Source organism: Microbacterium sp. UCD-TDU (assembly GCF_000340625.1).
Taxonomy (GTDB): domain Bacteria; phylum Actinomycetota; class Actinomycetes; order Actinomycetales; family Microbacteriaceae; genus Microbacterium; species Microbacterium maritypicum.
Map to the genome: position 1 here is coordinate 970,642 of NZ_KB454447.1, position 56,830 is coordinate 1,027,471.

Here is a 56,830-nt window from a genome sequence, read left to right on the forward strand (position 1 = left end):
GCGACGACATCGGCATCGTGTTCCAGGAACCGCGCACCGCTCTGAACCCCATCAGGACGGTCGGTCGGCAGATCGCGGAGTCGATCCGCATCCATCAGGGACTCGGCCGCCGCGAAGCCAGGGAGCGGGCGATCGTCGAGGCCGCCCGCGTCCGGCTGCCCGATCCCGAGTCGATCGTCGACCGCTACCCCCATCAGCTCTCCGGCGGCCAGAGGCAACGCGTCGCGATCGCGATGGCGCTGGCCTGTCGCCCACGCCTGCTCATCGCCGACGAGCCGACGACTGCGCTCGACGTCACGATCCAGGCCGAGATCCTCGCCCTGCTGCTGTCCCTCGTCGCCGACGAGGGGATGTCCCTCGTCTTCATCACCCACGACCTCGCCGTGCTCGCCCAGGTCGCGACCGAGGGCGTCGTGCTCGAACACGGGCGGGTCGTCGAGGCCGCTCCGGTCTCGGCCCTCCTGTCGACCCCTGCGTCCCCGGTCACCCAGGGACTGCTGCGAGATGCGACGGCGACGCTGTGGCGACCGGACGGGGACGCCTGATGCACCTGATCGAAGCCCACGGACTCGGACGGGACTTCTTCGTCCCGAAGCGCTCCGCCTTCGAGCGCACCAGGACCCAGACCGCCCTGGCCCCCACCGACCTCGATGTCGTCGAAGGATCATCCGTCGGCATCATCGGCGAGTCCGGATCGGGAAAGTCCACCCTGGTGAGACTGCTCCTGGGGCTCGACCGAGCGACCTCCGGCACCGTCCGCATCGACGGTCGTGAGGTGGACGCCACAGCATCGGCGAAGTCTCTGCACTGGCTGCGCCGGGAGACCGGGCTGGTGTTCCAAGACCCCTACGCGTCGCTCGATCCCCGCATGACGGCCGGTCAGATCGTCCGGGAGCCGCTCTGGGCGCTCGGTGTCGAGGGCGACCACCGTGCGCGGGTCCGCGAGGTGCTCGCGCAAGTGGGTCTGGAACCGGAGATGGGCGACCGCTACCCGCACGAGTTCTCGGGCGGACAGCGGCAGCGGATCGCCCTCGCGCGGGCGATCGTGCATCGCCCGCGGATCCTGGTGGGCGACGAACCGCTGTCGGCGCTCGACGTGACGGTGCGTGCGCAGATTCTCGACCTGCTGATCGAGCTGCGACGGACGAGCGATCTGACCCTCGTGCTCGTCTCGCACGACATCGGCGTCGTGCAGAACCTGTGCGACACGGTCGTCGTGATGAAAGACGGGCGGATCGTCGAACGAGGCTCCACGAAGGATGTGCTCCTGCACCCCGAACAGGACTACACGAAGAAGCTCCTCGCGGCGATCCCCGTGATCCCCGGCTCTCCCGGGCAGTGATCCCACGCCGGTTCGAGCGGACGCCGCCCGTCAGCGCCGCGCGCCGAACAGACTCCCCCGTCGCCGTCCTGTGGGCTTGAGCACGCGGCGCATGTAGACGGTGCCGAGATCGCGGCCGAACTTGTATCCGACGCGCCCCATCCGTCCGGCCTCGACGAAGCCGAGCTTCTCGTGCAGCCGGATCGACGCCTCGGCGCCGTGGTCGCTGATGACCGCGACCATCTCGCGCAGCCCGATCTGCTCGCAGGCGTCGATGAGCGCCTGCAGCAAGGCCGCACCCAGGCCCTTGCCTCCGGCGCCGGGACCGAGGTAGATCGAATCCTCGACCGTGTACTTGTAGGCGTTCTTGCCCGCCCAGGGCTGCGCGAGCGCGTAGCCCATCACCTCACCGCCCGGCGACACCGCGACGAGGAACGGAAGCTGCAGCCTGGTCAGCAGCGCGTACTTGTCCCGCCAGTAGGGGATGCTGCTGCGCCGCTCGTCGAGCGTCACGGCCGAGTTGCTCACGAAGTGGTTGTAGATCTCCCGCACGTGAGGGAGATCTGCGGGCCGGACAGCACGGATCGTGTAGGAGAAGACCTCCGGGGCAGGTGCGGGCCGAAGATGGCGCGGCAGAACGCGGCGACGGTCCCCCGGCTCGAACTGCATGCGCTCAGCTTAGGGACGGACCGGCTTCGCCTTCCACTCTCCAGTCGACCGGATCGGCTCCCTGCTCCTCGAGCAGCGCGTTCGCGCGCGAGAACGGGCGGGAACCGAAGAAGCCGCGACGGGCCGAGAGCGGAGAAGGATGCGCCGATGCGATCACCGGCGTTTCGCCCAGGAGGGGCTGCAGGCTGGCCGCATCCTTCCCCCACAGGATCGCGACGAGGGGCTGATCACGGGCCACGAGCGCGCGGATCGCGAGCTCGGTGACCTTCTCCCACCCCCAGCCGCGGTGCGAGGCAGCGACGCCCGGGCGCACCGTGAGCACGCGGTTCAGCAGGAGGACGCCCTGTTCGCTCCACGCGGTGAGGTCTCCGTGCGGTGCCGGCGGGATGCCCAGGTCGCTCTCGCGCTCCTTGTAGATGTTCGAGAGGCTGCGCGGAAGCGGACGCACGTCACGCTCGACGGCGAACGACAGCCCGATGGGATGCCCCGGAGTGGGATAAGGATCCTGCCCGGTGATCAGCACGCGCACGTCCGAGAGAGGACGACGGAAGGCCCTGAGCACGTTCTCACCGGAGGGCAGGTAGCCGTGGCCCGCCTCCTGCTCGGAGCGAAGGCGTTCCCCGAGGGAGGTGATCGTGTCCTGGACCGGGGCCAGTGCATCCGCCCAGCCGGCGTCGATCCGCCCGTCCGCGGCGAGCTCTGCCAGGGTCTGCGCCATCGTCAGTCGATGGACCGCACGCGCAGCGGACCGCGGGCGAGCAGATGCTGTGCCGACTGCGCGACCGGGCGCATCGTGATCAGATCGAGGTTCACATGGCCCGGGGACTCCAGCGCATAGGCGATCACATCGGCGACGTCGTCGGCGAGGAGCGGGGCGTCCACGCCCGCGTACACGGCTTCGGCCGCGACGGAGTCGCCACCCAGTCGGTTGAGCGTGAACTCCTCGGTGTGCACCATTCCCGGTGCCACCTCGACCACACGGATCGGCTCGCCGTTGAGTTCCTGACGCAGGACCTTCACCAGCATCCCCTCGGCGGCCTTCGCGGCGTTGTAGCCCGCGCCCCCGGCATACGCGTTCTGCGCGGCAGTGGAGGTGACGAAGATCGTGTCGGCATGGCCGTCGGCGGCGGCCGCGCGGCGCAGCAGCGGAAGCAGACCGGCGACGAGGCGCTGACTGGCCAGGACGTTGGCGTCGAACATCCACTGCCAATCCTCGACCGAGGCGTCCTCGATGCGGTCGGTGCCGCGGGCACCTCCGGCCACCTGCACCAGCGCGTGCACCGGGCCCGACCTCTCGAGCTCGCCCACGAGTGCCTCGACGGCCGCGGCGTCCGTGAGGTCGCAGGCGATGGCCGAGGCTCCGGTCTCCGCGGCGAGCGCTGCGAGTCGATCCTCGCGCCGCGCGACGCCGACGACGTCCCATCCCCGGGCGCGCAGCGCCCGCACCGTCGCTGCGCCGATGCCCGAACTCGCACCTGTCACCACTGCACGTCTGTTCACCATGCCTCCACCGTACGGCGTTCTCCCCGGATTGCAGACTCCCCCACGGGGCTGTCGCGGATCCCTCAGCCCCGTGATTCCGGGCCTCCGCTCTGTTACGTCACATTTCCCACCTGTTGTTGACACGCACCGATATTCCGTACTCTCGCAGCAACGGCATCCGCCACCCGACCTTCCGACCACTTCTGGGGGAACCACATGTCCGCACCCGAGTCCTGGCGTTTCGAGACCAAGCAGATCCACTCGGGCGCTGCCCCCGACCCGGTCACCAAGGCACGTGCCACGCCGATCTACCAGACCACCTCCTACGTGTTCGACAGCGCGGACCACGCCGCCAACCTGTTCGCCCTCGCGGAGTTCGGCAACATCTACACCCGCATCCAGAACCCGACGCAGGACGTGTTGGAGCAGCGTCTCGCCGCTCTCGAAGGCGGCACCGGAGCCCTCGTCCTCGCCAGCGGCCAGGCCGCATCGACCTTCGCGGTCCTGAACATCGCCGAGGCCGGTGACCACTTCGTCGCCTCCAGCTCGATCTACGGCGGCACGTACAACCTCTTCAAGTACACGCTCGCGAAGCTCGGCATCGAGGTGACATTCGTCGAGAACCAGGACGACCCCGAGGAGTGGCGTCGCGCGGTCCGCCCGAACACGAAGCTGTTCTTCGCGGAGACGATCGGCAACCCGCAGATCAACATCCTCGACATCCGCACTGTCGCCGACGTCGCACACGAGAGCGGCGTCCCGCTGATCGTCGACAACACGATCGCCACCCCGTACCTGATCCGTCCGTTCGAGTTCGGCGCCGACATCGTCGTGCACTCGGTGACGAAGTTCCTCGGCGGTCACGGCACGACCATCGGCGGCGTCATCATCGACGGCGGAAAGTTCGAGTGGTCGAAGAACGTCGACAAGTTCCCCGGCCTCACGGTTCCGGACCCCTCGTACCACGGCGCCAGCTACACGGCCGCGGTCGGCGACGCCCTCGCCTACATCATCAAGGCCCGCGTGCAGCTGCTCCGCGACCTCGGCTCGGCGATCGCCCCGCAGAGCGCCTGGAACCTCATCCAGGGAGTCGAGACGCTGTCGCTGCGCATCGAGCGTCACGTGCAGAACGCCCAGGAGATCGCCGAGTGGCTCGACAGCCGTGACGACGTCGCGACCGTCAACTACTCGGGTCTGCCCTCCTCGCCCTGGTACGCCAAGGCGAACGAGTACGCCCCCAAGGGCGTCGGCGCCGTGCTGTCGTTCGAGCTCAAGGGCGGAGTCGAGGCGGGCCGCGAGTTCGTGAACAGCCTGTCCCTGTTCAGCCACCTCGCCAACATCGGCGACGTGCGCTCGCTCGTCATCCACCCCGCATCCACCACCCACGCGCAGCTGACGCCCGAGCAGCAGCTGACCGCCGGTGTGACGCCGGGCCTCGTCCGCCTCTCCGTCGGCATCGAGAACGTCGACGACCTCAAGGCCGACCTCGACCAGGCTCTCGCCGCGGCACGCCGTGTGTCGGAGGCCGCGCGCGCCTGACCCGCTCGCACTGTGAAGATGCCCCGGAGCTCACCGCTCCGGGGCATCTTCACGTGCACGGCTCGCTCGTCCGGCTGACCCACAGGCGGTTCCGTCGAGAATGGGATACCGCCGTGAGGAGAGCATGATCGACGTCGAACACCGACCGCCGCGCATCCGGCGATCCGCCACCGCCGCCGCGCGGTGGATCGCCGTCGCCAGCGCCGCGCTGCTGCTGGTCGTGGCCTGCGGCTGGATCCCGGGTGTCGTCGGCACCGCGGTCTCCGCCGTGCTCCCCTGGCTCGGGCTCGTGCTTCTCGCACTGGTGGTCGCTGCGCTTCTCCGCGCGCGCAGGGTGATCGTGCTCGTCCTGGTTCCCGCCCTGCTGTGGGTGCTGGCGATGGCACCGGCGTTTCCCGGACTCCCCGGTCAGACGAGCGCGGAGTCGGCATCCGCATCCGCGTTGACGGTCGTGAGCCAGAACGTGCGCGCACGATCCGGTGGAGCCGCCGCGTCCGCGACCGAGCTCGCGCAGAGCGGTGCCGACGTGATCGCGCTCGTCGAGCTCGACGGAGACAGCCTCTCGGTCGCTCAGAACGCCCTCGCCGCCGACTACCCGCACTCGTACACGGTGGGAACCGTCGGCGTCTGGAGTCGGTATCCGCTCGCGAACGCCGAGCCGCTCACGCTGGGGCTCAGCTGGAAGCGGGCGCTCCGCGTCGAGGTGCAGGCCCCGTCGGCTCCGGTCGCCGTGTACGTGCTGCACGCCGCATCGGTGCGGCCGGGACACCAGCAGGACCGCGACACGATGCTGAGCGGAATCGCGGAACAGGTCGCCGTCGATCCTGCAGAATCGCTCCTCGTCGTCGGCGACTTCAATGCGCCGTCGACGGATCCGAGCCTGTCCGCTCTGCGGGCGGAGGCCGACGGGGTGCGTCCGACCGACGGGACGCTCGGGTTCACGTGGCCCGTCGCCTTCCCCCTCGTGCGCATCGACCAGGTGTTCGTGCGCGGTCTCGACGTCGTCACCTCGACCACGGTGCGGGCGGGCAACAGCGATCACCTGGCCACCGTGACCCGAGTGCGCTGATTCCGAGTCGGCTGAGCCCGAGTGCGCTGGGCCCCACGTCTCGATCGGCAGTCTCAACGACGCGGCACGACGGTCGGATCGTAACCTGCCACCGACAGGCTCCGCACCAGGCGAGAATGGGGACATGGACTGGCAGACGACCTCCGAGGACACGGTGCCGTCGGCACCCGTGACGGAGGCCGACGTCCGGCTGCTCCGTGCCCGCCCGCCGGCGACCGGCGCATGGCGGGACGGAGACCCCGTGGGAGGACGACGCTTCGCCGCCTCCGGGCCCTTCTCCACCGAGAGCGGTGCGCAGCTGCCCGCCATCCGCATCGCCTACGAGTCCTGGGGCGAGTTGAACACCGCCCGCGACAACGCCGTCCTGGTGCTGCATGCACTCACCGGAGACAGCCATGTGCGCGGCCCTGCAGGCGCCGGTCATCCCACCGGCGGCTGGTGGGAGGACATCACCGGTCCCGGTGCTCCGCTCGACACCGACCGCTGGTTCGTGATCGCCCCGAACATGCTGGGAGGCTGCCAGGGCTCGACGGGGCCTGCGAGCGTCGCCCCCGACGGCTACGAGTGGGCCTCACGCTTCCCGTACCTGACCATCCGCGACCAGGTCGCCGCGCAGGTGCGCCTCGCAGATGCTCTGGGCATCGAGAGCTGGGCAGCCGTGATCGGCGGCTCCATGGGAGGCATGCACGCGCTGGAATGGGCGGCCACGCATCCCGAGCGCGTGCGGCGACTCGCTGTGCTCTCGTCGCCACCGGTGACGACTGCCGACCAGATCGCGCTCAACACGGTGCAGCTGGAGACCATCCGGATGGATCCGCGATTCCAGGGTGGTGAGTACTACGACCTCGGTGACGGCGAGGGTCCGCACCGCGGCCTCGCCTTGGCACGGCGCATGGCACTGCTGAACTACCGCAGCCCGATCGAGCTCAACCAGCGCTTCCAGCGATCCTGGCAATCGGATGTCTCGCCCCTCGGCCACGGCGGTCGCTTCGCGGTGGAGTCGTACCTCGACTTCCACGGCAACAAGTTCACCCGCCGTTTCGACGCGAACAGCTACATCACGCTCGTCGAGGCCATGAACTCGCACGATGTCGGCCGCGGGCGCGGTGGTGTCGAGGAGGCGCTGCGTGCCGTCACCGCGACCACGCTGGTGCTCGGCATCGACAGCGACCGCCTCTTCCCCGTCGACGGGCAGCAGCGCATCGCGCGCAGCATCCCGAACGTCATCGACGACGAGGCGGTGGTCATCACCAGCGACTTCGGGCACGACGGGTTCCTCATCGAGACCGAGGCCGTCGGCACGAACCTGCGCCGTCTGCTGGACAGCTGATCCCGCCCGCTCAGGTCTCGATGTACCGCCACGGCAGGGCACCGGCTTCCAGGCGTCCCTGATCCCAGGCGAAGGCGCGGCCGGCATCGGAATCGAGGACCCTGGTCCGGAACAGCTGCGCGACGCCGTTCGCGGCCACGGCAGCGGCGACATCGTCGAACACCGAGAGCTGGTGGAGGGTGATCCACGTCGGGGGATACAGCGTCCACTCCCCTGCCGCGTGTCTGGCGAGCGCCTCCGCCGGCCGCACCCAGGCGATCTCCGCGACCTCGTCCGCAGAGGGCGAGGGCTCCTCATCCGGCGCCTCCGCCAGGAAGAACCATGTTCGGATGCGGGTGGGGGCCTCGAGCGGCGGCTGCCACTGCGACAGCGGCACGAGATCAGCCACTGCGAGCCCCACCTCCTCGCGGGTCTCCCTGATCGCGGCGCGGCGGGCGTCCTCGACCTCCTCGTCGCCGTCGCGCACGTCGCCGGGCTCGACCTTGCCCCCGGGGAAGACCCAGGCTCCCGCGAAAGACCCGCGATCCGGGCGCCGCATCAGCAGCAGTTCGAACCCCGGGTCCGCTGCGCGCAGCACCACGACGGTGCCGGCGACGGGCAGGGACGACTCGGGGGCGCTCACCCCGTCACTCTACGACGCGACCAGCTGCGTCGCCGCAGCGCGATGCCCTTCGACGCGATACGACAGCAGCGCGATCAGCAGGCCGGCCCCGGCGAGCGCTGCGCCCGTCCACGCCGGTGCGGTGAAGCCCCAGCCCGCGGCGATCACGACGCCGCCGAGGAACGCGCCCAGGCTGTTGCCGATGTTGAGCGCCGAGTGGTTCATGGCCGCCGCGATCGACTGGTTGTCGCCCGCCACATCCATGAGCCGCGTCTGGATCGTCGGGCTCAGCACCGACGACACGAAACCGACCACGAGCACCACCGCAGCCAGGCTGACGATCCAGAACGAGAGGAAGGCCAGCAGCGCGAAGACGACGGCCATCGCGGCGAGGCCGAACAGCAGCGTGCGGCGCAGATCGATGTCGGCGAGGTGACCGCCGACCAGGTTCCCCGCCGTCATCCCGAGTCCCATCAGCACGAGGACGATCGGCACCACCCATTCGGGCGAACCGGAGACCTCCGTCACCAGCGGGGCGATGTAGCTGTAGACGGCGAAGAATCCGCCGAAGCCGATGGCGCCGACACCGAGCGTGAACCACACCTGCGGGATGCGGAACACCCGCAGCTCCTGGCGCATCGTGCGGCCGGGGTCCCCGGGATGCTCCGGGACGAAGACGGCTATGCACAGCGTCGCGAGAGCGAACACGAGCGCCACGACCGCGAAGGCGGAGCGCCAGCCCCACTGCTGCCCGAGGAACGTTCCCAACGGCACGCCGATGACGTTGGCGACCGTGAGCCCGGTGAGGATGAAGGCCACGCCCTTGGCACGGTTGCCCGGTCCCATCACGTCCGCGGCGACGAGCGCTCCGATGCCGAAGTAGGCGCCGTGCGGAAGCCCCGCGAGGAAGCGGGACGCGGCGACGAGCTCGAACGTGGGCAGCACGACCGTGAGCGCGTTGAACACCGTCAGGGCGAGGGCCAGCACGATCATCACACGATGCCGCGGATAGCGGGCGACGAAGCCGGCGATGGTCGGTGCACCGACAACCACGCCGAGCGCGTACAGCGAGATCAGCCAGCCGGCCTGGCTCAGAGCGTCTTCCTGACTGGTCGCCCAGAGCGAAGGCAGCAGGTCGGCGGCGATGTTGGGCAGCAGACCCATGACCACGAACTCGGTCATGCCGATGCCGAAGCTGCCGATGGCGAGAGAGAGGAGCGCCCACTTCGCCGCACCCCTCGATGGCGTCGAGGGATTCACCGGATCAGCTTAGCGGCCGTCGCGGGTGCGCGACCGCCCGGCCCGTCCGCTCCCGCGTCATGAACACGTCCACGTCGTCCTGAGAGTCGACGACGAACCCGTGACGCTCGTAGAGGCTGCGCGCTGGACTGCCCTGGAGCACGTTGAGCCGGTACAGCCCGTCGTCATCGAGGATCATCTCCAGGACCCGGCTGCCGACGCCCCTCCCCTGGTGCGAGGCGTCGATGTAGAGGTGCTCCAGCCAGGAGGCGTCTCCGTCGGGGCGGAGAGCGACAGAACCGACGTCCGCGGCGTCCACGACGATGATCCGCGTGTACGCCGGCTCGAACGCATCGCGGAACCGCTGCCGGACGCGCTTCTGGTCATAGCGCCCCAGCCGCTCCAGGTCGGCGCGGAGCACGTCGGCCCGCAGCTCGGCGATCCACTCCGCATCCTCGGCGAGCGCCGGTCGGAGAACGATCGACGAGAGCGGAACGGGATCAGTCACCGGACTCCTCGACGACTGCCTCCTCGATCGCGCTCTCCAGACGTTCGATCTTCGCGTCGAGCTCTCCTGAGTACCCCGGGCGGATGTCGGCCTTGAGCACGAGCGAGACCCGCGACCCGAAGGGCATGACCGCTTCGGTCGCGCGCTTGACGACGTCCATGACCGTGTCCCAGTCCGGGCCCTCGATCTCGGTGAACATGCTCGTGGTGCGGTGCGGCAGCCCCGATTCGCGCACGACGCGCACGGCTGCGGCCACCGCGTCGCGCACGGAGGCGTCGGTGCGCTCTGCACCATCGGCGGGGGTGCCGCTGGGGGCGACGGAGAAGGCGATCAGCATGGGTTCACTCCTGGGGGCGGGGATGACGGACGGGCACCCGCATGAGAGCGCGGATGCCCAGGACGAGCAGGACGACGAGAAGCACGTTGCGCACGGTGAGCACGGCCACGGAGAGGGCATCGGCCCGCAGCAGCGCGTCGTAGCCGAGCGGATAGACGAGGCAGGTGAGCAGACAGAGGGCGAGGACGACGACGGCCGGTGTGCGCGCCCTCACCCGATCGAGCACGAGCCACAGGATGACCGGGGCGATCAACCAGGTCTGGAACTGCGGTGAGCCGACCTTGTTGGTGACGATCAGCAGCGTCACCAACGTGAGAGCGAGCGGAGGGAACAGCCGCGGGAACGTCGCACCGCGCACCGCCTTGAGCGCGCCCACCGCGGTGACCGCCAGCACGGAGACAGCCATGAGCGGTGTGAGCGCGGCGGCGACGGCATCGACACCGGGTGCGGCGATCTGGAAGGTCAGAATCTCGAAGCTGTACTCGATACGGGCGGCCCCGGCGACCGCGAGCCACAGGAAGGGCGTGGCGGCCACGGCTTCGATCTGCAGCCCTCGTCCGGTCTGCTCCGTCAGGAACCCGAAGATCTCGGTGTCCGCTCCGAGCAGCAGCAGCGTCGCGACGACCCCGGCGGTGACCACCGCTGCGGCGAACAGCACCCGCATCCGTGCCCGGAGCGCGACGACGGCCGCGAGGACGAGCGCACCGGGCCAGATCTTGATCCAGGCGCCGATCGTGAGAAGCGCGGCGCCGACCGCCGGCCGCGACACCAGCCAGAGTCCGCCGATCACGGCGATCGGGACGGTGATCGCATCGATCCGATAGAGCGCGATCGGCCCGAGCAGAAGCACGGCCGCGCACCAGAACCAGGCGGCGATGCGTCGAGCGCGCGCGGGAGAGCGCCCGATGAGCACACCGAAGGCGATCACGTCGAGGATGACGACCAGGGCCGCCCACCCCACCAGGTACGCGCTGGACACGCCGAGCAGAGGCACGAGCGGGGCGGAGAGAGCGGCGGCGATGAGCATCGGCACGAGGGCGAGCTGGGGGTAGACCCAGGTCTCGTCGATGCCGACGATGCCTCCTCCGCCGAGCGCCGAGGTCGCCCAGGGCTCGTATACGAGCACGACATCGCCCATCGGCTGGCTGGGATACACCCAGCCGAGCCAGGCCGTGAGCAGGTGCACGAGGAAGAAGACGCACCACAGCGCGACCACCCTGCTCGTCGACGTGCGATTCACGCGAGGACGTCCGCAATCGCGTGCGGCAGTGCTGCCGCGACATCCATCGCGACGATCGGATGCCCCGTGCCGCCGTCGCGGGTCCCGGCGGCGATCCGCCCGGCATGGCCGTGCACCCACGCTCCCGCCGCGGCGACTTCGGCGATCGGTCGTCCGGGGTTCGCCGCGAGTACCGCACCCAGTACTCCGGCGAGCACGTCGCCCGTCCCTGCGGTCGCCAGCCATCCGGTCCCCGCATCCACGGCGATGACGTCTCCGAGGGGGGACGCGATCAGCGTGCGGGATCCTTTGAGCAACACGGTGCCGCCGAGCCTGTCCGCGATGTGCTGGGCGGCCTGTGCACGATCCTCCTCGGTCGAGGAGACGCCGAGGCGCTCCTGCAGCCGTGCGAACTCACGCGCGTGAGGCGTCACGAGGAACGGTGCCGTCGTCCCCTCGGCGAGATCGAGCGCTCCGGCGTCGATGACGACGGCCGCGGGGCCGGTGAGGATGTCGCGCAGCGCGGTGGTCTCCGCGGCGCTGCGGTGCGTCGGGTCGGTCCCCGAGCCGATCACCCAGGCGTCGACCCGGGCGCGACCCGTATCCGCGCCGGTGACGGTCTCCGGACGCCGGGCGAGCACGGCATCGGCAACCCGCTCCGCCCCGATGTAGCGGACGAAACCGGCTCCTGCGCGCCATGCCGCCTCGACGCCGAGGACCGCGGCTCCGGGATAGGCGGGTGATCCGGTGCGAAGAGCCACCACACCACGGGCATACTTGTCGTCGTCCGCGGTGGGCACACGGAACAACCGCGCCGTGTCGCCGCGTGTCCACTCGCGCACTTCGACCATGACTCCACGTTAGTGCGACGGCCCGTCCCGCACCCGCAGAGCGGTAGCGTCGAAGCGTGAGTGTTCTCTTCTCCCCGCTGCGGATCCGTTCCGTCACCTTCCGCAACCGTCTCTGGGTATCGCCAATGTGCATGTACAGCGCTGCGGACGGCGTGGTGCAGGAGTGGCACCACACCCACCTCGCCCAGTTCGCATCCGGCGGCGCCGGGCTCATCGTCGCCGAGGCGACGGCGGTCGTTCCCGAAGGCCGGATCTCGCCGCGTGATGTGGGCCTGTGGAAGGACGCGCAGCGCGACGCCCTGGCCCCCATCGTCCGGGCGATCCACGATCGCGGAGCGCATGTGGGGATCCAGCTCGCCCACGCCGGCCGCAAGGCGTCGACGTGGTGGCCCTGGGCTCCCGAGCGCGGGTCGGTGCCGACGGCAGAGGGAGGGTGGACGACAGCCGCGCCCTCGGCCATCGCCTTCGACGGCTTCGATGCGCCGGTCGCCCTCGACCTGGCAGGCATCGACCGCGTGGTCGAGGCGTTCGCCGCCGCAGCGCGACGTGCGGTCGATGCCGGGTTCGACGTGCTGGAGATCCATGGCGCGCACGGCTACCTCCTGCACCAGTTCTTGTCCCCGCTGTCGAATCTGCGCGACGACGAGTACGGCGGATCGCTCGAGAACCGCGCCCGGCTGCTGCTGCGCGTGATCGACGCCGTCCGTGAGGCGGCGGGTGACGACCTCCCGCTGTTCGTCCGCATCTCCGCCACGGACCACGCCGATGGAGGCTTCACGCCCGAGGAGGCGGCGATCGTCGGCGACTGGGCGGTGCAGCACAGCGCCGACCTCATCGACGTCTCCAGCGGCGGCCTCGTCGCGCACCAGCGGATCAGCGTCTTCCCCGGGTACCAGGTGCCTCTCGCCGAGACCGTGCGTCAAGGCGGTCGGATCCCCGTGTCGGCCGTCGGTCTCATCACAGCGGCCGCCCAGGCCGAGCGGGTGCTCGCCGATGGCGCGGCCGATGCGATCTTCGCCGGCCGGGAGTGGCTGCGCGACCCGCACTTCGCTCTTCGCGCCGCCCATGAGCTCGACGCCGACATCGCCTGGCCGCCGCAGTACGAACGCGCGCGCCTGCGCTGAGTCTCCTCGGCACGATGAAGGCCGCCGGTCCCCTGAGGGGCCGGCGGCCTTCATCGTCGCGAGCGACGATCAGCGTCCGCGGAAGCGACGGGTCGCGTCCTGCACCTCTCCGACCAGTTCCTCCAGGATGTCCTCCAGGAACAGCACAGCGGTGGTGTTCCCCTGTGCGTCGCGCACCTTCGCCAGGTGCCGACCGGCACGACGCATGACCGCGAGAGCATCTTCCAGATCCGTGTCCTCCTGCACCGGCACCATGTGGTGGATGCGCTTGGCCGGAACCGGCTCGATCATCTTGGCCTCCGCGTCCGGGCCCTCGGATGCGCGAAGGATGTCCTTCAGGTGCACGTAGCCGATCGGCACGGACTCGTCGTCGACGATCACATAGCGCGAGAAGCCGTAACGGGCGACCGCCTTCTCGATGTCCTCGGGCGTGGTCGACTGCGGCAGCGTCACCAGATCGCTCAGGGGGACGGCGACGTCGCGTGCCTTCTTGTCGGTGAACTCCACCGCAGCGGCGACGGTTCCCGCCGTGTCCATGAGCACCCCCTCGCGACGCGACTGGCTGACGATGGTCGCCACCTCGTCGAGCGTGAACGTGGATGCCGCCTCGTTCTTCGGCTCGACCCGGAACAGGCGCAGCACGCCGTTCGCGGCCGCGTTGAGCACCCAGATCACCGGCATGAACACCTTCGACACCCACACCAGCGGCGGGGCCAGGAACAGCACGGCCCGATCAGGCACCGAGAACGCCAGGTTCTTCGGCACCATCTCGCCGAACACCACGTGCAGGAACGACACGATCAGCAGCGCGATCGTGAACGAGACCGCGTCGACCGCGCCATCGGGCCAGCCGAGCGCGTGCAGCGGCACGGAGAGCAGGTGGTGGATCGCCGGCTCCGAGACGTTCAGGATGAGCAGCGAACAGATCGTGATGCCCAGCTGCGACGTGGCGAGCATCAGCGTGGCGTGCTCCATCGCGTACAGGGCGGTCTTGGCCGCGCGCGAACCCTGATCGGCGAGAGGCTCGATCTGCGACCGCCTGGCCGAGATCACGGCGAACTCGCCGCCGACGAAGAAGGCGTTCGCGACCAGGAGCACGACGAGCCAGGCGAGTCCTCCCCAATCGCTCATCGGGTCACCTCCTCATCGACGTCGTCGAGCGGTCGCGGAACGTAGCGCACCCGATCCACCCGTCGCCCGTCCATGCGCACCACCTGCAGCACACCACTGTCGAGCGGCACCTCGTCACCGACCGACGGGACGCGCTCGAGCACGCTCATGACATAACCGCCCACCGTGTCGTACACGTCGCCCTCCGGCACTTCCACACCGGCACGACGACGCAGCTCATCGGGTCGCAGCTCACCGGGGAACGTGATGCCCTCCCGGTTGCGGATGACTCCGGCCCTGGTGCGATCGTGCTCGTCGGCGACCTCGCCCACGAGCTCCTCGACGAGGTCTTCCAGGGTCACGAGACCCGCTGTGCCGCCGTACTCGTCCACGACGATCGCGAGCTGGTAGCCGCGGGCGCGCAGCTCCGCGATCAGGGCGTCGACGTGTACCGTCTCCGGCACGCGGAGCGGCTCCGTCGCGAGAGCGCCGACGGGAACCTCGGTACGACGATCGCGCGGCACCGAGATCGCCGCCTTGAGGTGCACGACGCCCATGATGTCGTCGAGGTCGTCGCCGTAGACCGGGAAGCGGCTGTGGCCCGTGCGTCGCGCGAGCTGGATGACGTCATCCACGGAATCGCCGGCGGCGATCGCGTGCATGCTCGGCCGAGCGGTCATCACGTCGTCGGCCGTGAGCCGCGAGAACATGAGGGTGCGATCGAGCAACGATGCGGTGTCGGCCTCCAGCAGGCCCGCGTTGGCGGACCGTCGCACGAGCGAGGACAGCTCCTCCGCGCTGCGGGCGCCGGAGAGCTCTTCCTTCGGCTCGATGCCCATCCCGCGCAGCACGCCGTTCGCGCTGCCGTTGAGAACCACCACGGCGGGCTTGAACACCGTGGTGAACGCGATCTGGAACGGGATCACGAGCTTCGCGGTGGCCAGGGGCAGTGCGAGGGCGAAGTTCTTGGGGACGAGCTCGCCGAGGATCATCGAGAGCACCGTCGCCACCAGCATGGCCACGATGGTCGCGATCGGCGCGACGGCGGCCTCAGGGATGTTCCAGGCGATGAAGGTCGGGCGCAGGAGGTTCGACAGCGCCGGCTCCATCGTGTAGCCGGTGAGCAGCGTCGTCAGCGTGATGCCGAGCTGCGCGGCCGACAGATGCGTCGACGTGTGCTTGAGAGCGCTGATCGTGAGCGAGAGCCGGGATTCGCCGCGCGCCTGCCTGGCCTCGAGCTCGGCGCGATCGAGGTTCACCAGTGCGAACTCGCTCGCGACGAAGAGGCCGGTGCCGACCGTGAGCAGGAGCCCCACGCCCAACATGATGTAGTCCATCAGAGGTTCCTCTCCGGTGAGAGAGGCAGACAGTGGGGCGATGTTCTACAACTGGGAGGGTCGTCCATTATGCCGACGATTGTACCGAAGACAGCGGGGTGTGCGCTCGACGATCACCAGCTGACCGGCAACGCCTTGCCCTCCTCGTAGCCGGCCGCCGACTGCAGCCCCACCACGGCGCGTTCGTGGAACTCGGGCACGGTCGCCGCCCCCGCGTAGGTGAAGGACGAGCGCACGCCGGAGGTGATCATGTCCAGAAGATCCTCGATGCCCGGACGCAGCGGGTCGAGGTAGATCTTCGACGAGGAGATGCCTTCGGCGAAGAGTTCCTTGCGGGCACGCTCGTAGGCGTCGAGACGTCCGAAACGTGCCTGGACCGCCTTGGTCGAGGCCATGCCCCAGGATTCCTTGAACAGACGCCCGTCGGCATCGCGCTGCAGCTCCCCCGGCGCCTCGATCGTGCCGGCGAACCACGATCCGACCATGACGGAGGCCGCACCGGCGGCGAGGGCGAGCGCCACATCACGCGGGTAGCGCACCCCGCCGTCGGCCCAGACATGCGCGCCGAGCTCACCTGCCGCCTGGGCGGTCTCGAGCACGGCGGAGAACTGCGGGCGTCCGACCGCCGTCATCATGCGGGTGGTGCACATCGCGCCAGGACCGACGCCGACCTTGAGGATCGACGCTCCGGCATCCACCAGGTCGGCCACGCCGTCGGCGGTGACGATGTTGCCTGCCACCACGGGCAGGCCGAGATCGAGTTCGGCGACGGCGCGCAGAGCCCGCAGCATGCCCTCCTGGTGGCCGTGTGCGGTGTCGACCACCAGCACGTCGACACCGGCGGCGGCGAGTGCCTTGGCCTTGGCCGCGACATCGCCGTTGATGCCGACGGCGGCAGCGACAGCGAGACGCCCGTCGGCATCGACCGCCGGACGGTAGAGCGTCGAGCGCAGCGCGCTGCGGGCGCTCAGCGTGCCGACGAGATGCCCGTGGTGCACGACCGTCACCATCTCGACGCCCGCGTCGGTGATCACATCGAACGCGTGCCTCTCCGAACCGATGTCGTCGGCATCGATCGACGGCGTGCCGTGGTGCACCAGGTCGCCGAGCTGCGCATCGGGAAGCGCCGTGGCCAGTCTGGTCGCGGGGAGGATGCCGAGGATGCGCTCGACGCCGATCGGCGCCGCGCCACGGGCGACCACGATCCCGTGGCCGCTGGCCGCCGGGAGCAGACGAAGAGCATCGGCAGCCGATGCCTCCGGCGGCAGCACGAGAGGCGTGTCCCAGAGAACCGGCTGCGACTTGACCTCGCGGATCGCGGCGTCCAGATCCTGCAGCGGCATGTCCTGCGGCAGGACGCCGAGTGCGCCACGCCGCGCGAGCACCGCCGCGATGCGGGGGCCGGTCACGGAGTTCATGTTCGCGGCGACGAGCGGCAACGTCGCCGGCGTGCCGTCCTGCGGGGCGAGATCGACCTGCAGACGGCTGGTGACGGCGGATCTGCGCGGCACCAGGAAGACGTCGGAGTAGGTCAGATCGACGGTCGGCTGCTCTCCAGAGAACTTCATGCCTCCACGGTACTCAGATCGCGACGCGGTGGGCGCACGGCTTCGACGATTCCCCGAGCGAAACACGTTAGGCTTGTTGGTCGAGAGTGTGCGGGCCCGAACGCATCCTGCGTCGACGTCCGCACCAGAGAGCTTCAGCGATGAAAGAGGGCGATCGAGCGTGTCGAACCAGGTGACCGGCGTCAACGGCGACGGGGGGTTCGGAGCCAATTCCTGGCTCGTTGAAGAGCTCTACGAGCAGTTCAAGGTGAACCGCGACTCCGTCGACAAGGAGTGGTGGCCCATCCTGGAGAAGTACCACTCCGAGACGGCGACCGCGGCTCCCGCAGCAGCGTCCGACGCACCGGCCCCGACGGCTCATCCCGTCACGGCGCCGATCCCCGTGATCGGCTCGCAGCCCGTCGCCCGCACGACGGCCAAGCCCGCCGCCGCAGCACCGATCCCGGCGCAGGCTCCGAAGCCCGCAGCGAAGTCCGAGTCGACGGAGGCCCCGGCTCCCGTCGAAGAAGACAAGGTCACGCCCCTGCGCGGTCTGCCCAAGACACTCGCGGCGAACATGGACGAGTCGCTCACCGTCCCGACCGCCACCAGTGTCCGCACGGTGCCGGCGAAGCTGATGATCGACAACCGCATCGTCATCAACAACCACATGGCGCGCACCCGCGGCGGCAAGATCAGCTTCACCCACCTCATCGGCTGGGCGCTCATCCGCACGCTGGACGAGTTCCGCAGCCAGAACGTGTTCTACGCGGAGGTCGACGGCAAGCCGTCCGTGGTCGCACCGGCGCATGTCAACCTCGGCATCGCGATCGACCTGCCCAAGCCCGACGGCACGCGCGCCCTCATGGTGCCCAGCATCAAGCGCGCCGACACGTTGACGTTCACCGAGTACCTCTCGGCCTACGAGGACCTGGTCACGCGCGCACGCGGCAACAAGCTGACCGCGGCCGACTTCCAGGGCACCACGGTGTCGCTCACCAACCCGGGCGGCATCGGCACCGTGCATTCGGTCCCGCGTCTGATGAAGGGCCAGGGCTGCATCATCGGCGCCGGCGCCCTCGAGTACCCGGCCGAGTTCCAGGGCGCGAGCGAGAAGACGCTCAACGAGCTGGCGATCGGCAAGACCATCACGCTCACCAGCACCTACGACCACCGCGTCATCCAGGGAGCGGGCTCCGGCGAGTTCCTGAAGAAGGTGCACGAGCTGCTCATCGGTCAGCGCGGCTTCTACGACGACATCTTCGCCGCTCTGCGCATCCCTTACGCCCCCATCCGATGGAACCCCGACATCGCCGTCGACCTCGCCGAGCGCGTCGACAAGCAGTCGCGGGTGCAGGAGCTGATCAACTCCTTCCGCGTGCGCGGTCATCTGATGGCCGACATCGACCCGCTCGAGTACGTGCAGCGCTCGCACCCCGACCTCGAGATCGAGAGCCACGGTCTGACCTTCTGGGACCTCGACCGCGAATTCGTCACCGGCGGCTTCGGCGGACGGCGCATCGCGAAGCTCCGCGACATCCTCGGCGTGCTCCGCGACTCCTACTGCCGCACGCTCGGCATCGAGTACATGCACATCCAGGACCCGGAGCAGCGCCGCTGGTTTCAGGAGAAGGTCGAGGTCAAGTACCAGAAGCCCGGCCACGACGAGCAGCTGCGGGTCCTGCGCAAGCTCAACGAGGCCGAGGCTTTCGAGACCTTCCTGCAGACCAAGTTCGTCGGCCAGAAGCGCTTTTCGCTCGAGGGCGGCGAGTCGCTGATCCCGCTGCTCGACGAGATCCTGCAGGGCGCGGCCACCGCCGGACTCGAGGGCGCCGCGATCGGCATGGCCCACCGCGGCCGCCTGAACGTGCTCACCAACATCGCCGGCAAGACCTACGGCCAGGTGTTCCGCGAGTTCGAGGGCACGCAGACGCCGGGCAACCAGCGCGGGTCCGGCGACGTGAAGTACCACCTCGGCACCGAGGGCACCTTCGTCGCCGACGACAAGTCCGAGCTTCCCGTCTACCTCGCCGCCAACCCCTCGCACCTCGAGACCGTCGACGGCGTGCTGGAGGGCATCGTCCGCGCCAAGCAGGACCGCAAGCCGATCGGCACGTTCGCCTGGCTGCCGATCCTCGTGCACGGCGACGCGGCCTTCGCAGGCCAGGGCGTCGTGGTCGAGACGCTGCAGATGTCGCAGCTGCGCGGCTACCGCACCGGCGGCACGATCCACGTGGTCGTGAACAACCAGGTCGGTTTCACCACGACGCCGAACGACGGTCGCACCTCGATCTACTCGACCGACGTCGCCAAGACGATCCAGGCTCCGGTCTTCCACGTGAACGGCGACGACCCCGAAGCGGTCATCCACGTCGCGCAGCTCGCTTTCGAGTACCGCGAGCGCTTCCACCGCGACGTCGTGATCGACCTGGTCTGCTACCGCCGACGCGGCCACAACGAGGGAGACGACCCCTCGATGACGCAGCCGCTGATGACCGATCTCATCCAGGCGAAGCGCTCCGTCCGCCGCCTGTACACCGAGTCGCTCGTCGGTCGTGGCGACATCACCGAGCAGGAGTACGACGAGGCCAAGGCCGACTTCCAGAACCGTTTGGAGATCGCCTTCGCGGAGACGCACGCCGCCGAGACCGGCGCTCTGCCGATCGCCCCGGAGCTGCCGCCGGTCGACGACCAGGTCGGCGCTCCGGAGATCACCGGCGTGCCGAACGAGGTCATCCAGATGATCGGCGACGCCTTCGTGAACAAGCCCGAGGGCTTCACGGTGCACCCCAAGATCCAGCAGCTGCTGGAGAAGCGTCTCGACATGAGCCGCAACGGCGGCATCGACTGGGGCTTCGGCGAGCTGCTCGCGTTCGGCTCTCTCCTCGTGGAAGGCACCCCGGTGCGTCTCGCCGGTCAGGATGCCCGTCGCGGGACGTTCGTGCAGCGCCACGCGACACTGCACGACCGCGCGAACGGCCAGGAGTGGCTCCCGCTGTCGAACCTTTCCGACGCACAGGGGCGCTTCTTCGTCTACGACTCGCTGCTCAGCGAATACGCCGCTCTCGGCTTCGAGTACGGCTACTCGGTCGAGGCTCCTGAGGCCCTCGTGCTCTGGGAAGCCCAGTTCGGCGACTTCGTCAACGGCGCCCAGTCGGTCATCGACGAGTACATCTCCGCGGCCGAGCAGAAGTGGGGACAGCAGTCCAGCGTCACCCTTCTCCTCCCCCACGGCTACGAGGGCCAGGGACCGGACCACTCGTCGGCACGCATCGAGCGCTTCCTGCAGCTGTGCGCGCAGGACAACATGATCGTGTCGCGCCCGTCGACGCCCGCGTCGTACTTCCACCTGCTGCGCCGCCAGGCGTACGCCCGTCCGCGCAAGCCGCTGATCGTCTTCACCCCGAAGGCGATGCTGCGTCTGCGCGGCGCGACGAGCCCGGTCGAAGCGTTCACCCAGGGTCGGTTCGAGCCGGTCATCGATGACGACCGCGGTCTCGACCGCACGGCCGTCAAGCGCGTGCTCGTGCACTCGGGCAAGGTGCACTGGGATCTGCGGGCCGAGCTCGAGAAGAACCCGAATCCCGAGGTCGCCCTCGTCCGGCTCGAGCAGCTGTACCCGACGCCGATCGAGGAGCTCAAGGCGATCACCGACTCCTACCCGAACGCCGAGCTGGTCTGGGTGCAGGAAGAGCCGGAGAACCAGGGCGCCTGGCCGTTCCTCGCACTCGCCTTCGCCGACGTTCCCGGCGACCGATCGTTCCGACCGGTCTCGCGCCCGGCTTCGGCATCGCCGGCGACGGGTTCGTCGAAGGTCCACGCCGCCGAGCAGGCAGCACTGATCCACGCGGCCGTCACCCTCGGCTGATCGTCAGACGAGAGAGGGCGCTGCGACTGGAGTCGCAGCGCCCTCTCTCGTCTGTGCGGTGCGGATCAGTACCAGATGTCGAGAGACGGCGCGGGGAAAGAGACGAGCGCCCGGTCGAACGCCTCGACGGCCGCAGGGTCGGCCGTGATGCGTCCGGCACCGTGCAGTGTCGCGGCGCGGACCCCACCGGCATAGAGCGCCGAGAGCGTCGAGACGTCGAGTGTGATGTCGGCCTCTGCGCCCTCGTCTGCGGCGTCGACCGTCGCGATGCCGTCGTTGTCCACGCGCAGGCGCCAGTCGCCGTTCGTGAAGCCCAGCGAGTCCTTCACGCGGAGGACCGTGTCGATCGGGGCCGAGTAGCGACGTGCCGTCAGCGCCGTCGGGAGGTCGAGGATGCGCAGCCACCCGTGATCGTGCACCTCCTGCTTGACCCCGCGGGTGTCGTGCACCAACCACGGCAGGGGGTCATCGATCGGGCGGAGGTCGGCGACCACCTCGTCGACGAGATCGTGCTGCAGGGCGAAGCGCCAGAGCGCCGCGCGCGCGTCAGCCGTCTCCGCGACGAGCAGTCGCACATCCATCCGGAAGCGGAAGGTGCCGGCCGCCTCACCGACGGTGTAGGCCATCACCCCGCGCAGCGCACCGTCCTCGTCGCGGTAGCGCACGCCGCGGGCCTGGTCGCGATCCGGGGTGGGCGCGACTCCTGCGTACCCCTCCCATCGACCTTCCCAGCCGGGAATCTGTCCCGATGCTCTGCCGCGGGCGCGCTCGTGCACCGCACCGAGGTCGGCGGCGAGCGTCTCGCGATCGATGTACTCGAGGGTGCCGGTCGGAGTCGGTCCGCTCCAGCCCGCACGTCGGGTGTCGACCGTGTGGCGCGCCACCGGAATCGCTGCACCGAAGCCGTAGCGACCGTAGATCGTCGCCTCGGACACCGTGAGCCCGGCGATGGCCACTCCGGCGGATGCCGCAGCCCGCAGCTCCCCTTCGAGAAGCGCCCTGGCGATGCCGCGGCGGCGGTGGGTCGCCGCGACCGTGACCACGCTGATCGCCCACATACCGATCTCGGCGCCGCCGGGGACGGTGAGGGGTGTGATCCAGCCGTCGATGGTCGCCACGGGCAGCGCACCGGCCGGGGCGTTCTTCTCGTACACCCCGACGTTCCGCCGCTCCGCGAAGGTCTTTCGCACCTGGGCGAGCATGTCGCTACTCGGCTCGGGGCCGAGGAATCCGCGGTCGACGGCACGCTCGAAACCGAAGGCGCTCGCGTCATCGCTCAGATCGACGACGCGGTAGTCGAGGCCGGCTCCGGCCAGTCTTTCCGTCGAGGTGGTGTCAGCGGGTACGTCGCGCGCATCGATGGAGGTCATCCGTCCACACTACCGACGGCCCCCGGCGTGCGGTCAGTGCTGCGAGGCCTGGACGGCGCGCAGGCGCTCGAAGACCTGGTCGCGCAGCTGCTCGGGAGCGGTCTCCTTGCAGGCGCGGGCGATCACCTCGGTGAGGGTCGTGGCGACGAGAGCCTCATCCCGACATGACGGGCAGTTCTCGAGGTGCTCGCGGATCTCGGTGTGCTCTGTCTTGCACACCTCGTTGCGGAGGTACTCCTCCAGATCCTGACGGGCTTTGTCGCAGCCGCAGTCGCTCATTTCTTGCTCCTCGTCTCAGCCGCGGCGATGCCCCGCTCAGCGGCGTAATCTGCCAACAGCTCCCGCAGCATCCGCCTGCCACGGTGCAGACGGCTCATCACGGTGCCGATGGGGGTCTTCATGATGTCGGCGATCTCCTGATAGGCGAAGCCTTCGACATCAGCGAGATAGACCGCGAGGCGGAAGTCCTCCGGCACGGCCTGCAGTGCGTCCTTGACCACCGAGGCGGGCATCCGATCGATGGCCTCGGCCTCGGCCGAACGGCTGTGCGACGCCGTGGTGGACTCCGCTCCGCCCAGCTGCCAGTCCTCGAGCTCGTCGATCGTGCCCTGGAAAGGCTCACGCTGGCGCTTGCGGTAGATGTTGATGTACGTGTTGGTGAGGATCCGATAGAGCCACGCCTTGAGGTTCGTGCCCTGCGAGAACGTCGCCCAGGACCCGTAGGCCTTCACGAAGGTCTCCTGCACGAGATCGGCGGCATCCGCCGGGTTGCGCGTCATGCGCATCGCGGCGGCGTAGAGCTGATCCATGAAGGGGATCGCCTGCTCCTCGAACTCGCGCCGAGGGTCGCCGACGGTGTCTGCGGTTGCGGTGTCATCCATCACCGGCCAGTCTAGGCCGCTGAGGTCGATCACCTCGCGCTCCAACGTCGCCGTCATACTCTCTCCTTCGGGTCGGGAGGCCTGTCTTTCGCGACGAAGCTCCCTGTGTTTACTAAGGTGAGAACCGATGAGCGCCAACAGGTATTCCCCCTCCCGTGTGCACGGCGCCTATCCCGCGCCCACGACCGACGTGCCCGTGCACGCCGAACTCACGATCCCCGGTTCCAAATCGCTGACGAACCGCGAGCTGATGATCGCCGCGATCGCCGATGGACCGGGCCGGTTGATCGCCCCCCTGCACTCCGACGACTCCGCACGCATGGTCGACGCGCTGCGCGCCCTCGGTGTCGGCATCGAGGAGGTCGACGCCGGGAACGAGTTCGGGCCCGACCTCGTCGTCACCCCCGCGAAGCTCAGTGGCGGCACCACGATCGACTGCGGTCAGGCCGGCACCGTCATGCGCTTCATCGCCCCGCTGGCGGGCCTCGCGGCGCACGACGTTCGCCTCACCGCACACGAGACGGCGCTGCATCGTCCGATGGGCGCACTGATCAGCGCGCTGCGCGACCTCGGCGTCGACATCGACGACGAAGGCACGTGGGCTCTCCCCTTCACGATCCGCGGCCACGGGCGCATCCGCGGCGGGCGCATCGAGATCGACGCCTCCGCGTCGAGCCAGTTCGTCTCCGGTCTTCTGCTCGCCGCCCCCCGCTTCGACGTCGGCCTGCACCTCGTCCACACCGGCGAGCACCTGCCGAGCCTTCCGCACATCGACATGACGATCGAGGCTCTGAGCCGCCGCGGCATCCGCATCGAACGCCCCGCCGTCGGCGAATGGCTGGTCGAGGCGGGCGTTCCGCGCGCCAAGGAGATCGCGATCGAACCCGATCTCTCCAACGCCGCGCCGTTCCTCGCCGCCGCGCTGGTCACGGGCGGATCGGTGTCGATCACCGGCTGGCCCGCACATTCCACTCAGCCCGGCGCCCTGCTGCCCGAGATCCTGCAGGCCACGGGTGCGCACGTCGGCCGTCACGGCGGCACGCTCACCGTGCGCGCCGGTTCCGGCATCCGGGGCCTCGACCTCGACCTGTCCGCGGCGAGCGAGCTCACCCCGACGCTGGTCGGACTCGCCGCCTTCGCGGACTCTCCGACCACGATCCGCGGCATCGGACACATCCGCATGCATGAGACCGACCGGATCGCGGCGCTGATCGGCAACCTCCGCGCACTCGGCGGCGAGGCCGAGGAGCTCTCCGACGGACTGCGCATCATCCCGAAGCCCCTGCACGGCGGAAGCTGGGCCGCACACCACGATCACCGGATGGCCACCACCGGAGCGCTCATCGGCCTGCGGGTCCCCGGCGTCGAGATCGACGACATCGGCACCACCGCGAAGACCCTCCCGGAGTTCACGATGCTCTGGGAGAGGATGCTGCGGGGCTGACGGTGAGCTGGCTGGACGACGCCGACGACCTCGAAGACGACTTCGAGGACTTCGACGAGAGCAGCATCCGCTCCCGTCCCAACCCGAAGGCGAATCGCCCCCGCACCAAACGGCGCCCCGCGCATGACGACGCGCAGGTGGGACGAGTGCTCGGCGTCGACCGCGGACGATACTCGGTCCTCCTCGGTGAGGGCACCGCCGAGGAGCGCATGATCACCACGACGCGCGCGCGCGAGCTGCGACGCATGCCCATCGTCACCGGCGATCAGGCACGGGTGGTGGGCGACACCTCGGGAGACGAGGGCACGCTCGCGCGTATCGTCGGCATCGTCGATCGCACCTCTCTGCTGCGCCGCAGCGCCGACGACACCGATCAGGTCGAACGGGTGATCGTGGCGAACGCCGATCAGATGCTCGTCGTCGTCGCAGCCGCCGACCCGGAGCCCCGCGCGCGTCTCGTTGACCGCTACCTCGTCGCGGCACTGGATGCCGGCATCCGCCCGCTGCTCGTCGTCACCAAGACCGACATCGCGGATCCCACCGAGTTCCTGACGCACTTCGACGGCCTCGACCTGCGTGTGTTCACCAGTGCGCAGAGCGAGATGCCCCTCGAGGAGATCGGCGAAGCGCTGGTCGGACACTCCACGGTCTTCGTCGGACACTCCGGGGTGGGCAAGTCGACGCTCGTCAACGCCCTCGTACCGTCGGCCCTGCGCGCGACCGGGCACGTGAACCAGGTCACCGGACGCGGTCGGCACACGTCGTCATCGACCGTGTCGCTGCGCTACGAAGGTGCGGGCGGCACCGGCTGGGTGATCGATACCCCCGGCGTGCGCTCCTTCGGACTCGGACACGTCGATCCGGCGAACATCCTGGCCGCGTTCACCGAACTCGCCGCGATCGCCCAAGACTGTCCCCGGGGCTGCACTCACCTCGCCGATGCACCCGACTGCGCTCTGATCGAGGCCGCCGAGCGCGGAGAGCTGGGCGAGACCGGGCGTGCCCGACTCGATTCCCTGCAGCGTCTGCTGCAGACGTTCGCGGACAAGGCGGATCAGGCCCCCGGCCGTTAGGCTGGAGACGTGACCCAGCGCCTCGAACCAGGAACCGCAGCCCCCGACTTCTCCCTCCTCGACCAGGACGGGAACATCGTCCGTCTCGAGGATCTGCGCGGCAAGAAGACCGTGCTGTACTTCTACCCGGCGGCGATGACTCCCGGCTGCACCACCCAGGCGTGCGACTTCCGCGACAGCATCTCGTCCCTCCAGGGCGCCGGCTACCGCGTCATCGGGGTCTCACGCGACGAGCCCGCCACGCTGGCGAAGTTCCGCGAGCGCGATGGGCTGACCTTCCCGCTTCTGAGCGACCCCGACCACGCCGTCCACTCCGCCTATGGCGCGTGGGGCGAGAAGATGAACTACGGCAAGCTCGTCGAAGGGGTCATCCGCTCGACGTTCGTGCTCGACGAGGACGGCAAGATCGCTCTCGCGCAGTACAACGTGAAGGCCACGGGTCACGTGGCACGGCTGCGCAAGCAGCTCGGCATCGACGCCTGACCCGCAGCTGTCCCCGAGGTCAGCAGACCTCCCCGACGTCCGCAGCTCTCGGAGGTCACTCCGTCGCGCGCTGCGGACCTTCCCGGCGTGCGCTCGAGATCAACAGCGCGAACCCGAGCAGTCCGGGAAGCCCGACCCCGAGGGTGAACGGCCACGAGATCGGCTGCAGCGTGAGAGAGGCGAGCGCGAGGGCTACGGCGAGTACCTGAAAGACCACTCCTCCTGATCGAGCCCACGACTTCCCGACCCGCGTGCCCACCGCGAAGGCCACCAGGGCTGCGGAGCCGATCAGCGTGAGCACGATGAGCGCCAGGGCCGTCGGCAGCGATGCCGCATCGCCCGCCCCGAGACCGGCGAGTTCGACCACGGCGAAGACCAGGAGCGCCACTGCTTCGAGGGCGAGGATCGCCGCTGCCGCCAAGGCGATTCCGGGTGCGCGCACGGTGTCTCCCAAGGATCGAAAGAAGAGAAAACCCTTGATTTCATGGTTTTCATGTAACAGAATAGAGAAAGTCATGTGCTCCCACAGCGGCGTGGGGCGAGCGTTCACGCTCGCATCACAATTCGCGGGCATTCCGTCCGCATCTCAACAGGGTAGCGGAACCCGAACTTCTACCCGAATCCGAGAGGTCGCATCGCGACATCTCTTGAAATCCACACCGAGGAGCCCCCATGGACTGGCGCGATAAGGCCGCCTGCCTGACTGTCGACCCCGAGCTTTTCTTCCCCGTGGGGAACACTGGCCCTGCCGTCGATCAGATCGAGAAGGCGAAGACGGTGTGCGCCACCTGCACCGTCACCGAGATCTGCCTGCAGTACGCCCTGGAGACCAGCCAGGACTCGGGCGTCTGGGGCGGGCTCTCCGAAGACGAGCGCCGCGCTCTCAAGCGTCGCGCCGCTCGCGCACGCCGCGCCTCCTGAACGTCCGAAAGCGGCCTGAGATCGACTCTCAGGCCGCTTTCGTCTGTTCGGATGCGGCAGCTCTCACCTCTCGAGCCAGCGCAGGGGGATGTCGATGACCACTTCGGTGCCTTCGCCATCGCTCCCGTGCCACTCGATCGTGCCGCCGAGCTCACCCTGGATGAGCGTGCGGATGATCTGAGTGCCGAGGCCCTGGCCGATGCGCCCTTCCGGCAGACCGAGACCGGTGTCCCGAACCGTCACGCGCAGGTTGTCCTCGGTGCGCGTGGCGTCGATCGTGACAAAGCCCTCTTGACCTGCGAGACCGTGCTCGACCGCATTCGTCACGACCTCGGTCAGGGCGAGAGCGAGAGGTGTCGCGTACTCGCTCGGAAGAACTCCGAACCGTCCGGTGGACTGCGTCCGCGCGCGCGTGTTCGGGGCCGAGGCGACCTCGGCCACGAGCTTGAGCACGCGGTGGAAGACCTCGTCGAAGTCGACCTTCTGCGTCAACCCCTGGGCGAGCGTGTCGTGCACCACGGCGATCGCATCCACGCGGCGCATGGCCTGTGTGAGGGCGTCGCGCGCCTCGTCGGAATGCGTGCGTCGCGCCTGGATGCGCAGAAGCGAGGCGACCGTCTGCAGGTTGTTCTTCACCCGGTGGTGGATCTCGCGGATCGTCGCGTCCTTGGTGATGAGCTCCTGCTCCTGGTGGCGCAGTTCTGAGACGTCGCGGCACAGCACGATCGCCCCGATGCGCGTGCCGTGATCCTTCAGCGGGATGGCGCGCAGCGACACCGTCACACCGCGGGCTTCGATGTCGGTGCGCCAGGGAGCGCGCCCGGTGACCACCACGGGCAGCGACTCGTCGACCTGCCGGGACGGCGGGACGAGACGAGTGGTCACCTCGGCGAGAGACTCCCCCTCGAGCTCGTCGTCGAATCCCATCCGGTTGAAGGCCGACAGCGCGTTCGGGCTGGCGAAGGTGGTGATCCCGTCGACATCGATGCGAATGAGACCATCGGAGGCACGGGGCGCTCCCCGGCGCGGTGACGTCGGAGCCGTGAGGTCGGGGAAGCTCCCGTCGGCGATCATGCGGAACAGATCGTTCGCGCACTCGTCGAAGGTGATCTGCTGGCGAGACGGCGTGCGCACCTCGCCGAGGTTCGTGTGCCGGGTCACCACTCCGATCACGGTCGAGTGGGCGTCGGCACCGCGACCGACGCTCAGGATCGGCACGGCCCGCACGCGCGTCGGTGTCTCCTCGAACCAGTCGGGCGAGGAGGAGTCGACGATCTCGGCCGATTCGAAGGCTCCCTGGACCTGGGTGCGCCACTGGGGCCGCACCCGCTCTCCGACGATGTCGCGATAGAAGAGCGTCGCCGCGCCGCTGGGTCGCGCGTGCGCGACCGCGATGAACGAACCGTCGTCGGTCTGGATCCAGATCACGATGTCGGCGGAGGCGAGGTCCGCGAGGAGCTGTCCGTCTCCGGCGAGACGGTGGAGCCATTCGACATCGCTGTCGTTCAGGCGCCCCTGGGCATGGGCGAGATCACTGAGGGTTGACACCTGACCAGCCTACGGTCAGATGCCTCAGAGAATGGCCAGCGACGTCGCCCGCCAGCGACGATCGATCCCTTCCAAGCGCACGGCGACGGCACGGGTGCGCCCAGGACCGGCCACCACGACGACGGCTTCGATCACGCCGTCGAGCGGTTCCGTGACCCTCAGCGCCCTGATCTCGAACGTGGGTCGGGCGGGAGCGACGCCGCGCGCGCTACGTGCCCTCGAGGAGAGGTTGGCGCGCGTGACCAGACTTCGGAATGCGTCCTCGCTGAACCACCTGGCGAGCTGATCGACCTCCCTGACACCGGCCAGCACCTCGAGGACGCCGTGCGTGAGGCTGCGCAGAAGCGGCACAGGGTCCGGAAGCTCGCTGGTCGATGTCGGCTGGGGTGCGAAGTACTCGTGCGGCGTCATGTCGAACTCTCGGTCGGGGAGGTCTGCGAGTGAGCAGTACAGCACCGTGCCGCCAGCGCCGGAGTGGGGTGGGGCGAAGAATGTGGATAACTCGTACGCGCCCGAGCGGGGTCGCCTACGCTCTGTCGGATGCACTGGGACCGACTGTTCGAAGACCTCGAAGGCCAGCTGACCGCGGAGTGGGAAGCGGAGCGCGCGGTGCTGGACGCCGAGTCCGAACGGCTGCGGATCGCACGGTTGGACCTGCGCGCGCGGCTGCGGACGCTGTGCAGCGCAGAGGCGGACGTCACGATCGGTCTCGTGAACGGGCGACGGATTCCGGTCTCGTTGCAGACGCTCGGAGCAGACTGGGTCGCCGTCTCCACACGCGGCACCGGCGAGGGACGCAGCGCACCCGCCGGCTTCTTCCTCCCCCTCGCGGCCGTCACCGGCATCACGACGGATCACGGCATGATCCTGGCGAGCCTCGACGAACCACCCGCCGCAGATCCCCCGCTCCGAGAGCGGATGACCCTCGGATTCGTCCTGCGTGACCTCGCACGCCGTCGTGTGCCCGTGCACATCAGCACCCATGTGGGCGACGACGTCCACGGCACCATCGATCGAGCGGCGTCCGATCACCTCGATCTCGCTGTGCATGATCCGGGCGAAGCGCGCCTCGCCCGAGCGGTGCACGGGTTTCGCATCATCCCGTTCGCGTCACTCGTGGCCGTGCGTACGCCGGTCGATCAGGTGCCGTGAGCCGAAGAGGTGCCCCAGACCTCGGGGAAGCTCGCAGTCTGGGACTGGCGCCACAGCGCCATCCGCCGAGAGTTCTCCGATTCTTCGGCCAGGTAGCCGTCGAGGCTGGACTCCTCCACTCGCCAACGAGGCGGCGACCCGAGCTGCGCTCCCCGCAGTCTTCCCTCCTGCACCAGAGCGACGACCTCGTCGACCCCGATGCTCAGCAGCTCCGCCACCTGCGAGGGGGCGAGGTAACGCGGTGCGCGAACGGGGAAGGCAGGCATCCCCTCATTCTCGCCCACAGGTTCGCCGGATTCGGGCCCGCGCGTCCCTTGTGGATAACTCACGGAGCCCCGGAGCCGTTTCTGTGACGATATCGCCATGGCTTCCTTCTCTGTTCCTCGGCGCGCGTTCTGGGGCGACGTCCGCTTCCTCGTGGGTATCGCGCTGGTGGCTCTCTCGATCGCCGGTGTCTGGCTCATCGTGTCGGCGTTCGACGATGCCGTTCCGACGCTCCAGGCCACCCGGACCATCACGCAGGGCGAGGTGCTGACCTCCGACGACTTCCAGGTCGTCGACGTCGGCCTGGGCTCGCTGGCCGACGACTACCTCGGCCCGGGCGACATCCCCACCGGCAGCATCGCATCCCGCACTCTCGAGAGCGGAGAACTCGTTCCGTCCTCGGCCGTGACGGACGCCGACCGCAGTCGCTCCACCACGATCGTCATCCAGAGCAGCACCGGCATTCCGGAAGGGGTGGAGGCGGGCACGGTCGTGGAGGTCTGGCAGGCGCCGCCCCTCGACGAAGGACGCTCCTTCGATGTCCCCCGCATCCTGGTCGCCGACGTGATCGTGCACGACGTGCTCGACGCCGAAGGCGTACTCGCCGACACCGGAACCCAGCTCGAGATCGTGATCGATCGGGCTGATGTGGCCGACGTGCTCGCCGCCATCACGGGTGGGGCCGCCCTTTCCGTGGTGCCGGCCGGGGTGGGGTCGTGACCCGCGTCGTGGTCGCGATCCCTCAACCACGGGCGGGCGAGCTGGCGGCGGAGCTGGCGCTGGAAGGCATCGAGGTCGTCGCGATCCTCTCCCCCACCGCCGTCATCGAGGTGCCTCCGGGCGCGGAGGCGATCATCGTCCCCGCCACCAGAGCGGTGCTGAACGCTGAGCTGATCTCCGCATGCGACCGTGCCGGGGTCCGCATCCTGGCGCTCGGCGGCGCAGACAGTCGCCTGCTGGGGCGTCTCGGGCTGTCGGCGGCCCTGCGCCCGGAGGCAGCAGGATGGGAGGTCGCCGCAGCGCTGGTATCCGAGACAGACGCCGTGCCACGCGCGCAGTCCGTCCTTCCGCATCGCGTCATCGCGGTCTGGGGGCCGCACGGCGCTCCGGGGCGCTCGACCCTCGCCATCCAACTGGCCGTAGAACTCTCCCGCCGCGGGCGCAGGACCGCGCTGGTCGACACCGACACGGTCGCTCCCGCGCTCGCGCTACTTCTCGGTCTCAGCGACGACGCACCCGGTGTCGCCGCCGCATGCCGGCGGGCGGAACGCGGTGCACTCGACTCCGCCGAGCTGACCAGACTCGCCACGCCGCTGGCCACCGGCGGGGGCGATATCGAGGTGCTCCCCGGTATCAATCGTCCCAGCCGTTGGCCCGAGCTGTCATCGACCCGCCTGCGGGCCACGCTCGACGCCTGCCGCGAGTGGTCCGAGGAGACGGTCGTCGATGTGGCCGCTGCCTTCGACGCCGACGAGGAGGTCACGTACGACCTTGCCGGGCCCCGTCGCCATGCGGCGACCACAGCGTCGTTGAACGGGGCGGACCTGATCATCGCGGTCGCATCGGCCGACCCCCTCGGCATCAGCAGATTCGTGCGTGAGCACGCCGAACTACGACGTCTCACCGCCCCCACGCCCGTCATCGTCGTGGTCAATCAGGTGCGACCGGGCCCGCTCGGCATCGATGCGCGTGGTCAGGTGCGACGCACGCTCGAGAGGTTCGCGGGCATCACCGATGTCGTCTTCCTGCCGTTCGACCAGCGCGCAGCGGATGCCGCTCTGCTGCACGCCCGGCCCATGACCGATGTCGCGCCCCGTTCGCCGTTCATCGCAGCCGTGAGACGACTGGCGTCGACGCTCTTCCCGGCGGACGCGGCGTCCGCTACTGCCGATAGCTCGAGAGGAAGTTCCCCAGTCGTTCGACGGCTTCGCTCAGCACTCGGGGCTCGGGGAGCGTGACCAGGCGAAGGTGGTCAGGGGTGGCCCAGTTGAAGCCGGTGCCCTGGACCAGGAGGATGTGCTCCGAGACCAGCAGGTCGTAGACGAGCCGCGCGTCGTCCCTGATCTCATGCACGTTCGGGTCGAGTCGTGGGAACGCGTACAACGCCCCCTGGGGCTTCACGCACGAGACGCCGGGGATCGATTCGAGACCTTCCCAGGCGATGTCCCGCTGCTCGTGCAGGCGCCCGGTCGGAGCGATGAGCGCCTCGATCGACTGCACACCGGAGAGCGCCGCCTGCAGGGCGTGCTGGGCCGGGACGTTCGGGCAGAGTCGGGTCGACGCGAGCAGCGTGATCCCCTCGATGAACCCCTTGGCGTGGTCCTGCGGCCCCGTGATGACCATCCATCCCGATCGGAATCCGGCCACGCGATACGTCTTGGACAGGCCGTTGAAGGTCAGGCAGAGCAGATCAGGGGCGAGAGTCGCCGTCGGGATGTGCACGGCACCGTCGAACAGGATGCGGTCGTAGATCTCGTCCGAGAGCAGCAGCAGCTGGTGCTCTCGAGCGATCTGCACCAAGCCCTCGAGGATCTGGCGGGAGTACACCACTCCCGTGGGGTTGTTCGGGTTGATGATGACCAGTGCCTTGGTGCGCGGCGTGATCTTCGATCGGATGTCCTCGAGGTCGGGCTGCCACTGGTCATCCTCATCGCAGAGGTAGTGGACGGGAGTGCCGCCGGCGAGGCTGGTCATCGCCGTCCAGAGAGGATAGTCCGGCGCCGGGATGAGGACCTCGTCGCCCTCGTCGAGCAGCGCCTGCATCGTCATCGTGATGAGTTCGGAGACACCGTTCCCGAGGTACACGTCGTCGGGGTCGAACCGCGGGAAGCCCTCGATCTCCTCGTACCGGCTCACCACGGCACGTCGAGCCGAAACGATGCCCTTGCTGTCGCTGTATCCGTGGGCCGTGGGCAGCGCGGCGAGCATGTCGCGCACGATCTGGTGTGGGGCGTCGAAACCGAAGATCGCCGGGTTGCCGGTGTTCAGCTTGAGGATCTGATGCCCCTCCGCCTCCAAGCGCGCCGCCTCGACGAGGGCGTTTCCGCGAATCTCGTACAGGACGTTCTTGAGCTTCGACGACTGGTCGAAGTTGCGCGTTGGGGTCATCGACCAAGCCTACAGCGACGAGAGGAGGGCCAATCCACGCGGACTGGCCCTCCTCTGTGCGGAGACTACTTCTTCTTCTTGCCCTGCGCGCGCCGCTGCTCGCGGTTGCCGGCGGCGGGAGCCTCGGCCTCGGTGCGCTGCCCGAAGGCGCCACGCGGTGCCTCCTCAGCCTCGGCCTGAGGAGCCTGAGCACGAGCCGCCGCCTGACGGACGCGATCCGTGGCCGCCTGCTGGACCTGACCGCGATCGTTGCGGACCTCGACCTCACCCGCATCATTCGCCGCGGAGTACTCGAGGCGCTGCTCTCCGCCATCGGAGGCGAGCCCCTTGGCCTCGACCTCGGCCGTCTCCGAGTCGCCGGCGCGACGCACCTCGACCTCGAGGTTGTAGAGGTACCCGACGGACTCCTCTTTGATCTGGCCCATCATCGACTGGAACATCGCGTAGCCCTCACGCTGGTACTCGATGAGGGGGTCGCGCTGAGCCATCGCACGCAGGCCGATGCCGTCCTTGAGGTAGTCCATCTCGTAGAGGTGGTCGCGCCAGCGACGATCGAGCACCTGCAGCACGACACGACGCTCGAGCTCGCGCGTGGCGGCCTCACCGAGCGACTCCTCACGCGTCTGGTACGCGATCTTCGCGTCGGAGAGCAGCTCGCGGGTGAGCCCGTCCGCATCGATGCCGCCCTTGCGGTCGGCGGCCTCTGCCACGACCTCGTCGATCGTCACGCCCACCGGATAGAGCGTCTTGAGCTCGGTCCAGAGGGCATCGAAGTCCCAGCTCTCGTTGTGGCCCTCGCCGGTGTGGTCTCGCACGACGCCGCTGATGGCGTCCTCGATGAAGTGCTGCACGCGATCGGCGATGTCATCGCCCTGGAGGATGTGCCGACGATCCGCGTAGATGGCCTCACGCTGGCGGTTCAGGACGTCGTCGTACTTCAGGACGTTCTTGCGCATCTCGGCGTTGCGGGACTCGACCTGCGATTGGGCGCTGCGGATCGCTCGGGAGACGAGCCCTGACTCGATCGGCACATCGTCCGGGAAGTTGGTGCGGGCGAGGATGGCCTCGGCTGCCCCCGACTGGAACAGACGCATCAGATCGTCGGTGAGGCTCAGGTAGAAGCGGCTCTCACCGGGGTCACCCTGACGGCCGGAACGACCGCGAAGCTGGTTGTCGATGCGGCGCGACTCGTGGCGCTCGGTACCGAGCACATAGAGACCGCCGGCCGCGATGACCTTCTCGGCCTCCTCCGCGACGACGCTCTTCATCGCCTCGTAGGTCTCGTCCCACGCGATCTCGTACTCCTCGGGCGTCTCCACGGGGTCGAGCCCCTTGCCCTTGAGCTCCTGGACTGCGAGGAACTCGGCGTTTCCGCCGAGCATGATGTCGGTTCCTCGTCCGGCCATGTTCGTGGCGACGGTGACTGCGCCCAGGCGGCCGGCGCGCGCGACGATCTCGGCCTCGCGCGCGTGGTTCTTCGCGTTGAGGACCTCGTGCTTGATGCCCTTCTTCGCTAGCAGGCGCGAGAGATACTCGCTCTTCTCGACGCTCACCGTTCCGACCAGCACCGGCTGGCCCTCCGCGTGCCGCTCGGCGATGTCCTCGACGACCTGAGCGAACTTCGCGGTCTCGTTCTTGTAGACGAGGTCGGACTGGTCCTTGCGGATCATCGGCCGGTTGGTCGGGATCGGGATGACGCCGAGCTTGTACGTCGACATGAACTCGGCGGCCTCGGTCTCGGCCGTACCGGTCATGCCGGCGAGCTTGTCGTAGAGACGGAAGTAGTTCTGCAGGGTGACGGTGGCGAGGGTCTGGTTCTCTGCCTTGACCGGCACGCCCTCCTTCGCCTCGATCGCCTGGTGGATGCCCTCGTTGTAGCGACGGCCGACCAGGATGCGGCCCGTGTGCTCGTCGACGATCATGACCTCGTCGTTCATCACGACGTAGTCGGTGTCCTTCTTGAACAGCGCGAGCGCCTTGATCGAGTTGTTGAGGAACGAGATCAGGGGGGTGTTCGCCGACTCGTAGAGGTTGTCGATGCCGAGGTAGTCCTCGACCTTCTCTATTCCTGGCTCGAGCACGCCGACGGTGCGCTTCTTCTCGTCGACCTCGTAGTCCACGCCGACCTCGAGGGTGCGGGCGATCTTGGCGAACTCGGCGAACCAGCGGTTGGCCTCGCCCGACGACGGGCCGGAGATGATGAGCGGGGTGCGGGCCTCGTCGATGAGGATGGAGTCGACCTCGTCGACGATCGCGAAGAAGTGCTCGCGCTGGACGAGGTCCTCCTTGCGCCACGCCATGTTGTCGCGCAGGTAGTCGAAGCCGAACTCGTTGTTCGTGCCGTAGGTGATGTCGGCGGCGTACTGCTCGCGACGCACCGCAGGCGTCTGACCGGAGACGATGATGCCCGTGGTCATGCCGAGAGCACGGAACACACGCCCCATGAGCTCTGCCTGGTAGCTGGCGAGGAAGTCGTTGACCGTGATGACATGCACGCCCTTGCCGGCGATCGCGTTCAGATACGCGGGCAGCGTCGCGACGAGGGTCTTTCCCTCACCGGTCTTCATCTCGGCGATGTTGCCGAGGTGAAGGGCGGCACCACCCATGATCTGCACGTCGTAGGCGCGCATGCCGAGGGTGCGCTTGGCGGCCTCTCGCACCGCGGCGAACGCCTCCGGCATCAGCTGATCGAGGGTCTCACCCTTCTCGAAGCGGGCGCGCAGCTCGACGGTCTCGTTACGCAGCTCGTCATCGGTGAGCTTGGAGATGTCCTCTTCCAGCGCTCCCACTGCCTTGACGACCTGATTCAGGCGGCGGATGACCCGCCCCTCGCCCGCACGCAGCAGCTTCTCAAGAGGATTGGCCACGGATGTCATCTCCCTGTCAGTGGGTAAATCGCCGGCCATCGGTGAACCCGACGCCAGGCATACTTCGCCATGTTACCGGGCCGTGACCTGCACGTCGCCTGCATGGTGGTCCCGCGCGTCGGTTCAGGGGTGCGGCCGATAACCATATACTCGGTATCGCATTCCCACGCACGGTAACGGAGATGATCGATGTCAGTACGCCAGAGCCTGCTCGCCATCCTCGCGCAGGGGCCCTGCTACGGCTACCAGCTCCGACACGAGTTCGATCGCCGCACCGGCTCGATCTGGCCGCTGAACGTCGGACAGATCTACAACACCCTCGAGCGTCTGGAACGCGACGGGCTGGTCTCGCGTGGCGATGCCGACGACCACGGTCACGTGTACTGGCAGATCACGGATGCGGGTCACACGGACGTCGAGAACTGGCTCTCCTCCCCCGTCGTGCGCTCCCAGGGCACGCGCGACGAACTGGCGATCAAGCTGGCCGTCGCAGCGACCCTCCCCGGCGTCGATGCCACAGCCACGATCGACGCGCAGCGATCGGCATCGATGCGCCAGCTGGAAGCGCTCCAGCAGGCGCGACAGGCGAGAGGCGACGGGGACGACCCCGAAGGACTCGCGTGGTCGCTGGTCGCCGACTCCATGATCTTCGCCGCGGAGGCCGAAGTCCGCTGGCTCGATCACGCGGCGCAGCGCCTCAGCGGGCATCCCCGCCACGCGTTGTCGCTCGAGCTCACCGCCGAACGCCCCAAGCGCGGGAGGCCGGCGAAGGTCGGCGCCCCCATCGCTGCGCCCGTGCCCGCCCTGTGACCGGCGTCGCCGACGCCCTCCGCACGCCGCGACGGGCGTGAGATCGCCGTTCGCCCCGAGCGGATGCTCAGCCACCACAGCTCCCGGGGAAACTAGGATCGGTTCATGGCTGGATTTTGGGGCAAACGCAAACGCGAACAGGAAGAACTCGCCGCACAGGACGCCGATCTGGCTCGCCGTGCCGAACAGGCCCTGGTCAGCGCCGACGAGCGGATCCGCACGACCTCGGACGAGCTCTCCTTCGCCGAGGCGGAACTCGGCGAGTCGCTCACCGGTGACCTGCGCAAGGCTCTCGCCGCGGTGCGCACCCACCTGCGCGAGGCGTTCCAGCTCCACCAGTTGAACCACGACGAGATCCCCGACACCGTCGAGGAGCTCCGCACGCGCAACGCCCGCATCCTCCAGCTCTGCGACTGGGCCCAGGACCTGCTCGACGAGAAGACGTCGGTCCTCGCCGAGTCGGTCGCCAAGGTTCGCCGCGCGCCCGAGATCATCGCGCAGGTGCGGGCCGAGGCGGCCGCCCTCAGCGCCCGCATTCCGCAGACCAACGAGACCGTCGCTCGACTCTCGGCTCGATACTCCGATTCCGCCATGCACCAGATCACGGCCAGCGCAGCGGAGGCCGAGCAGCTCATCAGCTTCGCGACGCACAGCGCCGATGTCTCGGAGCGTCGTCGCGCGGCGAAGCAGAACGAGGAGGCGAACGTCGCCCTGGAGACGGCGACGGAAGCCACACGACGCGCGTCCGCACTGCTCGATGCCGTGGAGGACTTCGAGATCGAGGCGCTGCGCGCCGAGTCCACCCTCGCCGAGGTCGTGGCCGACTCGCGGGGGGATCTCATCGCCGCTCGCACCGCGCCGAACGTACCCGCCGTCGCCCAGGCCGTCGCCGAGCTGCAGAGCGCCCTGGCAGCTCTCACGCCCTCCGGACAGCCGAACGACCCGTTCGCCGAGCTCTCCCAGCTGCGTGATGCCAACTCGGCTCTCGACGAGGCGATCGCCAAGGCACGTCACCGCGCGGACAACCCGCTGCCGAGCATCGCTCAGGTGCAGCACGCGATCGATGACGCCGACCGGCAACTGGGCGTGGCTCGTGGCCTCATCTCCGGGCACCGCGGATGGATCGGCGCGGACGCCCGCACCCGCCTCGCCGAGGCGGAGAGGCTTCGTGTGGATCTGTCGGATCTGCTGCCCGCCGAGGACACCCGCGAGGCGGCGCTCGTCCAGGCCCGCCGTGTCGCTCACCTCGCATCCGAGGCACTCCAGCTCGCCCAGCGCGACATCGACTCCTCCCGCCCGCAGGATCAGGGCTGGGGCGGTGGCGGCGGTTGGGGCGGTGGCGGCGGTCGGCGTGGCGGTGGCGGCGGAGACCTCGCATCCGGCATCCTGGGCGGTCTCGTGATCGGCAGTCTGCTCGACGGCATCTTCGACTGATTCCGCCCCGTCGCGGCATCCGGACATCACGACGGCCCGATCCCATCCGGGATCGGGCCGTCGTGCACTGCGGATCAGGAGGCGAGAGCCTCGGACGGCGGAGCCTGGGTGCTCAACGCGATCACACCGTAGTCCCAGCCCTTGCGGCGATAGACGACGCTCGGGTGGTCGGTGCGCACATCCACGAAGAGGAAGAAGTCGTGTCCGACCAGTTCCATCCTGTCGACGGCTTCCTCAACGGTCATCCACTCCGCATCGAAGCTCTTCGTGCGGATGACGACGGGCGAGTATTCTTCCTCTTCGCTCTGCTGCACCGGCATGCTGCCGGTCGCCACCGCGTGGAGGATGTCGGCCGACGCCGGCTGGACGTCGATGCCCTCGAGCGCTCCGCTTCCCTTCTCGAAGTGAGCGCCGCGGGGGTGCTGTCGTCCGTCGACTCGCTTCTCCTTGGCGCGACGCAGCTGCTCGGACATCTTGTCGACAGCGAGATCGAGGGCGACGAACTTGTCTCCGTCCGTCGCCTCTGCGCGAACGACCGGTCCCTTCCCGATCAGTGTCAGCTCGACGGTCTCGTCGGGGACACGACCGTTGCGATACACGCGATGGGTGACTTTCACATCCAGTCTCTGCGCGCGAGACGCGAGCATCTGGATCTTGGCGATCTTCTCTTCGACAACGGTTCGGAAGCGATCGGTGATACCCACTCCGACGCCAACGATGCTTGTTTCCATTGCTGCCTCCTTGTCCCGGTCCTCCCGGCCAAGGGCGGACCGTGGTCGCCTTGTGTCCCCCCACCGTAGTCCGCTGATCGGCGGATGTCACGGTCCGGTTCCCCTGTGTCGCCGGTGCATCCCCGATGAGATTCATCCGAATCCGCTGCGACGCGGCGTGGCGGCGAGCGCGACCGCCGCCACCACACGGAATCCGGCTGATCTCAGGGCTCGCGATGCTTCATCCAGCGTCGCCCCGGTGGTGACGACGTCGTCGACGATCACCGCTTCGGCGCCCTCCCCCGTCCGACGCGCACGCAGAGCTCCCCGAACGTTCGCCTCCCGTGCCCGCACTCCGAGACCACGTTGGTCGACCGTACGGCTCGCGAGGGAGAGCAGCCGCTGCGGCTCGGACTGCGCTCGACGGATCAGGAGGTCGGGGACGCGATAGCCACGCCGACGGAACGCGCTTCCGGTCGTCGGCACCGGCACGACCCACGTCGCCGAGCCCACCGAGGGCGCGAGCACCGTCGCCAGGGCCGCGCCGAGCGGACGGGCGAGGAGCGTCTCGCCCTCACCCTTGAGGCGACGGATGCACCGTGCCGCGACGCCCTCGAACCGAAGGGCGGCTGTGACCTGCATCCCTCGAGGGGTCACCGTGATCTGCGGGGTCGGCGCGAGCGCCTCTCGGCATCGCGGGCACAGGAGCGTTCCCGGCTCATCACAGCCGGCACACGTCGCTGCGAGGAGGAACGCGGCGATCTCCGCGCCGACGCCGAGCATCTGGGGCTTCGTCCACATGCGAGGAGTATGCGGCCGTCGATCCGCCCGGTTCCACCACCGCGCTCTGTTCTGCGCACGATCGCGTGACCACCGCCGTCGGTGCAGGGAATGTCACTCGCCGACGCGAGTGGCGAGCACGGAGACGCCGGACGCGACCTCGCGCCATGCCGAGCCCGCGTGGGCGAAGAGCTCGCCGTTCGCTCCGAGGATCCGCACGCCGGAAGCGGTGCGCGCGCCGGCGATCGAGATCGCATTGCTCGGGGCTGCCTCCGCCGAACCGGGCCCTCCCACCATCTGAGTGAGAAGACGCGGGCTGTTCGGATCGACGAGGACTCCCACGCGGTCTGCCCCCAGCCAGGACAGCCCGGTTGCCGGCTCGAACAACTGGGTCAACTGCTTGACCTCGCCGAGCTCGATCGGGATGCCCGCCGAGTCCCGAACCACGGCTGCGACCACGACCCACATCTGTTTGCCGACCGTCACGACGGCAGCCACCCTGGCGCCGTCCGGTGCGACCCTCAGGTGAGAGATCGCCGAGGCGCTCGGCCACGCCGTCGCGACCTGACGCGCCACAGCATCGCTCCCCGACGCCTGCACGGCCGTGGGCGCTCCCGCGGGGACGGACCAGGTGTACCCGTAGGGGTCGAGCGAAGGCCTGATGAGCCCTGGACGGGAATCGAGCTCGTCGAGGCTTCCCTCGCCGATCAGATAGACGTGCTGGTCACCGAGCTGCGTGGCGGCGCGGGAGTCATCGGCGGCCACGTCGATCGAGACGATGGGTTGCGTGATGGCGGCGATCTCCGAGCTGATACCGGGGAGGGGCGAGATCTCGTCGCCGACGATCCGCCCGAAGGTGCCGTTCTGCAGCACGAGTGTGCCGACCTCGGCCGACGACTCCACCACATCCGCCACTCCCGCATCGAGGTCGCGCCCGTCGACGGTGAACCGCACCTGGGTGACTGCGACGCCGGCGCCGCGGAGGGTCGCCTGCAGCTGGGTGCGCATACGGGAGAGAGTGGTCGCATCGAGGCCCGAAGCGGGGCGCGTGAGCGCGACATCGGCGACCTGTCCGACGATGGGCACCGCGTCCTGTGCCAGCTGCACGTCGGCGGGGAAGGCGTTCTGCACTGCCGGGTCCAGCCATCCGCTGGGCTCGCCGCCGATGAGGGCCCGAGTGACGGTCGTCGCGGGGCTCTGCCGACGCGGGAACCAGCGCATGTCAGGCACCAATCTCGACCAGCCGAGGTCGAAGTACTGCAGCGGATACCCCTCGAAGACCTTGGTGAAGCGCGTCTCGTCGATCACGACACCGTCCGGCGCCTGCGTGATGCGCCATTCGCCGCTCTCCATCCGCTGCAGCGTGAACGCCACGTTGGACGACCCGAGGGCCTCGGAGTAGCCGCCGGAGTCGTCGACGCTCGCGACCAGGTCGAGCGTGACCTGGACCTCAGCGGTGTCCGCACCCTCCACCTCGTCGTCGGGGACCGAGGAGGTGATGGTCCTGGTATCCGTGCCGACGTCTATCGACACCCCGGCCGAGGGGCTCCAGCTCCGCTGCAGCGAGGGCGAGAGGAAGTCGCGTGCGGTGTCCCAGTTCTCGGTCGTCGTGATCCCGGCCTCGAGGAAGCCCTCGACGATCTCCTCGGGCCCGGCACCCGTGATCGGGCCGGACGCGACCGGCAGGATGTCGACGTCCTGCGGGGATTCCCCGAGCTTCAGGCCGACGGCGACATCGCCACTGGTGGGAAGTCCCGCGCACGCGGGAAGCACAAGCGCGGTGAGTGCCAGCGCGATGGCCAGCATCCTCCGTGTCCCTCGTCGCCGGGTCATGACCGGTCCTCCTCGTCGAACAGACCGGCGGGCGCGTCCGTCAGTGAGATCGGCTGCGTCGCGTCGCCGATCTCCGCGAACGGCTCCTGCGGCTCGATGGCGATCGGGCTCGGACCGTGCAGGATCCCGTCGTGCCTGGGGATCGTGAGCACGAAGTTCGTTCCCACGCCGAGCTCCGACCAGACCTCGAGCGTGCCGCCGTGCAGGCTCGCATCCCCCAGGGCGATGGAGAGTCCGAGTCCCGTGCCGCCGATCGTGCGCTGACGCGAGGGGTCGGCGCGCCAGAAGCGGTCGAAGACCCGCTCCGCGTCGGCCGGCTGCATCCCGAGGCCGAAATCCCGCACCCCCGCCGCCACGGCGTGCTGGTTGCTGTCGACAGTGACGACGACGGGGCGCCCCTCGCCGTGCTCGATCGCGTTGCCGATCAGATTGCGCAGCACCCGGCGCACGCGCCGCGGATCCATGTCGACGGGTGAGTAGCCGCCAGGCGCCACGAGCCGCAGCTCGGTGCCATGGCCCTCCGCGAGCGGGCGCATCTGCTCGATGATGTCCTCGGCCAGGTGGGTGAGGCTGGTCGCCTCGAGTTCGAGCTGCACCGATCCCGCGTCGTAGCGGCTGATCTCCAGCAGGTCAGACAGCAGCGTCTCGAACCGCTGCACCTGGGCGTGCAGCAGCTCCGCCGTCCGCGCGGTGGTCGGGTCGAACTCCTCGCGCTGGTCGTTGAGCATGTCCGCGGCGAGGCGGATCGTGGTCAGCGGTGTCCGCAACTCGTGCGAGACATCCGACACGAAGCGCTGCTGCACCATCGACAGCTCGCCGAGTTCCTTGATCTGCGACTCGATGCTGTCCGCCATCGCGTTGAACGACCGCCCGAGCGTGGCCAACTCGTCCTCTCCATGCACCTCGAGGCGCACCCCGAGGTCGCCCGCCGCGAGCCGCGCGCTGGTCTCTGCGGCCTGCACGATCGGGGTGGAGACCGCGCGAAGGACGATCCACGAGATCGCGGCGACGATCGCCACCAGACCGATCCCGGCGATCCAGAGCGTGCGCTGCACGAAGACGAGGGTCTGATCGGCGTCCCCCAGGTCGTAGGCGAAGTAGATCGCGAACGCTCCCGCCTCGGGCACCTGGAGCTGCTGGCCCACGATGATGCCGGGAACCTCTCCCCCGTCCGCGACGGGCAGCGCCACGGACTGCCAGGCCTGGCGGTCGTCGAACTCCACGACGCGGGCCTGGAGCTCGGGGCTCAGCAGGCTCCGACTCAACCCCGCCTCGAAGCCGTTCAGGCGGACGCCCTTCGCGTTGTCGATCTTGAACCCGGCGAGCTGATCCGTGCTCGATGTGCGCGTGAGATTCGACTGGACGCTGTTCCACAGTTCTGTGAGTGCAGCGGAGTCATCGCCCACCTCGGCCACATCCAGGATCCCCTGCGCCTGATCGACCGCGCGGCGGGAGTCTTCGAGAGCGACGTCCTTGCGTGAGATGAACAGATCGTTCTGGATGACCAAGGCCATGGTCACACACGTGATGAAGATCGCCAGGGAGGTGGCGAGCAGGGTTATCGAGAGCGTGCGGAAGCGGAGGGAGCGTCGCCAGAGGATGGCGAGCATCGTCGGCCAGCCTCGCCAGTCGCGCAGGACAGCGACCGTCGTGGTGGTCGCTGTCGTCGCGGCCATCGTGCGCCTAGCCGACGCTCCCGGCGCGGTAGCCCACGCCGCGCACCGTCATGACGATCTTCGGGTTGTCGGGGTCGAGCTCGACCTTCGCGCGCAGACGCTGCACGTGTACGTTCACGAGCCGGGTGTCGGCCTTGTAGTGATAGCCCCAGACCTGCTCGAGCAGCATCTCCCGGGAGAACACCTGCTGAGGCTTCGAGGCGAGCGCGACGAGAAGCTGGAACTCCAGCGGCGTGAGAGCGATCGGGGCGGTGCCGCGACGGACCTCGTGCGCGTCGACGTCGACGGTGAGATCCCCGACCCGGAGCTGCTCGCTCGTGGCCTGCGGCGTGGGCCGGAGCCGCGTGCGGATGCGCGCCACCAGTTCCTTCGGGTTGAAGGGCTTGACCATGTAGTCGTCTGCGCCGACCTCGAGTCCGCGGACCACATCGGCGGTGTCGCTGCGTGCGGTGAGCATGATGATCGGCACCCCGGACTCGGCACGGATGCGGGTGCAGATCTCGATCCCGTCCATACCGGGGAGCATGAGATCGAGCAGCACCAGGTCGGGCCGCTGCGTGCGCCACTCGTCGACGGCGCGCGCACCGTCCGCGCAGAACACCGGCTCGAAGCCTTCGGTGCGGAGCACGATCCCGATCATCTCGGCGAGCGCGGTGTCGTCGTCGACCACGAGAATACGTGAGGTCATAAGAGTTACCTTATGGCACCGAGTCCCGCCGACCCCAGGTCTGCGCGCCACGCATCGGATATGACACGATGGGAGCGCGCGATGGAGAGGGAGTGCCTGTGACCGGCCAGACGTGGACGCCTGCCCCGAAGAAGGGCATCATTCCCCTTCATCCACTGTCGTTCGGGATGCTGCTGGGCAAGGCCTTCGCGGCGCTGCGGCACAACCCCAAGGTGCTCTTCGGTTTCGCGGTCGTGATCCAGCTCGTCGTGGTCGTCGTCACTGCCGTGGTCATGGGCGTCGTCCTCTTCACGACCTTCAGCCGCCTGGAGACGGTCTCGCCTTCCTCTCCGGATTTCGAAGCGGTGATGGCCGGCACCATCGCGGTGAACCTGATCGCCGGACTCGCCGTGGGACTGGCCTCGATCGCCTTCACGGCGATGATGCAGGGCGTCGTCGCCGCGGAGATCGGGTACGCCGCGATCGGTGTCAAGGCGTCGCTGCGGATGCTGTGGCGCCGGATGGCCCCGGCGTTCTGGCGACTCGCCGGCTTCGCCTCGCTGTCGGTCGCCGCTGTGTTCGGCATCTTCATCATCGCCGCCGTCATCATCGCGGCCTTCATCGCCGGAGGCATGGGCGGCAGCGTCGAGATGGTCGGCGTCGTCGTCCTCGTGGTGATCGTCATCGTCCTCGCCTGCATCCCGCTCGCGGTGTGGCTCACCACGAAGCTGCTGCTGGTTCCCTCGATCCTGGTCCTCGAGCGTGCGCGTTTCCGCGACGCGTTCGTACGGTCCTGGCGACTCACCCGCGGGCGCTTCTGGGTCGCGTTCGGGGTGACCTTCCTCATCAGCGCCATCATGGGTATCGCGGCGCAGGTCGTCAGCGTGCCCGTCACGCTGCTCGGTTCCCTTCTCGGGTCCGTGGTCGCACCCACGGGCGCCGAGGACCCCAGCGCTGTCGTCGCCTTCATCGTGACGCTCATCGCCCCGCAGATCCTGCTCCTGGTCATCCAGGCGATCACGCTCGTGGTGCAGAGCACCGGTTCCGCACTCGTCTACCTCGACTGCCGGATGCGATACGAAGGGCTGGACCAGACCCTGATCGCGTACGTCGAGCGCCGCGACCTCGGCTGGACCGATGAACAGCAGGACGATCCCTTCCGCGTCGACCCGACGCGCGCTGTCACCTCGGCGCCGCCGCCCCGCCAGGTGCCGGAGCACGTCATGATGTCTCAGGGGTATGCGTACGCGCAATACGGCGCACAGCAACCCGTCACGCAGCCGGGGGCTTCGCCGTCGTTCGCACCGCAGTACTCTTCGGCACAGCCGTACGCTGGCACGCCGTACCCGTACGCGCCGGGTTCGCCTGCACAGCCTCCTGTACAGCCTCCTGTGCAGCCTCCTGTGCAGCCTCCTGTGCAGACCGGAGCAGCGGTCTCGGCGCCCTCCGTCGCCTTCCCTGCGCCGCCGCCTCCTGCGCCTCCAGCCCGGACCAGCGCGTCTCCGACGCCCAGCAACCCTGCCGCCGGCGACGCTCCCACTGACGGCGGTTGGACAGCGCCAGGGGCCGACGGCGCCGCATGATCCGACGGTTCGACGACCTCTTCGTCCCCGACGGGGACGACGCGCGACGCTGGGCGGAGGAAGAGCTCTCGAATCCCCGCTACGCCGATGCGAAGCCCACGTGGTTCGATCTCCTCGCGCGTGACATCGGCCGTTTCCTGGCCGACCTCTTCAGCTCGGGCAACGGGGCGAACGTGGGGCCGTCCGCTCTCATCATCGTCACCGTCATCATCGCGGCCGCACTGATCGCCGCCCTCATCATCTGGGGTAGACCGCGCAGCTCCCGCGCGGTCAGGCGCCCCACCGGCGATCTCCTCGGAGCAGCCGACGATCGCAGCGCCGCACAGTTGCGGTCGGACGCCGACCGGGCCGCGCGCGAACGCGACTGGGACGCAGCGACCATCCTCCGCTACCGGGCCATCGCGCGAAGCCTGCGCGAGCGCGACCTGATCGATCCGGCCCCCGGCGCAACGGCCCAGTCGATCGCCCGCGAGGCGAGCGCGGTGTTCGCCGACGAGGCCGACGCGATGCGTCGGGCGGCCGTCTCGTTCGACGACGTCCGCTACCTCGGGCACTCCGCGACGCCGGAGACGTATCGCGACCTCGTCGACACCGATGACCGGATCCGCGCGCGCCGCCCCGAAGGAGTGCCGGCATGAGTGTGATCGATCACGAGCCCGCTGTCTCCCCCACTGCCTCATCGTCCCCGGATGCTCCTTCCACCGCGGAGCACCGCCCGAGTCGGGCGAAGACGATCATCGGCTGGACGATCATCGCCGTCCTCGTGGTGCTCGTCGCGATGGTCGGCCTTCGTGTCGCCGCGACCGCACCCGGAGCACGGGGCGCGCTCGATCCGGAGGCACGGGATGATGCCGGTGCGCTCGCGCTCGCCGAGATCCTGCGCGACCAGGGGGTCGACATCGAGGTGCACCGCTCTCGATCTCAGGCGCGCGCGGCGATCGACGAGAGCACGACGCTCGTGATGTCCAACCCGTACACGCTCACCGACGAGGCCCTGCAGACGCTCACGGACCCCGCGGAGCGCGTCGTTTTCCTCTCCACCAGCACACACCTGCTGAACGAGCTCGGCATCGGCGACAACGCCACGGGGACGCTGTCTGAAGCGACTCCGGACTGCGACGTCGCCGAGTTCGCCGAGGTGGGGACGATCCGCGCCGACCGCCTGTTCACTCCCGCGGACGGCGTGCAGGCCTGCTTCGGAGACGCCGACGGTGCCGCCGTGCTCGTGGACCGCCGCACCAGTCCGCAACGCGTCGTCGTGGAAGGCACGAGGCTCTTCAGCAACGCGACTCTCGCCGAGAACGGCAACGCCGCCCTCGGCCTCGCCCTGCTGGGCCAGACCGACCGCATCGTCTGGTACGTTCCGAGCTTCGCGGACTCCGACATCGAAGCCGAGCCGATCGACACGCTCGGCAGCCTCACACCGACCTGGGTCACTCCTGCGATCCTGCTGCTGATCGCCGCGGGGATAGCCGCCGCCGTCTGGCGCGGACAGCGGTTCGGCCCCCTCGTCGCCGAGACCCTTCCGGTCACCGTGCGCGCATCCGAGACCATGCACGGACGTGCACGCCTCACGGCGAGAGCTGCGGATGCGGCGCACGCCGCGCAGGCTCTCCGCGAGGGGACGCAGCGCCGGCTCGCCCGACGACTCGGACTCGCCGTCCACGCCGGCGCCGACGAGGTCGCTGACGCGGCCTCGGACCGACTGCGCATCCCGCGCGGCACGCTGCAGATCCTGCTGGCCGGGCCACTCCCCGACGACGACGCCGGCCTGGTCGACCTCGCCAGACGCCTCGACCAGCTCGAGACAGCCGTGGACGACAGCACCCACGCCCACCGATCAGATCCGACCACCCATCCCCGAGAATCAGAGGGAAACACGTGACCGTTGAGAACCATCCCATCGACGACGCCGCGCTGCGTCAGGCCATGCACCGGGTGCGCACCGAGGTCGACAAGGCGGTGGTGGGCCAGGCCGGCACCGTCACCGGACTGCTCGTTTCCCTCCTCGCCAGGGGCCATGTGCTCCTGGAGGGAGTGCCCGGTGTCGCGAAGACCCTGGTCGTCCGCTCGTTCGCCAGGGCGCTCGGGCTCGACACCAAGCGCGTCCAGTTCACTCCCGACCTGATGCCCGGCGACGTCACCGGGTCGCTCGTGTACGACGCACGCACCGGCGAGTTCGATTTCCGCGCGGGTCCGGTGTTCACGAACATCCTGCTCGCCGACGAGATCAATCGCACGCCGCCGAAGACCCAGGCGGCACTCCTGGAGGCCATGGAGGAGCGCCAGGTGTCGGCGGACGGCGTCAGCCGCCCCCTGCCCGACCCGTTCCTCGTCGCCGCCACGCAGAACCCCATCGAGCACGAAGGCACCTACTCGCTGCCGGAGGCGCAGCTGGACCGCTTCCTGATGAAGCTCGTCGTCGGCATGCCGGAGCGCGACGCGGAGGTGTCTGTGCTGCGCCGACATGCCGAGGGCTTCTCCCCTCGCGAGCTCACCGGCGTCGAGGCCGTCGTCACCGCCGAGGAGATCAGGGCGGCGCAGCAGGCGGCCGCAGCAGTCGAGGTCACAGACGACGTGCTCGGATACGTCGTCGACCTCGCTCGTGCGACCCGCCAGTCGCCGTCCGTCGAGCTGGGAGCCAGCCCGCGCGCCTCGACCGGTCTGCTCGCCGCGGCGAAGGCGTGGGCCTGGCTGAACGCCTCTTCCGCGGTCACCCCCGACCACGTGCAGACGATGCTGGTGCCGGTGTGGCGTCACCGTCTCCAGCTGCGACCCGATGCCCAGATGGAGGGCGTGTCCGCCGATGCGGTGCTCACCTCCGTCGTGCAGCAGACCAGGGTGCCGATCTAGGTGTTCGTCACCGGCCGCCTCGCCGTCGCCCTCGCCGTGGGCCTCATCCCGCTCGTCATCGCCGGGCTCGCGGGCTACCCGGCGTACGCGGTTCTCGGTACATGGATCGGTCTGTGCCTGCTGCTCGTCGCCGCCGACGTCGCCCTCGCCGCGAGTCCTCGCGCGGTCACGGTGAGCCGCAGACTCCCCCGACGCGTGCGCATCGGGGAGCCCGTCCCCGTCAGCGTGGCCGTGCACAACCACGGCACGAAGGTGCTGAACGCGGTGATCCGTGACGCCTGGCAGCCGACGGCGGGCGCGCCGACGGAGCGACAGCGTCTGCTCCTGCCCCCGGGCGAGCGCGGCCGTGTCACGATTCCGCTGCTTCCCCGCCGCCGCGGTGAGCTGGTCAGCGAGTTCGTGATGATCCGATCCCGCGGCTCTCTCGGTATCGCGGGTCGGCAGGCACGTCATTCGGTTCGCGGCTCGATCCGCGTGCTCCCCGCTTTCTCCTCGCGCAAGCACCTTCCATCCCGCCTCGCGCGTCTGCGCGAACTGGATGGCAACACCAGCATCCAGGTGCGCGGTCAGGGCACCGAGTTCGATTCGCTGCGCGAGTATGTCCGCGGCGACGATGTGCGCTCGATCGACTGGCGGGCGACCGCCAGGGCGGGAACGACGATGCTGCGCACGTGGCGACCGGAACGCGACCGCCACGTCGTCATCATCATCGACACCGGGCGCACCGCCGCGGCGCGTGTCGGCGACGGCACGCGCGTGGACGCCTCACTCGAGGCGGCCCTGCTGCTGGCCGCGCTCGCTTCGCGTGCCGGCGACCACGTGCACCTGCTCATGTACGACAGGGTGGTGCGCGGTCGTGTCACGGGCGTCGATGGCGCCGCTCTCCTCCCGGCGCTGACCGATGCCATGGCTCCCGTGCACGCACGACTGGTCGATACGGACTGGCATGGAGCCTTCGCCGCGGTGCGCACGCTCACCACGCGTCCCTCGCTGATCGTGGCACTGACGGCGCAGGATGCCGCCGAATCGGCCCGTGGATTCCTCGGAGCCTTCCCGAACGCGTCTCGGGCGACGACCGTGCTCGTCGGATCCGTGACCGACGACGGGATCTCCGCACTCGCGCGCCGTCGCGACTCCCGGGAAGAGGTGTACCTGGCAGCGGCCGCCGAACGCTCCCTCCGCGACGCGGAGAATGTCGCGGACGCGATCCGCAGGGCCGGCGGGGAGGCGATCGCCGCCGACCCGGAGGAGCTTCCCCCGAGGATCGCCGACCGCTACCTCGAACTGAAGGCGGCGGGTCGTCTCTGACGCCGAACCGATCGAGATAGAGCCCCGTGTCGGCCGTGACCGTTGGGGGAAGTCAGCCGACGACCAGGCGCGGCGTACCTGCTTCGTATTCGACGAGATCGCCGGTCTCGCCCTGGCGGTGCGCCCTCCCGCCGATCACCAGCATGTAGATGAGGAACACGGCGAGCGCGGCGGCGCCGATGCCGATCTTCACCGGCCACGGAAGGGCCCAGCCGGTGACGAAGCCCTCGACGAGCCCGGCGAGGAAGAGGGCGAACACCAGCCCCATCGCGACGGTCGCCAGCGCGCGTCCCTCCTCGGCGAGCGCTTCCCCTCGCGTGCGGTGGCCCGGTGCGACCCAGGCCCAGAACACATGCAGGCCGGCGGCAGCGGCCACGAAGATGCAGGTCATCTCGAGCATTCCGTGCGGGAGGATGTACAGGACCATGAGGTCGGCCTTGTCGTGGACGGCCATCACGGCCCCGGTGGTGCCGAGTCCCATCGCGTTCTGCACGAGCACGTAGACCGGCCAGATGCCGGTGACGCCGAAGAGCACGCACTGCATGGCGATCCAGGCGTTGTTCGTCCAGACCATCCCCATGAAGACAGCGGCCGGGTTCTCGGTGTAGTACCCAGTGAAGCTCTCGTCCGCGTACTGCTCGAGGTCGGCCGGGGAGCCCAGGGTCGCCACCAGAGCCGGATCGCTCGCGATCCAGGCTGCGGTGCCGACGGCGACCGCGATGAACGAGATCGCGATCACCAGCGTCGTCCAGCGCAGGCGGTACAGCGCAGCAGGAAGCTGCAGACGGAAGAACCGTCCCGTCTGCGTGAGGATGCTGTCGGACGCGCCGGTGAGGCGCAGCCTGGCGCGAACGAGGATGGTGGACAGATACGCGCCCTGGGGCGAATCGCCGACGGATGTCTTCAGCTCGGCCAGATCGGCGGAGGCGGCGCGATATCGCACGATGAGCTCGTCCACCCCGTCGCCGTCGAGTCGGGCGCGACTGAGTTCGTCCAGTCGCTCCCATTCGGCGCGGCGTGCATCGGTCAGCGCATCGGCATCCACCTGATTTACTGTACTCATGTCCGTCCCGATCGACGTCTCCGACGAGGTGCTCTCCGGCGAAGCCGTCGCGATCGACGTGCAGCCCGTCGGCTTCCTCCTGCGGGCGCTCGGCGCCGCGATCGACATGCTCCTCGGATACGCCGTGTTCATCCTGTGGATCTTCCTGCGCATCTGGCTGCTGGATGTGGGCGTGCTGGATGAGACCACCGACCGCATCGCCCTGGTCTCGGCGTTCGTCGTGAGCTTCGTCGTCCTGCCGATCACGATGGAGGTCGCCTTGAAGGGGCGCAGTCTCGGCAAGCTGGCGGTCGGCGGAAGGATCGTGCGCGTGGACGGTGGCGCCGCCGGGTTCCGTCACGCCTTCATCCGCGCCCTTCTGGGCGTGCTCGAGATCTACATGACCTTCGGCGGCGTCGCCGTGCTCACCGGCGCGTTCAACGCGCGGTCGCAGCGCCTGGGCGACCTGGTTGCCGGAACCTACAGTCAGCGCGTGCGCACACCGGCGCTCGTGTCGCATGTCCCGGTGCTTCCTCCGCCCCTGGCCGGCTGGGCCCAGATCGCCGACGTCGCGCGTCTGCCCGACCGGCTCGCCCGCCGGATCTCCCAATTCCTGCAGAGCGCTCCCCGCATGATCCCGGCCGCGCGGGAGCGGGTCGCCCTCGACCTGCTCACCGAGGCGGGCCCCTTCGTCTCCCCGATGCCCTCCGCACCGCCGGAGCAGATCCTGATCGGCATCACCGTCCTGCGCCGTGAGCGCGAGCGCAGAGCACTGCAGAACTCCGATCGGCGCGCAGAGCGGCTCACCGGTAGACGCGTCGGCGTCTGAGCCGGTACGCCGCGCCTCCTGTCAGCACCGTTCCGCAGCGGTCGTCGTCAGTACCGGTAGTGCTCGAGCTTGTACGGGCCCTCCACGGGTACCCCGATGTAGGCGGCCTGCTCGTCGGAGAGCGTGGTCAGCTGCACACCGAGAGCATCGAGGTGCAAGCGGGCCACCTTCTCGTCGAGCGCCTTGGGAAGCACGTAGACGCCGGTCGGATAGGCGGCGATGTTCGTGTAGAGCTCGAGCTGTGCGAGCACCTGGTTGGTGAACGACGCGCTCATCACGAACGACGGGTGCCCCGTGGCGTTGCCGAGGTTCATCAGGCGTCCCTCGCTGAGCACCAGGACGCTGCGGCCGCTCGGCATGCGCCACTCGTGCACCTGCGGCTTGATCTCGACCTTCTGCACGCCGTCGAGTGCTTCGAGCCCTGCCATGTCGATCTCGTTGTCGAAGTGACCGACGTTCGCCACGATCGCGAGGTGCTTCAGCGCCTGCAGGTGCTCGGTCGTGACGACGTCGCGGTTGCCGGTGCCGGTCACCAGGATGTCGATCTCGCCGGCCACGTCGAGCAGACGCGCGACCTGGAAGCCGTCCATGGCGGCCTGCAGCGCGCAGATCGGATCCACCTCGCTCACGATCACGCGGGCACCCTGACCGCGCAGAGCCTCAGCAGCCCCCTTGCCGACGTCTCCGTAGCCGCAGACGAAGGCGACCTTGCCACCCATGAGCACGTCCGTCGCACGGTTGAGACCGTCGGGAAGCGAGTGCCGGATGCCGTACTTGTTGTCGAACTTGCTCTTGGTGACCGAGTCGTTCACGTTGATGGCGGGGAAGAGCAGCTCCCCCGCGGCCGCGAGCTCGTACAGCCGGTGCACACCGGTCGTGGTCTCCTCCGTGACGCCGATGAGGCCCGCGGCGAGCCTGGTCCAGCGATCGGGTGCGACCGCGAGCGAGGCGCGCAGCAGGTCGAGGATGATCGTGTACTCGTGGGAGTCGGTCTCGGTCGGCGCGGGAACGGCGCCGGCCTTCTCGAACTCGACGCCCTTGTGCACGAGCAGGGTCGCATCTCCGCCGTCGTCGAGGATCAGGTTGGGTCCGTCGAAACCTGCAGAGGACCAGTCGAAGATGCGATCGGTGCAGGCCCAGTACTCGTCGAGCGTCTCGCCCTTCCAGGCGAACACGGGAACGCCTGCCGGCGCGTCGACGGTTCCACCGGGGCCGACCACGACCGCAGCCGCCGCCTCGTCCTGGGTGGAGAAGATGTTGCAGCTCGCCCACCGCACCTGGGCGCCGAGTGCCACGAGCGTCTCGATGAGGACGGCGGTCTGCACTGTCATGTGCAGCGAGCCCGCGATCCGGGCGCCCTTCAGGGGTTGCGCGGCGCCGAACTCCTCCCGAAGCGCCATGAGCCCCGGCATCTCGTTCTCGGCGAGTCGCAGCTGGTGACGGCCGGCTTCGGCGAGGGACAGGTCGGCGACGCGGTACTCGAGCTCGGTCATGCGCTCATTCTTCCATCATGAAGTGGCCGACATCAGGCGTGTGTCAGAAACGGATCGCATCGATCACCTTCACCCGCAGCGCGACGAGGGCGGGGATGAATCCCGACACCGCCCCGACGATGACGGAGGCGAGGAGACCGATGAGCGCTGCGCGCATGGGGAAGGGTGGGATGTCCTGGATCCCGTAGAACATCGACGTGATGATCCACTCCGAGCGCAGCACGGCGACGACGATCGCGATCCCGATCACGCCTGCCACGGTCGTCGCGACCAGGCTCTCCAGGAAGACGGCGAAGAACACCCGCCCTGAGCTCGCTCCGAAGGCGCGCCGCACCCCGATCTCTCGCACGCGCTGGCGCATCGCCACGAGTTGGATGTTGATCAGGCTGAGTGCACCGAGAGCGAGGATCAGCGCCGCGATGCCCCCGGTGACCATCTCGAAGGTGGCCTGAGCGTCCAGAGCTCCCGGTTGCGCCGCCCAGTCGGAGCGGTTCACCGTGACCGTCTGTCCCTCGGGCAGGCCCGCTCGGAGATCCATCGCGAGCACCGGCGCGATCTGGTCGACCTGTCCCGTGCCCATCCAGATCTCGTATTGCGTCCAGGCGTCGGCGGGCAGCGCATCCACGCGCGCGCGGTAGGCGTCATAGAGCAGGTCGACGCGCAGCTCCTCGTCGCCGAAGCCCTGTCGCGGTGTGATGCCGACCACCTGATAGGTGCCACCGGCCGGGCCGCTGAGCGTCACGGTCGGGTGCTGTGTCAGCGGCACTCGTCCCAGACGCTCCCAGAGCGGTTCCGTGATCACGACGGGCGGTGCCATCGCCTCGACATCGGAGTCGAGGAACCAGCGCCCCTCCAGAAGCCGCTCCCGGTGGATCTGCGAGAACGCGGGATCCATGACACGCGCGGGGACCTGCGCGATGCCGTCGGGGAGCTGCACGTCGAGCAGCACTCCCTGGGCGATACGCGCCGTGTGGCTGAACCCGAAGCGCTCGGAGACACGGCTGAAGCGCGCATCGAACTCGTCGGCGTCGACGGGTGTGCCGTCATCGCTGCTGACGGAGACGACGACGGTCGCCGCTCGCCCTCCCCACCGGTCGGACTGCTCGGCCTGGAATTGACGCTGGTATTCCGAGATCGCCACGACCGCGGTGAGCGCCCCCACCGACACGGCGATCCCGATCAGGCTGAGCAGGACGCGCAGCTTGTGCACGCGGATCTCCGCCCAGGCGTCGGAGAGAGCGCCGAGGAAGCCGGTCATGCGACGAACTCCGGCGGCGCAGACGGCACCGAAGCCGCCAGGGTCGAGGCCTCGAAGGCGCGGCTGAGGTCGACGGTCTCCAGACGCCCGGCATCGAGCCGGTAGTGCCGGCGCGCACGCGCGGCGACGTGGAGGTCGTGGGTGATCGTGACCAGCGCGGCGTGCGTCTCGGTGGCCACCTCGTCGAGGAGGGACATGACTGATGCGCCCGTGTCGATGTCGAGCGCGCCGGTCGGCTCGTCCGCGAGGATCAACACGGGCTTGCGAACGAGTGCCCGTGCGATGGCGACGCGCTGCTGCTCACCACCGGAGAGCCTGTCGGCGATCTGCTCGACGCGATGCCCGAGGCCGACCCGCTCGAGCATGTCGGCGGCGATCTGACTACGATTCCAGAACATGCGTCCCTTGGCATGGCCGAGCGGCATCATCACGTTGTCGATCGCGGTGCGCCCGGGGAGGAGGTTGAACTGCTGGAAGACGAAGCCGACGTTGTCCCCGCGCAGACGGTCGAGCCGTCCCGATCGCATCCGGCGCACCTCGCGTCCCTCGAACGCGACCGATCCGGATGTGGGTGCATCCAGCATCCCCAGGATGTTGAGCAGCGTCGACTTCCCCGACCCTGACCGTCCCACGATCGAGACGTGGTCTCCTGCACCCACTTCGAGCGTGATGCCACGAAGGATCTCCAGGCGCGAGTCATCGGCCAGCAGGACGCTCTTGGAGACGTCGTCGAGCGCGACGAGACTCACCAGCTCATCCCGCTGTCGCACTGCTCCACTCCCGGGGAGACCTCGTAGCAGAACTCCTCGACCGGAGCGACGAAGCCGGGCACGAACTGGCGGATGCTGTCTCCCTCGGCCAGTCCGTCCGTCACCTCGACCATGAGGCCGTCGTTGACGCCGAGCGTCACCGAGCGCTCCTCGGGGTCGGATCCGTCGCCTGCATCGACCCACACCTTGCCGGATCCCGCGCCGCCCTGGACAGCCGTCACCGGGATCACGAGCGCATCGTCGACCTGACCGAGTGCGAGATCCATCTTCGCGGGGAGCCCGGCGAAGACCGTCTGGTCCGCGGGTACCGCGCAGCGCACGCTCGCGGTGCCCTCCGCCGTCACCTGCACCCCGACGCCGGTGCACGCGAAAGGCGCCGGGCCGCCCGTGATGGTGACGGTCGCCTCGGTCGGGGCGTTGACGAGGCGATACAGCTGCACGGGATCGACGGTGGCCAGCAGATGGTATCGGGCCGGGGTGAGCTTGTAGGTCTCGGTCCCGACCGTGGTGGTCTGTCCCTTGACGATGGCGAGCTCCGATACGTCGCCGACCTCGGGCGCGAGCACGTCGATGTCCTTGCGCGGGTCGTCCTGGCGCACGGTGTAGAGCTTCTGGCCGGCAGCCACCGCCGCGCCCTCCCCTACGTGCACGGCGAGCACCGTGCCGTTGAGCTCTCCACGCACGGCGTAGGCGTCGTCACGCGCGACGTTGCCGCTCAGGCTCAGAGCGTTCACCACGGATCCGCGCTCCACTGCGACGATCGGATCGGTGACCGCGGCCTCGGGGCTGACGACGCTCTCCGCGCGGTCGGGGAAGAAGGCGATCTTGACGAGAGCGGCTGCGCACGCTCCGAAGATCACGACGAGAAGCAGGGGGAAGATCCAGCGACGCCAGACGATCACGAGTGCCTTTCCGGCAGCGCCGCCCTGGCACGCCTGCGGTCAGCGTATCCAGAGTTCGGAGGCGGGCCGACTGGTGCGTCCGCGTGTCGAGGCGACGACCTCAGGCGCGAAGAGCCTCGTGACGCACGACGAGCCAGCCGGCGGGAACCGAGAGCCGGTCCGCGTGCGGAGAACACAGATCATGCGCCTGAGGGTCATTCGCGGCACCGAGCGGGCCGAGGGCCACCATCTGGTCGCCGTAGTCGTAGGTGAGGGTGGCCACGGCTTCTCGCGCGCAGCCGACCTTCGAGCACAGTCGTCCGTCCATCTCCGCCAGCGTACGGCGCACCCCGTCGCGATCGCGGATGCCGCGCCGGGCGAGCCGGGCACCGCCTAGACTTTCGTCATGCCTCGTCGCCGTGCCACTCACACCTCCGCAGCCCCTCGGCGCGGGGCGCGGCACGGCCGACACGGCCGCCTCGGCCGCAGCGAGGTCGTGCGGCCACCGCTGGCTCCGCTCGACGGCCGCCTCGACAGATTCGACCTCACCGTCGGCACCGCGGTCGAGTTCCTCCGCGGCACATGGCCGGAGTTGCAGGACGTGAGGTTCGAGATCGGCGCGATCCCGGGATTCGATGCGG

55 protein-coding genes (2 of these 55 running past the window's edge) are annotated in these 56,830 nt (G+C 69.0%); 23 read left to right on the forward strand and 32 right to left on the reverse strand.

Annotation, left to right across the window (positions count from 1 at the left end; translation table 11 throughout):
- Window positions 1–545, forward strand: partial view of an ABC transporter ATP-binding protein gene (locus D514_RS34995; protein WP_017831063.1) — the 3' portion only. The gene continues 244 nt to the left of window position 1, outside the view; 545 of the gene's 789 nt are visible here — the last part of the coding sequence; the start codon falls outside the window, past its left edge; it ends in the stop codon at window positions 543–545.
- Entirely contained in the window at window positions 545–1,342 is a 798-nt protein-coding gene (locus D514_RS35000; protein ID WP_051056629.1) for an ABC transporter ATP-binding protein, read from the forward strand. Before D514_RS34995 ends, D514_RS35000 begins: the two co-directional genes overlap by 1 nt.
- A 30-nt stretch (window positions 1,343–1,372) precedes the next feature.
- Here the strand turns inward: D514_RS35000 and D514_RS35005 are convergent, their stop codons facing one another.
- From D514_RS35005 to D514_RS35015, 3 genes are read right to left on the reverse strand one after another with little or no spacing between them, the layout of a single operon-like run.
- Window positions 1,373–1,990: a GNAT family N-acetyltransferase gene (locus D514_RS35005; protein ID WP_017831065.1), complete on the reverse strand. Its 618-nt coding sequence runs from the start codon at window positions 1,988–1,990 to the stop codon at window positions 1,373–1,375.
- A gap of 4 nt (window positions 1,991–1,994) precedes the next feature.
- Window positions 1,995–2,708, reverse strand: coding sequence for a uracil-DNA glycosylase (locus tag D514_RS35010; RefSeq protein WP_017831066.1), 714 nt, complete (start codon window positions 2,706–2,708; stop codon window positions 1,995–1,997).
- A gap of 2 nt (window positions 2,709–2,710) precedes the next feature.
- Window positions 2,711–3,493: an SDR family oxidoreductase gene (locus D514_RS35015; RefSeq protein WP_017831067.1), complete on the reverse strand. Its 783-nt coding sequence runs from the start codon at window positions 3,491–3,493 to the stop codon at window positions 2,711–2,713.
- 195 nt (window positions 3,494–3,688) lie between these two features.
- Here D514_RS35015 and D514_RS35020 point away from each other — a divergent pair, with 195 nt between their 5' ends.
- The 3 genes from D514_RS35020 to D514_RS35030 all read left to right on the forward strand — a co-directional run bounded on the left by D514_RS35020 (window position 3,689) and on the right by D514_RS35030 (window position 7,410).
- Window positions 3,689–5,011, forward strand: coding sequence for a bifunctional o-acetylhomoserine/o-acetylserine sulfhydrylase (locus tag D514_RS35020; protein WP_017831068.1), 1,323 nt, complete (start codon window positions 3,689–3,691; stop codon window positions 5,009–5,011).
- A gap of 124 nt (window positions 5,012–5,135) precedes the next feature.
- A complete protein-coding gene (locus D514_RS35025; protein WP_017831069.1) occupies window positions 5,136–6,080 on the forward strand; it encodes an endonuclease/exonuclease/phosphatase family protein in 945 nt (314 codons plus the stop codon).
- 124 nt (window positions 6,081–6,204) lie between these two features.
- Entirely contained in the window at window positions 6,205–7,410 is a 1,206-nt protein-coding gene (locus D514_RS35030; protein ID WP_017831070.1) for a homoserine O-acetyltransferase, read from the forward strand.
- Window positions 7,411–7,420: 10 nt separating this feature from the next.
- Here the strand turns inward: D514_RS35030 and D514_RS35035 are convergent, their stop codons facing one another.
- Genes D514_RS35035 through D514_RS35060 form a run of 6 tightly spaced genes read right to left on the reverse strand, consistent with a single transcriptional unit; the run spans window position 7,421 to window position 12,165 of the window.
- Complete coding sequence (locus D514_RS35035) at window positions 7,421–8,032, reverse strand: NUDIX domain-containing protein (RefSeq protein ID WP_017831071.1); 612 nt, start codon at window positions 8,030–8,032, stop codon at window positions 7,421–7,423.
- A gap of 9 nt (window positions 8,033–8,041) precedes the next feature.
- Window positions 8,042–9,271, reverse strand: coding sequence for an MFS transporter (locus tag D514_RS35040; protein WP_017831072.1), 1,230 nt, complete (start codon window positions 9,269–9,271; stop codon window positions 8,042–8,044).
- Window positions 9,272–9,275: 4 nt separating this feature from the next.
- Window positions 9,276–9,758: a GNAT family N-acetyltransferase gene (locus D514_RS38770; protein ID WP_017831073.1), complete on the reverse strand. Its 483-nt coding sequence runs from the start codon at window positions 9,756–9,758 to the stop codon at window positions 9,276–9,278.
- Window positions 9,751–10,095 (reverse strand): thiamine-binding protein, encoded by a 345-nt coding sequence (locus D514_RS38775; protein WP_017831074.1) that lies wholly within the window; start codon window positions 10,093–10,095, stop codon window positions 9,751–9,753. The genes D514_RS38770 and D514_RS38775 overlap by 8 nt, the downstream gene beginning before the upstream one ends.
- A 4-nt stretch (window positions 10,096–10,099) precedes the next feature.
- Window positions 10,100–11,335 (reverse strand): hypothetical protein, encoded by a 1,236-nt coding sequence (locus tag D514_RS35055; RefSeq protein ID WP_036323530.1) that lies wholly within the window; start codon window positions 11,333–11,335, stop codon window positions 10,100–10,102.
- Window positions 11,332–12,165, reverse strand: a complete 834-nt coding sequence (locus D514_RS35060; RefSeq protein WP_017831076.1) for an NAD(P)H-hydrate dehydratase — start codon at window positions 12,163–12,165, stop codon at window positions 11,332–11,334. Before D514_RS35060 ends, D514_RS35055 begins: the two co-directional genes overlap by 4 nt.
- Window positions 12,166–12,221: 56 nt before the next feature.
- Between D514_RS35060 and D514_RS35065 the strand changes: the two genes are divergently transcribed.
- Entirely contained in the window at window positions 12,222–13,289 is a 1,068-nt protein-coding gene (locus D514_RS35065; RefSeq protein ID WP_031206299.1) for an NADH:flavin oxidoreductase/NADH oxidase, read from the forward strand.
- Window positions 13,290–13,358: 69 nt separating this feature from the next.
- On the opposite strand, the gene D514_RS35070 is transcribed toward D514_RS35065, so the two are convergent.
- From D514_RS35070 to D514_RS35080, 3 genes are all read right to left on the reverse strand, one after another.
- The gene (locus D514_RS35070) at window positions 13,359–14,420 is read right to left on the reverse strand and encodes a hemolysin family protein (RefSeq protein WP_017831078.1); all 1,062 of its coding nucleotides are present in this window, start codon (window positions 14,418–14,420) and stop codon (window positions 13,359–13,361) included.
- Window positions 14,417–15,736: a hemolysin family protein gene (locus D514_RS35075; RefSeq protein WP_017831079.1), complete on the reverse strand. Its 1,320-nt coding sequence runs from the start codon at window positions 15,734–15,736 to the stop codon at window positions 14,417–14,419. The genes D514_RS35070 and D514_RS35075 overlap by 4 nt, the downstream gene beginning before the upstream one ends.
- 113 nt (window positions 15,737–15,849) lie before the next feature.
- Window positions 15,850–17,304: a GuaB1 family IMP dehydrogenase-related protein gene (locus D514_RS35080; protein ID WP_017831080.1), complete on the reverse strand. Its 1,455-nt coding sequence runs from the start codon at window positions 17,302–17,304 to the stop codon at window positions 15,850–15,852.
- A gap of 160 nt (window positions 17,305–17,464) precedes the next feature.
- On the opposite strand from D514_RS35080, the gene D514_RS35085 reads away from it, so the two are divergent.
- Window positions 17,465–21,151 carry a multifunctional oxoglutarate decarboxylase/oxoglutarate dehydrogenase thiamine pyrophosphate-binding subunit/dihydrolipoyllysine-residue succinyltransferase subunit gene (locus D514_RS35085; RefSeq protein WP_017831081.1) on the forward strand — a complete coding sequence of 1,229 codons (3,687 nt, stop codon included), beginning with the start codon at window positions 17,465–17,467 and terminating at the stop codon, window positions 21,149–21,151.
- 65 nt (window positions 21,152–21,216) lie between these two features.
- Here the strand turns inward: D514_RS35085 and D514_RS35090 are convergent, their stop codons facing one another.
- Genes D514_RS35090 through D514_RS35100 form a run of 3 tightly spaced genes read right to left on the reverse strand, consistent with a single transcriptional unit; the run spans window position 21,217 to window position 23,402 of the window.
- Window positions 21,217–22,521, reverse strand: a complete 1,305-nt coding sequence (locus tag D514_RS35090) for a GNAT family N-acetyltransferase (RefSeq protein WP_017831082.1) — start codon at window positions 22,519–22,521, stop codon at window positions 21,217–21,219.
- A gap of 33 nt (window positions 22,522–22,554) precedes the next feature.
- Window positions 22,555–22,800 (reverse strand): zf-HC2 domain-containing protein, encoded by a 246-nt coding sequence (locus D514_RS35095; protein ID WP_017831083.1) that lies wholly within the window; start codon window positions 22,798–22,800, stop codon window positions 22,555–22,557.
- Window positions 22,797–23,402, reverse strand: a complete 606-nt coding sequence (locus tag D514_RS35100) for a sigma-70 family RNA polymerase sigma factor (RefSeq protein ID WP_236610992.1) — start codon at window positions 23,400–23,402, stop codon at window positions 22,797–22,799. The genes D514_RS35095 and D514_RS35100 overlap by 4 nt, the downstream gene beginning before the upstream one ends.
- Window positions 23,403–23,529: 127 nt before the next feature.
- On the opposite strand from D514_RS35100, the gene aroA reads away from it, so the two are divergent.
- From aroA to bcp, 3 genes are read left to right on the forward strand one after another with little or no spacing between them, the layout of a single operon-like run.
- The gene (aroA, locus tag D514_RS35105; RefSeq protein ID WP_031206300.1) at window positions 23,530–24,846 is read left to right on the forward strand and encodes a 3-phosphoshikimate 1-carboxyvinyltransferase; all 1,317 of its coding nucleotides are present in this window, start codon (window positions 23,530–23,532) and stop codon (window positions 24,844–24,846) included.
- Window positions 24,847–24,848: 2 nt separating this feature from the next.
- The gene (gene rsgA / locus D514_RS35110; RefSeq protein WP_017831086.1) at window positions 24,849–25,919 is read left to right on the forward strand and encodes a ribosome small subunit-dependent GTPase A; all 1,071 of its coding nucleotides are present in this window, start codon (window positions 24,849–24,851) and stop codon (window positions 25,917–25,919) included.
- A 9-nt stretch (window positions 25,920–25,928) separates the two neighbouring features.
- Entirely contained in the window at window positions 25,929–26,402 is a 474-nt protein-coding gene (bcp, locus tag D514_RS35115) for a thioredoxin-dependent thiol peroxidase (RefSeq protein ID WP_017831087.1), read from the forward strand.
- Window positions 26,403–26,457: 55 nt separating this feature from the next.
- Here bcp and D514_RS35120 read toward each other — a convergent pair whose 3' ends face one another.
- Window positions 26,458–26,844 (reverse strand): hypothetical protein, encoded by a 387-nt coding sequence (locus tag D514_RS35120; protein WP_036323793.1) that lies wholly within the window; start codon window positions 26,842–26,844, stop codon window positions 26,458–26,460.
- Between the two features lie 230 nt (window positions 26,845–27,074).
- On the opposite strand from D514_RS35120, the gene D514_RS35125 reads away from it, so the two are divergent.
- Entirely contained in the window at window positions 27,075–27,323 is a 249-nt protein-coding gene (locus D514_RS35125; RefSeq protein WP_017203224.1) for a WhiB family transcriptional regulator, read from the forward strand.
- A 63-nt stretch (window positions 27,324–27,386) separates the two neighbouring features.
- Here D514_RS35125 and D514_RS35130 read toward each other — a convergent pair whose 3' ends face one another.
- Together D514_RS35130 and D514_RS35135 are read right to left on the reverse strand one after the other, a co-directional pair.
- A complete protein-coding gene (locus tag D514_RS35130) occupies window positions 27,387–28,871 on the reverse strand; it encodes a sensor histidine kinase (RefSeq protein WP_017831089.1) in 1,485 nt (494 codons plus the stop codon).
- 24 nt (window positions 28,872–28,895) lie between these two features.
- Window positions 28,896–29,282 carry an Rv3235 family protein gene (locus tag D514_RS35135; protein ID WP_017831090.1) on the reverse strand — a complete coding sequence of 129 codons (387 nt, stop codon included), beginning with the start codon at window positions 29,280–29,282 and terminating at the stop codon, window positions 28,896–28,898.
- 129 nt (window positions 29,283–29,411) lie between these two features.
- Between D514_RS35135 and D514_RS35140 the strand changes: the two genes are divergently transcribed.
- A complete protein-coding gene (locus D514_RS35140) occupies window positions 29,412–30,023 on the forward strand; it encodes a hypothetical protein (RefSeq protein WP_017831091.1) in 612 nt (203 codons plus the stop codon).
- Here D514_RS35140 and D514_RS35145 read toward each other — a convergent pair.
- Window positions 30,011–30,289, reverse strand: coding sequence for a helix-turn-helix domain-containing protein (locus tag D514_RS35145; RefSeq protein WP_017831092.1), 279 nt, complete (start codon window positions 30,287–30,289; stop codon window positions 30,011–30,013). The two genes, D514_RS35140 and D514_RS35145, sit on opposite strands and share 13 nt — an antisense overlap.
- A 97-nt stretch (window positions 30,290–30,386) precedes the next feature.
- Here D514_RS35145 and D514_RS35150 point away from each other — a divergent pair, with 97 nt between their 5' ends.
- Window positions 30,387–31,007 (forward strand): SAF domain-containing protein, encoded by a 621-nt coding sequence (locus D514_RS35150; protein ID WP_017831093.1) that lies wholly within the window; start codon window positions 30,387–30,389, stop codon window positions 31,005–31,007.
- Window positions 31,004–32,245 (forward strand): P-loop NTPase, encoded by a 1,242-nt coding sequence (locus D514_RS35155; RefSeq protein ID WP_017831094.1) that lies wholly within the window; start codon window positions 31,004–31,006, stop codon window positions 32,243–32,245. The genes D514_RS35150 and D514_RS35155 overlap by 4 nt, the downstream gene beginning before the upstream one ends.
- Here the strand turns inward: D514_RS35155 and D514_RS35160 are convergent.
- The gene (locus D514_RS35160; protein WP_017831095.1) at window positions 32,169–33,395 is read right to left on the reverse strand and encodes a pyridoxal phosphate-dependent aminotransferase; all 1,227 of its coding nucleotides are present in this window, start codon (window positions 33,393–33,395) and stop codon (window positions 32,169–32,171) included. The two genes, D514_RS35155 and D514_RS35160, sit on opposite strands and share 77 nt — an antisense overlap.
- 65 nt (window positions 33,396–33,460) lie before the next feature.
- The gene (secA, locus tag D514_RS35165) at window positions 33,461–36,262 is read right to left on the reverse strand and encodes a preprotein translocase subunit SecA (protein WP_031206303.1); all 2,802 of its coding nucleotides are present in this window, start codon (window positions 36,260–36,262) and stop codon (window positions 33,461–33,463) included.
- Between the two features lie 189 nt (window positions 36,263–36,451).
- On the opposite strand from secA, the gene D514_RS35170 reads away from it, so the two are divergent.
- A complete protein-coding gene (locus D514_RS35170) occupies window positions 36,452–37,072 on the forward strand; it encodes a PadR family transcriptional regulator (RefSeq protein ID WP_017831097.1) in 621 nt (206 codons plus the stop codon).
- A 105-nt stretch (window positions 37,073–37,177) separates the two neighbouring features.
- Window positions 37,178–38,506: a hypothetical protein gene (locus tag D514_RS38780; RefSeq protein ID WP_017831098.1), complete on the forward strand. Its 1,329-nt coding sequence runs from the start codon at window positions 37,178–37,180 to the stop codon at window positions 38,504–38,506.
- Window positions 38,507–38,580: 74 nt separating this feature from the next.
- Here the strand turns inward: D514_RS38780 and raiA are convergent, their stop codons facing one another.
- The 5 genes from raiA to mtrA all read right to left on the reverse strand — a co-directional run bounded on the left by raiA (window position 38,581) and on the right by mtrA (window position 44,193).
- On the reverse strand, window positions 38,581–39,237 hold the full coding sequence (raiA, locus tag D514_RS35180; protein WP_031206305.1) for a ribosome-associated translation inhibitor RaiA: 657 nt from the start codon (window positions 39,235–39,237) through the stop codon (window positions 38,581–38,583).
- Window positions 39,238–39,369: 132 nt separating this feature from the next.
- Window positions 39,370–40,017, reverse strand: a complete 648-nt coding sequence (locus tag D514_RS35185) for a ComF family protein (RefSeq protein WP_017831100.1) — start codon at window positions 40,015–40,017, stop codon at window positions 39,370–39,372.
- A gap of 93 nt (window positions 40,018–40,110) precedes the next feature.
- The gene (locus D514_RS35190; RefSeq protein ID WP_144053063.1) at window positions 40,111–41,829 is read right to left on the reverse strand and encodes an LpqB family beta-propeller domain-containing protein; all 1,719 of its coding nucleotides are present in this window, start codon (window positions 41,827–41,829) and stop codon (window positions 40,111–40,113) included.
- Window positions 41,826–43,505, reverse strand: coding sequence for an MtrAB system histidine kinase MtrB (gene mtrB / locus D514_RS35195; protein ID WP_017831102.1), 1,680 nt, complete (start codon window positions 43,503–43,505; stop codon window positions 41,826–41,828). Before mtrB ends, D514_RS35190 begins: the two co-directional genes overlap by 4 nt.
- A 7-nt stretch (window positions 43,506–43,512) precedes the next feature.
- Complete coding sequence (gene mtrA, locus D514_RS35200; protein ID WP_017831103.1) at window positions 43,513–44,193, reverse strand: MtrAB system response regulator MtrA; 681 nt, start codon at window positions 44,191–44,193, stop codon at window positions 43,513–43,515.
- Window positions 44,194–44,291: 98 nt separating this feature from the next.
- Between mtrA and D514_RS35205 the strand changes: the two genes are divergently transcribed.
- Genes D514_RS35205 through D514_RS35225 form a run of 5 tightly spaced genes read left to right on the forward strand, consistent with a single transcriptional unit; the run spans window position 44,292 to window position 49,916 of the window.
- Window positions 44,292–45,755, forward strand: a complete 1,464-nt coding sequence (locus tag D514_RS35205; RefSeq protein WP_017831104.1) for a glycerophosphoryl diester phosphodiesterase membrane domain-containing protein — start codon at window positions 44,292–44,294, stop codon at window positions 45,753–45,755.
- Entirely contained in the window at window positions 45,752–46,393 is a 642-nt protein-coding gene (locus tag D514_RS35210) for a DUF4129 domain-containing protein (protein ID WP_017831105.1), read from the forward strand. The genes D514_RS35205 and D514_RS35210 overlap by 4 nt, the downstream gene beginning before the upstream one ends.
- Window positions 46,390–47,640 (forward strand): DUF4350 domain-containing protein, encoded by a 1,251-nt coding sequence (locus D514_RS35215; protein ID WP_017831106.1) that lies wholly within the window; start codon window positions 46,390–46,392, stop codon window positions 47,638–47,640. Before D514_RS35210 ends, D514_RS35215 begins: the two co-directional genes overlap by 4 nt.
- Before the next feature lie 44 nt (window positions 47,641–47,684).
- On the forward strand, window positions 47,685–48,608 hold the full coding sequence (locus D514_RS35220; protein ID WP_236610993.1) for a MoxR family ATPase: 924 nt from the start codon (window positions 47,685–47,687) through the stop codon (window positions 48,606–48,608).
- Window positions 48,609–49,916, forward strand: a complete 1,308-nt coding sequence (locus D514_RS35225) for a DUF58 domain-containing protein (RefSeq protein ID WP_017831108.1) — start codon at window positions 48,609–48,611, stop codon at window positions 49,914–49,916.
- A 52-nt stretch (window positions 49,917–49,968) separates the two neighbouring features.
- On the opposite strand, the gene D514_RS35230 is transcribed toward D514_RS35225, so the two are convergent.
- A complete protein-coding gene (locus tag D514_RS35230; RefSeq protein ID WP_017831109.1) occupies window positions 49,969–50,961 on the reverse strand; it encodes a stage II sporulation protein M in 993 nt (330 codons plus the stop codon).
- Between the two features lie 16 nt (window positions 50,962–50,977).
- Between D514_RS35230 and D514_RS35235 the strand changes: the two genes are divergently transcribed.
- Window positions 50,978–51,787, forward strand: coding sequence for an RDD family protein (locus D514_RS35235; RefSeq protein WP_017831110.1), 810 nt, complete (start codon window positions 50,978–50,980; stop codon window positions 51,785–51,787).
- Window positions 51,788–51,834: 47 nt separating this feature from the next.
- Here the strand turns inward: D514_RS35235 and ahcY are convergent, their stop codons facing one another.
- From ahcY to D514_RS35260, 5 genes are all read right to left on the reverse strand, one after another.
- Window positions 51,835–53,280, reverse strand: coding sequence for an adenosylhomocysteinase (gene ahcY, locus D514_RS35240; RefSeq protein ID WP_017831111.1), 1,446 nt, complete (start codon window positions 53,278–53,280; stop codon window positions 51,835–51,837).
- A gap of 43 nt (window positions 53,281–53,323) precedes the next feature.
- On the reverse strand, window positions 53,324–54,538 hold the full coding sequence (locus D514_RS35245) for an ABC transporter permease (RefSeq protein ID WP_017831112.1): 1,215 nt from the start codon (window positions 54,536–54,538) through the stop codon (window positions 53,324–53,326).
- Entirely contained in the window at window positions 54,535–55,287 is a 753-nt protein-coding gene (locus tag D514_RS35250; RefSeq protein WP_036323798.1) for an ABC transporter ATP-binding protein, read from the reverse strand. The genes D514_RS35245 and D514_RS35250 overlap by 4 nt, the downstream gene beginning before the upstream one ends.
- Window positions 55,284–56,210, reverse strand: a complete 927-nt coding sequence (locus D514_RS35255; protein ID WP_017831114.1) for an efflux RND transporter periplasmic adaptor subunit — start codon at window positions 56,208–56,210, stop codon at window positions 55,284–55,286. Before D514_RS35255 ends, D514_RS35250 begins: the two co-directional genes overlap by 4 nt.
- Window positions 56,211–56,310: 100 nt before the next feature.
- Window positions 56,311–56,517: a DUF3499 family protein gene (locus D514_RS35260; protein WP_017831115.1), complete on the reverse strand. Its 207-nt coding sequence runs from the start codon at window positions 56,515–56,517 to the stop codon at window positions 56,311–56,313.
- Window positions 56,518–56,595: 78 nt separating this feature from the next.
- Between D514_RS35260 and D514_RS35265 the strand changes: the two genes are divergently transcribed.
- Window positions 56,596–56,830 carry the 5' portion of a hypothetical protein gene (locus tag D514_RS35265; RefSeq protein WP_236610981.1) on the forward strand. 194 nt of this gene lie beyond the right edge of the window, so the window shows 235 of its 429 coding nt (coding positions 1–235); its start codon is at window positions 56,596–56,598; its stop codon lies beyond the right edge, outside the window.

Coding starts and splice junctions, on each gene's coding strand:
- D514_RS35000 (WP_051056629.1), top strand. CDS start 545: ATGCACCTGATCGAAGCCCACGGACTCGGACGGGACTTCTTCGTCCCG.
- D514_RS35005 (WP_017831065.1), bottom strand. CDS start 1,990: ATGCAGTTCGAGCCGGGGGACCGTCGCCGCGTTCTGCCGCGCCATCTT.
- D514_RS35010 (WP_017831066.1), bottom strand. CDS start 2,708: ATGGCGCAGACCCTGGCAGAGCTCGCCGCGGACGGGCGGATCGACGCC.
- D514_RS35015 (WP_017831067.1), bottom strand. CDS start 3,493: ATGGTGAACAGACGTGCAGTGGTGACAGGTGCGAGTTCGGGCATCGGC.
- D514_RS35020 (WP_017831068.1), top strand. CDS start 3,689: ATGTCCGCACCCGAGTCCTGGCGTTTCGAGACCAAGCAGATCCACTCG.
- D514_RS35025 (WP_017831069.1), top strand. CDS start 5,136: ATGATCGACGTCGAACACCGACCGCCGCGCATCCGGCGATCCGCCACC.
- D514_RS35030 (WP_017831070.1), top strand. CDS start 6,205: ATGGACTGGCAGACGACCTCCGAGGACACGGTGCCGTCGGCACCCGTG.
- D514_RS38775 (WP_017831074.1), bottom strand. CDS start 10,095: ATGCTGATCGCCTTCTCCGTCGCCCCCAGCGGCACCCCCGCCGATGGT.
- D514_RS35060 (WP_017831076.1), bottom strand. CDS start 12,165: ATGGTCGAAGTGCGCGAGTGGACACGCGGCGACACGGCGCGGTTGTTC.
- D514_RS35070 (WP_017831078.1), bottom strand. CDS start 14,420: ATGAGCGATTGGGGAGGACTCGCCTGGCTCGTCGTGCTCCTGGTCGCG.
- D514_RS35075 (WP_017831079.1), bottom strand. CDS start 15,736: ATGGACTACATCATGTTGGGCGTGGGGCTCCTGCTCACGGTCGGCACC.
- D514_RS35080 (WP_017831080.1), bottom strand. CDS start 17,304: ATGAAGTTCTCTGGAGAGCAGCCGACCGTCGATCTGACCTACTCCGAC.
- D514_RS35090 (WP_017831082.1), bottom strand. CDS start 22,521: ATGACCTCCATCGATGCGCGCGACGTACCCGCTGACACCACCTCGACG.
- D514_RS35095 (WP_017831083.1), bottom strand. CDS start 22,800: ATGAGCGACTGCGGCTGCGACAAAGCCCGTCAGGATCTGGAGGAGTAC.
- D514_RS35100 (WP_236610992.1), bottom strand. CDS start 23,402: ATGGATGACACCGCAACCGCAGACACCGTCGGCGACCCTCGGCGCGAG.
- aroA (WP_031206300.1), top strand. CDS start 23,530: ATGAGCGCCAACAGGTATTCCCCCTCCCGTGTGCACGGCGCCTATCCC.
- D514_RS35125 (WP_017203224.1), top strand. CDS start 27,075: ATGGACTGGCGCGATAAGGCCGCCTGCCTGACTGTCGACCCCGAGCTT.
- D514_RS35135 (WP_017831090.1), bottom strand. CDS start 29,282: ATGACGCCGCACGAGTACTTCGCACCCCAGCCGACATCGACCAGCGAG.
- D514_RS35140 (WP_017831091.1), top strand. CDS start 29,412: ATGCACTGGGACCGACTGTTCGAAGACCTCGAAGGCCAGCTGACCGCG.
- D514_RS35145 (WP_017831092.1), bottom strand. CDS start 30,289: ATGCCTGCCTTCCCCGTTCGCGCACCGCGTTACCTCGCCCCCTCGCAG.
- D514_RS35150 (WP_017831093.1), top strand. CDS start 30,387: ATGGCTTCCTTCTCTGTTCCTCGGCGCGCGTTCTGGGGCGACGTCCGC.
- D514_RS35160 (WP_017831095.1), bottom strand. CDS start 33,395: ATGACCCCAACGCGCAACTTCGACCAGTCGTCGAAGCTCAAGAACGTC.
- D514_RS35170 (WP_017831097.1), top strand. CDS start 36,452: ATGTCAGTACGCCAGAGCCTGCTCGCCATCCTCGCGCAGGGGCCCTGC.
- D514_RS38780 (WP_017831098.1), top strand. CDS start 37,178: ATGGCTGGATTTTGGGGCAAACGCAAACGCGAACAGGAAGAACTCGCC.
- raiA (WP_031206305.1), bottom strand. CDS start 39,237: ATGGAAACAAGCATCGTTGGCGTCGGAGTGGGTATCACCGATCGCTTC.
- D514_RS35185 (WP_017831100.1), bottom strand. CDS start 40,017: ATGTGGACGAAGCCCCAGATGCTCGGCGTCGGCGCGGAGATCGCCGCG.
- D514_RS35190 (WP_144053063.1), bottom strand. CDS start 41,829: ATGACCCGGCGACGAGGGACACGGAGGATGCTGGCCATCGCGCTGGCA.
- mtrB (WP_017831102.1), bottom strand. CDS start 43,505: ATGGCCGCGACGACAGCGACCACCACGACGGTCGCTGTCCTGCGCGAC.
- mtrA (WP_017831103.1), bottom strand. CDS start 44,193: ATGACCTCACGTATTCTCGTGGTCGACGACGACACCGCGCTCGCCGAG.
- D514_RS35210 (WP_017831105.1), top strand. CDS start 45,752: ATGATCCGACGGTTCGACGACCTCTTCGTCCCCGACGGGGACGACGCG.
- D514_RS35215 (WP_017831106.1), top strand. CDS start 46,390: ATGAGTGTGATCGATCACGAGCCCGCTGTCTCCCCCACTGCCTCATCG.
- D514_RS35220 (WP_236610993.1), top strand. CDS start 47,685: ATGCACCGGGTGCGCACCGAGGTCGACAAGGCGGTGGTGGGCCAGGCC.
- D514_RS35235 (WP_017831110.1), top strand. CDS start 50,978: ATGTCCGTCCCGATCGACGTCTCCGACGAGGTGCTCTCCGGCGAAGCC.
- ahcY (WP_017831111.1), bottom strand. CDS start 53,280: ATGACCGAGCTCGAGTACCGCGTCGCCGACCTGTCCCTCGCCGAAGCC.
- D514_RS35245 (WP_017831112.1), bottom strand. CDS start 54,538: ATGACCGGCTTCCTCGGCGCTCTCTCCGACGCCTGGGCGGAGATCCGC.
- D514_RS35260 (WP_017831115.1), bottom strand. CDS start 56,517: ATGGACGGACGACTGTGCTCGAAGGTCGGCTGCGCGCGAGAAGCCGTG.